This is a genomic window from Elusimicrobiota bacterium, assembly GCA_041660925.1.
GTDB lineage: Bacteria > Elusimicrobiota > Elusimicrobia > UBA1565 > UBA1565 > JBAZUV01.
The window spans coordinates 57,672-115,342 of the sequence record JBAZVI010000008.1 but is presented as its reverse complement, the minus strand read 5'-3'; the positions used below and the strand labels follow the sequence as shown (position 1 = coordinate 115,342).

Annotated in this window: 40 protein-coding genes (2 of these 40 cut by a window edge); 29 read left to right on the top strand and 11 right to left on the bottom strand. The window is 71.5% G+C overall.

Translation table 11 applies throughout. From position 1 onward, the window contains the following. A protein-coding gene (locus tag WC969_12115; GenBank protein MFA6030592.1) for a glycosyltransferase family 39 protein crosses the window boundary here: on the top strand, window positions 1-1,288 show its 3' portion. The gene continues 368 nt to the left of window position 1, outside the view; the window shows 1,288 of its 1,656 coding nt (coding positions 369-1,656); its start codon lies beyond the left edge, outside the window; its stop codon occupies window positions 1,286-1,288. Here the strand turns inward: WC969_12115 and WC969_12110 are convergent. Then, a complete protein-coding gene (locus WC969_12110) occupies window positions 1,272-2,678 on the bottom strand; it encodes an FAD-dependent oxidoreductase (GenBank protein ID MFA6030591.1) in 1,407 nt (468 codons plus the stop codon). The genes WC969_12115 and WC969_12110 overlap by 17 nt on opposite strands. 74 nt (window positions 2,679-2,752) lie before the next feature. On the opposite strand from WC969_12110, the gene WC969_12105 reads away from it, so the two are divergent. Beyond that, window positions 2,753-4,975, top strand: coding sequence for a transglycosylase domain-containing protein (locus tag WC969_12105; GenBank protein ID MFA6030590.1), 2,223 nt, complete (start codon window positions 2,753-2,755; stop codon window positions 4,973-4,975). Between the two features lie 365 nt (window positions 4,976-5,340). On the opposite strand, the gene alr is transcribed toward WC969_12105, so the two are convergent. Next, on the bottom strand, window positions 5,341-6,396 hold the full coding sequence (alr, locus tag WC969_12100; protein ID MFA6030589.1) for an alanine racemase: 1,056 nt from the start codon (window positions 6,394-6,396) through the stop codon (window positions 5,341-5,343). Between the two features lie 147 nt (window positions 6,397-6,543). On the opposite strand from alr, the gene WC969_12095 reads away from it, so the two are divergent. Then, window positions 6,544-8,436: a hypothetical protein gene (locus WC969_12095; GenBank protein ID MFA6030588.1), complete on the top strand. Its 1,893-nt coding sequence runs from the start codon at window positions 6,544-6,546 to the stop codon at window positions 8,434-8,436. A gap of 69 nt (window positions 8,437-8,505) precedes the next feature. On the opposite strand, the gene WC969_12090 is transcribed toward WC969_12095, so the two are convergent. Further along, window positions 8,506-11,100 carry an alpha-amylase family glycosyl hydrolase gene (locus WC969_12090; GenBank protein ID MFA6030587.1) on the bottom strand — a complete coding sequence of 865 codons (2,595 nt, stop codon included), beginning with the start codon at window positions 11,098-11,100 and terminating at the stop codon, window positions 8,506-8,508. 312 nt (window positions 11,101-11,412) lie between these two features. On the opposite strand from WC969_12090, the gene WC969_12085 reads away from it, so the two are divergent. From WC969_12085 to WC969_12060, 6 genes are all read left to right on the top strand, one after another. Further along, entirely contained in the window at window positions 11,413-14,367 is a 2,955-nt protein-coding gene (locus WC969_12085) for an alpha-amylase family glycosyl hydrolase (protein ID MFA6030586.1), read from the top strand. Between the two features lie 101 nt (window positions 14,368-14,468). After that, a complete protein-coding gene (locus WC969_12080) occupies window positions 14,469-16,397 on the top strand; it encodes a hypothetical protein (protein ID MFA6030585.1) in 1,929 nt (642 codons plus the stop codon). A 31-nt stretch (window positions 16,398-16,428) separates the two neighbouring features. Further along, window positions 16,429-17,481, top strand: a complete 1,053-nt coding sequence (locus tag WC969_12075; protein ID MFA6030584.1) for a hypothetical protein — start codon at window positions 16,429-16,431, stop codon at window positions 17,479-17,481. After that, the gene (locus WC969_12070) at window positions 17,471-18,448 is read left to right on the top strand and encodes a tetratricopeptide repeat protein (protein MFA6030583.1); all 978 of its coding nucleotides are present in this window, start codon (window positions 17,471-17,473) and stop codon (window positions 18,446-18,448) included. Before WC969_12075 ends, WC969_12070 begins: the two co-directional genes overlap by 11 nt. Continuing rightward, window positions 18,445-20,118 carry a hypothetical protein gene (locus WC969_12065; protein MFA6030582.1) on the top strand — a complete coding sequence of 558 codons (1,674 nt, stop codon included), beginning with the start codon at window positions 18,445-18,447 and terminating at the stop codon, window positions 20,116-20,118. The genes WC969_12070 and WC969_12065 overlap by 4 nt, the downstream gene beginning before the upstream one ends. Then, the gene (locus tag WC969_12060; protein ID MFA6030581.1) at window positions 20,115-21,233 is read left to right on the top strand and encodes a FecR domain-containing protein; all 1,119 of its coding nucleotides are present in this window, start codon (window positions 20,115-20,117) and stop codon (window positions 21,231-21,233) included. Before WC969_12065 ends, WC969_12060 begins: the two co-directional genes overlap by 4 nt. Window positions 21,234-21,237: 4 nt before the next feature. On the opposite strand, the gene WC969_12055 is transcribed toward WC969_12060, so the two are convergent. Beyond that, window positions 21,238-21,579 (bottom strand): hypothetical protein, encoded by a 342-nt coding sequence (locus WC969_12055; GenBank protein MFA6030580.1) that lies wholly within the window; start codon window positions 21,577-21,579, stop codon window positions 21,238-21,240. Window positions 21,580-21,751: 172 nt separating this feature from the next. On the opposite strand from WC969_12055, the gene WC969_12050 reads away from it, so the two are divergent. After that, entirely contained in the window at window positions 21,752-22,618 is an 867-nt protein-coding gene (locus WC969_12050; GenBank protein MFA6030579.1) for a hypothetical protein, read from the top strand. Between the two features lie 117 nt (window positions 22,619-22,735). Further along, a complete protein-coding gene (locus WC969_12045) occupies window positions 22,736-22,948 on the top strand; it encodes a hypothetical protein (GenBank protein MFA6030578.1) in 213 nt (70 codons plus the stop codon). 52 nt (window positions 22,949-23,000) lie between these two features. On the opposite strand, the gene WC969_12040 is transcribed toward WC969_12045, so the two are convergent. Further along, entirely contained in the window at window positions 23,001-23,849 is an 849-nt protein-coding gene (locus WC969_12040; protein ID MFA6030577.1) for a hypothetical protein, read from the bottom strand. Window positions 23,850-23,938: 89 nt separating this feature from the next. Beyond that, entirely contained in the window at window positions 23,939-24,805 is an 867-nt protein-coding gene (locus WC969_12035) for a hypothetical protein (GenBank protein MFA6030576.1), read from the bottom strand. Window positions 24,806-25,120: 315 nt separating this feature from the next. Here WC969_12035 and WC969_12030 point away from each other — a divergent pair, with 315 nt between their 5' ends. Both WC969_12030 and WC969_12025 read left to right on the top strand, forming a co-directional pair. Continuing rightward, a complete protein-coding gene (locus WC969_12030) occupies window positions 25,121-28,090 on the top strand; it encodes a hypothetical protein (GenBank protein MFA6030575.1) in 2,970 nt (989 codons plus the stop codon). After that, window positions 28,087-29,412 (top strand): CPBP family intramembrane glutamic endopeptidase, encoded by a 1,326-nt coding sequence (locus tag WC969_12025; GenBank protein ID MFA6030574.1) that lies wholly within the window; start codon window positions 28,087-28,089, stop codon window positions 29,410-29,412. The genes WC969_12030 and WC969_12025 overlap by 4 nt, the downstream gene beginning before the upstream one ends. 22 nt (window positions 29,413-29,434) lie before the next feature. On the opposite strand, the gene WC969_12020 is transcribed toward WC969_12025, so the two are convergent. Next, a complete protein-coding gene (locus WC969_12020) occupies window positions 29,435-31,246 on the bottom strand; it encodes a U32 family peptidase (GenBank protein MFA6030573.1) in 1,812 nt (603 codons plus the stop codon). A gap of 56 nt (window positions 31,247-31,302) precedes the next feature. On the opposite strand from WC969_12020, the gene WC969_12015 reads away from it, so the two are divergent. From WC969_12015 to WC969_12005, 3 genes are all read left to right on the top strand, one after another. After that, window positions 31,303-33,516, top strand: coding sequence for a glycoside hydrolase family 3 N-terminal domain-containing protein (locus tag WC969_12015; GenBank protein MFA6030572.1), 2,214 nt, complete (start codon window positions 31,303-31,305; stop codon window positions 33,514-33,516). Window positions 33,517-33,523: 7 nt separating this feature from the next. Next, entirely contained in the window at window positions 33,524-34,837 is a 1,314-nt protein-coding gene (locus tag WC969_12010) for a glucoamylase family protein (protein MFA6030571.1), read from the top strand. Between the two features lie 71 nt (window positions 34,838-34,908). Beyond that, window positions 34,909-37,152 (top strand): glycoside hydrolase family 3 N-terminal domain-containing protein, encoded by a 2,244-nt coding sequence (locus tag WC969_12005; GenBank protein ID MFA6030570.1) that lies wholly within the window; start codon window positions 34,909-34,911, stop codon window positions 37,150-37,152. A 59-nt stretch (window positions 37,153-37,211) separates the two neighbouring features. On the opposite strand, the gene WC969_12000 is transcribed toward WC969_12005, so the two are convergent. Continuing rightward, complete coding sequence (locus WC969_12000; GenBank protein MFA6030569.1) at window positions 37,212-37,778, bottom strand: pseudouridine synthase; 567 nt, start codon at window positions 37,776-37,778, stop codon at window positions 37,212-37,214. A 48-nt stretch (window positions 37,779-37,826) separates the two neighbouring features. On the opposite strand from WC969_12000, the gene hemA reads away from it, so the two are divergent. The 10 genes from hemA to WC969_11950 all read left to right on the top strand — a co-directional run bounded on the left by hemA (window position 37,827) and on the right by WC969_11950 (window position 50,361). Further along, window positions 37,827-38,909 carry a glutamyl-tRNA reductase gene (gene hemA, locus WC969_11995; protein ID MFA6030568.1) on the top strand — a complete coding sequence of 361 codons (1,083 nt, stop codon included), beginning with the start codon at window positions 37,827-37,829 and terminating at the stop codon, window positions 38,907-38,909. After that, on the top strand, window positions 38,906-39,817 hold the full coding sequence (hemC, locus tag WC969_11990; protein ID MFA6030567.1) for a hydroxymethylbilane synthase: 912 nt from the start codon (window positions 38,906-38,908) through the stop codon (window positions 39,815-39,817). The genes hemA and hemC overlap by 4 nt, the downstream gene beginning before the upstream one ends. Further along, window positions 39,814-43,020, top strand: coding sequence for a DEAD/DEAH box helicase (locus tag WC969_11985; protein ID MFA6030566.1), 3,207 nt, complete (start codon window positions 39,814-39,816; stop codon window positions 43,018-43,020). Before hemC ends, WC969_11985 begins: the two co-directional genes overlap by 4 nt. A 5-nt stretch (window positions 43,021-43,025) precedes the next feature. Then, window positions 43,026-43,844, top strand: a complete 819-nt coding sequence (locus WC969_11980) for a peptidylprolyl isomerase (protein ID MFA6030565.1) — start codon at window positions 43,026-43,028, stop codon at window positions 43,842-43,844. Beyond that, the gene (locus WC969_11975; GenBank protein MFA6030564.1) at window positions 43,828-44,931 is read left to right on the top strand and encodes a peptidylprolyl isomerase; all 1,104 of its coding nucleotides are present in this window, start codon (window positions 43,828-43,830) and stop codon (window positions 44,929-44,931) included. Before WC969_11980 ends, WC969_11975 begins: the two co-directional genes overlap by 17 nt. A 68-nt stretch (window positions 44,932-44,999) precedes the next feature. Next, window positions 45,000-45,998 carry a 4-hydroxythreonine-4-phosphate dehydrogenase PdxA gene (locus tag WC969_11970; protein MFA6030563.1) on the top strand — a complete coding sequence of 333 codons (999 nt, stop codon included), beginning with the start codon at window positions 45,000-45,002 and terminating at the stop codon, window positions 45,996-45,998. A gap of 65 nt (window positions 45,999-46,063) precedes the next feature. Continuing rightward, window positions 46,064-46,858, top strand: a complete 795-nt coding sequence (locus WC969_11965; GenBank protein MFA6030562.1) for an outer membrane lipoprotein-sorting protein — start codon at window positions 46,064-46,066, stop codon at window positions 46,856-46,858. A 22-nt stretch (window positions 46,859-46,880) separates the two neighbouring features. Continuing rightward, window positions 46,881-48,092, top strand: a complete 1,212-nt coding sequence (locus WC969_11960; protein ID MFA6030561.1) for an FtsX-like permease family protein — start codon at window positions 46,881-46,883, stop codon at window positions 48,090-48,092. After that, on the top strand, window positions 48,089-49,141 hold the full coding sequence (locus WC969_11955) for a hypothetical protein (GenBank protein MFA6030560.1): 1,053 nt from the start codon (window positions 48,089-48,091) through the stop codon (window positions 49,139-49,141). The genes WC969_11960 and WC969_11955 overlap by 4 nt, the downstream gene beginning before the upstream one ends. Next, on the top strand, window positions 49,135-50,361 hold the full coding sequence (locus WC969_11950; protein MFA6030559.1) for an FtsX-like permease family protein: 1,227 nt from the start codon (window positions 49,135-49,137) through the stop codon (window positions 50,359-50,361). Before WC969_11955 ends, WC969_11950 begins: the two co-directional genes overlap by 7 nt. Window positions 50,362-50,371: 10 nt before the next feature. Here the strand turns inward: WC969_11950 and WC969_11945 are convergent, their stop codons facing one another. Both WC969_11945 and WC969_11940 read right to left on the bottom strand, forming a co-directional pair. Then, complete coding sequence (locus tag WC969_11945; protein MFA6030558.1) at window positions 50,372-52,528, bottom strand: hypothetical protein; 2,157 nt, start codon at window positions 52,526-52,528, stop codon at window positions 50,372-50,374. A gap of 158 nt (window positions 52,529-52,686) precedes the next feature. Further along, window positions 52,687-53,628: a hypothetical protein gene (locus tag WC969_11940; protein MFA6030557.1), complete on the bottom strand. Its 942-nt coding sequence runs from the start codon at window positions 53,626-53,628 to the stop codon at window positions 52,687-52,689. A 193-nt stretch (window positions 53,629-53,821) separates the two neighbouring features. On the opposite strand from WC969_11940, the gene WC969_11935 reads away from it, so the two are divergent. The 3 genes from WC969_11935 to WC969_11925 are packed head-to-tail and all read left to right on the top strand — an operon-like array spanning window position 53,822 to window position 56,319. After that, window positions 53,822-55,168: an insulinase family protein gene (locus tag WC969_11935; GenBank protein MFA6030556.1), complete on the top strand. Its 1,347-nt coding sequence runs from the start codon at window positions 53,822-53,824 to the stop codon at window positions 55,166-55,168. A gap of 15 nt (window positions 55,169-55,183) precedes the next feature. After that, complete coding sequence (locus WC969_11930) at window positions 55,184-55,972, top strand: SDR family NAD(P)-dependent oxidoreductase (protein MFA6030555.1); 789 nt, start codon at window positions 55,184-55,186, stop codon at window positions 55,970-55,972. Next, entirely contained in the window at window positions 55,969-56,319 is a 351-nt protein-coding gene (locus tag WC969_11925; GenBank protein ID MFA6030554.1) for a hypothetical protein, read from the top strand. Before WC969_11930 ends, WC969_11925 begins: the two co-directional genes overlap by 4 nt. 37 nt (window positions 56,320-56,356) lie before the next feature. Here WC969_11925 and WC969_11920 read toward each other — a convergent pair whose 3' ends face one another. Continuing rightward, window positions 56,357-57,671 carry the final stretch of a PEP/pyruvate-binding domain-containing protein gene (locus WC969_11920; protein ID MFA6030553.1) on the bottom strand. Its footprint extends 1,661 nt past the window's final position, so 1,315 of the gene's 2,976 nt are visible here — the last part of the coding sequence; the start codon falls outside the window, past its right edge; the stop codon is at window positions 56,357-56,359.

The following is a 57,671-nucleotide window of genomic DNA, read 5'->3' as shown; positions in this document are numbered from 1 at the left end:
GGCGCTGTGGGCCTTCGCCCGCCGGCGCTGGGGTGACGGGCCGGCGGCCCTCGCCGCGGCGCTCTACGCGTTCTCTCCGAGCCTCCTCGCGCACTCCGCGCTCGCGACCTCCGACATGACGGCGACCTTCTTCCTGATCCTCGCGTTCCTGGCGTTGTGCGCGCATCTCGAAAAGCCCGCCGCCCCGCGCGCCGCGGCCGCGGGGCTCTGCGCGGCGGCCGCGGTCCTCTGCAAGCACACGGCCGTCCTGTTCTGGCCCGCCGCCGCGCTCGCGACGGCGGCCTGGACCCTCGGACGGAGGGACGGCTTCGGCCGCGCGCGGACCCTCCTCGCGTGGGGCTTGCTCCCGTGGGCGGCGGTCGTGGCGGTCTATCTCGCGCTCAGCCCGGGCGGCTGGGGGTCCTTCCTCGATCAGGTCTCGCAGGTCCGGGAGATCGGGCATCCTTCGTTCCTTCTGGGGCGCCTTTCGAGGGACGGGCGGCTCGCCTATTACGCGGTCGCGTTCCTGGTGAAGTCGACGCCCGTCGAGGTCCTGGCGGCCGCCGCGCTGCTGCTGCGCCTCCTGCGCGTCCGGGGACGCTCGGACGCGGCGAGCCTGGTCGCATTCAGCGGAGCGGCGGTCTACCTCCTCGTCGCTTCTCTCAGCCACAAGCAGCTCGGCATCCGCTACGTCCTCCCGCTCTACCCCCTGCTTGCGCTCTCGGCGGCTCCGGCCGCGCGGGAGACCGGTCGGCGCTGGGCGCCCGCGCTCGTCCTGGCCGGCGTCCTGCAGGCCGGCGCGGCCTTCGCCGCGGCGCCGCATCATCTCTCCTACTTCAACGTCTTCGCCGGAGGCCCCGCCGGCGGGCACCGGTTCCTCGCCGATTCGAACCTGGATTGGGGACAGGACCTCCGGCGGCTGAGGGCGTTCGTCGAGGAGCAGGGCCAGCCGGAGCTCATCCTCTCGTATTTCGGGACGGCGTCTCCGGAGTACTACGGCATCCGCGCCCAGCGCTTCGCGTCCACCAACGCGATCCAGCTCCGGTGGAGGAACTCCGAGAAGCCGCGCAGGGAGTTCCTCGTCGTGAGCAGGACCAACCTCCAGGGCGTCTACGACCCGCCGGGCCCGAGGCTGTCCTGGCTGAAGGACAGGGCTCCGACCGCCCGGCTGGGATGGAGCCTGCTCATCTACGACGTCACCGCCGACGCCGAGGCGCATCGGCGGCTCGCTCGAGGGTACGCGGAGCTGGGCGATGCGGCGCTCGCCGCGCATGAGGACCGTCGGGCGGCGGTCATCCGATGCCGCTGAAGGCGTCCTTCCAGCGGGCCTTGTCGGAGTAGTTCTTCTCGAAGTCCTCGGCCGTCGACTCGCGGACCTTCCCCGCGGCCGCCCGCGCCAGATGGACTCCGAGCCCGACGCCGAGCCAGCTCAGCGCGTGCAGCTCCCGCAGCAGCGGGTTCTTCCGGAGTTCCGCCGGGAAGACGGGGCGCGGGTAGGGCAGGAAATCCCGCACGGGCTGCCCCGAGAGCGTCTCGAGGTGGGAGCGGCAGAAGCCGCCGCGGCCCAGGAGGCGGCGCACGGTCTCGCCCGTGTCCTCCCCCATGAGGCGGAAGTCGGACATCTTCCCGCCGGCGGCGCTCAGGAGCCCGGGGACGCCGTCGCGGGGCCCGTGGTCGATGATCTCGTACTCGCGCGAGAGCTTCTTCTCGTCGCCGCGGCCGAGGATGGGGCGCGCCCCGCAGGTCGCGCGCGTCGGCCGTCCGGGGAACTCGGGGAAGTAGCGGCGCACCGAGGCGAGGAGGTAGCGGGTCTCCTCTTCGGTCACGGCGGTCTTGTCGGGGTCGGAGCCGCCGTCGAGGTCGGTCGGGCCGAGCAGGGTCCGGCCGTCGCCGGGGATGAGGAAGACGTAGCGCTCGCGGTCCTCCGCTTCGAGGATCAAGCCGAGCGGCATGGAGGCGCCGTGCAGGCAGGGCAGGCGGCCCTCGTAGACGAGGTGCGTCCCCTTGCGCAGGCGCAGGGGGATCTCGGCGCCGGCCATCCGGGCGACGCGGCCCACCCAGGGGCCCGCGGCGTTGACCACGACGTCGGCGCGGACCTCGTCCCAGGCGCCTTCGCGGTCCTGGAGCGTGACGCCGCGCACGCAGTGCTCCTCCATCAGGAGGGAGACGGCCTCGCTGCCGAGGCGGACCTCGGCCCCGGCGCGCTTCGCCGACTCGAGGTTGGCCTTCACGAGCTCGGCGGCCGGCACCCACCATTCGTCGAAGACGAGCGCGCCGAGCAGGCCCTTCGTCTCCAGGCCCGGGACGAGCCGGACCGTCTCCTCCGCCCCCAGGCGCAGGTGCGGGCGGCCGTATTTCATGGGGGAGAGGCGGTCGTAGCACTCGAGCAGGGTCTCGACGAGGGTGAAGCCGCGCTTGTGCCCGCGGTAGACGGGCCAGAGGATGGGCAGGCGGCGCAGCAGCGGCCGCGCGATGCGCACGATGTTCCCCGAGTCCCAGCAGGTCGTGACCGTGGTCGGGCGGTCGTAAAGGAGGTAGCGCAGGCCTCCGTGGATGAGGTGGGTGCTGGCGGCCGTGGTCGCCGCCCCGGGTTCGGAGCGCTCGGCGAGCAGGGTCTTCAGGCCGCGCAGGGCCAGGTCGCGGGCGATGCCCGCGCCGGTGATCCCTCCGCCGATGACGACCGCGTCGTAGTTCTGCACGGGGGGAGAGCATATCAAACTCTGCCTCCCGCTCGTCGGCGAGCGGAGCGATTTAGTAAGATGGAGCCGTTCCCATGACGCGTCCGCGCTTCTACCTCGCCGTCGGCGCCCTGCTCCTCTGCATCCTCGCGGGCGGGCTCATGCTCCGGCGCTTCCTCGCCGCGCTGCCCTCCTATCAGATGCTCGAGGACTATACCCCGTCTCTGACGACGCGGGTCTACGACGTCCACGAGGAGCTCGTCGCGGAGTTCTCCATCGAGAAGCGCGCCCTCCTGACGCTCGCCGAGATCCCCGTGGACCTGCAGAACGCCGTCATCGCCACCGAGGACTCCGACTTCTTCCGCCACATCGGCATCTCGCCGAAGGGCCTGATGCGCGCCGCCCTGATGAACTTCATCCGGGGCCGCGTCGTGCAGGGCGGCTCGACGCTGACCCAGCAGCTCTCCAAGCTGATCTTCCTGTCCCCCGAGCGGAAGATCGTGCGCAAGATCAAGGAGCTGCTGCTCTCGCTCCAGCTCGAGCGCAACTTCAGCAAGGAGGAGATCCTCCAGTTCTACCTCAACCAGATCTACTTCGGCCACGGCGCGTACGGGGTCCAGTCGGCCGCCCACATCTACTTCAACAAGGACGTCAAGGACCTCGACCTCCCCGAGTGCGCGATGCTCGCCGGGCTCATCCGCTTCCCCGGCGGATACTCGCCCTTCACCCACGCCGACCGGGCGCTCGTGCGGCGCAAGGTCGTGCTCCAGCGCATGCTCGAGGAGAAGTTCATCCAGAAGAAGGACCTGGAGGAGGCGCTCAAGGTCCCGCTGCCGACGGTCCGCGGCGGCATCCTCGACGCGCAGGCCCCCTACTTCGCCGAGTACGTGCGGCGCCACCTCGAGCCCAAGTACGGCTACAACGTGCTCTGGCGCGGCGGCCTGAAGATCCACACCACCCTCGACCTCACCGTGCAGAAGGCCGCGGAAGAAGAGATGGCGAAGGCCCTGAAGGTCTACGACGAGAAGTCTCTCGCCGAGTGGAAGAAGCAGCTCGACGCCGAGGTCGCCGCCGGCATCGACCCGCCGACCGTCTCGACGACCCCGCCGCTCGGCATCCAGGGCGTCTTCCTCGTGCTCGACGTCAAGACCGGCGCCGTCCGCGCGATGATCGGCGGCGTCGGCGACCAGTTCAACCGCTCGGTGCAGGCCAAGCGCCAGCCCGGCTCCACCTTCAAGCCCTTCGTCTGGGCGGCCGCGATGAACGCGGGGATGACGCCCGCGACGCTCGTCGAGGACAGCCCGCTGGCCTACTACTCGGACGGGCGCGACTGGCGCTTGCTCGAAGGGGCCACCGACCAGCAGGCCATCAACCTCGCGACCGCCCCGTTCGCCGGCTCCGAGGAGTTCAAGGTCTGGGTCCCGGGGAACTTCGACAACAAGTTCCTCGGCGTCATCACCCTGCGCAAGGCGCTGGCCCTCTCGCGCAACATCGCCTCCGTGCGCCTCATCGAGCACATCGGGCCCCCGCGCGTCGTCGAGCTCGCCGCGAAGGCCGGCATCTCCTCGGCGCTCGACCCCGTGCTCTCGCTGGGCCTGGGCTCCTCGGTGGTCACGCCCATGGAGCTCGCGACGGCGTTCAACACCTTCGCCAACGGGGGCATCCGCGTCGAGCCCTTCGCGGTGACCCGCGTCGAGGACGCCAACGGGAAGATGCTCGAGCAGCACCTCTCGAAGATGGAGGAGGCGCTCTCGCCGCAGACGGCCTACCTGACGACCTCGATGCTCAAGGGCGTCGTCCAGGGGGGGACCGGCTCGGGCGCCAGCCGCCTGCGGCGTCCCCTGGCGGGCAAGACCGGGACCACCAACGACCATCGCGACCTCTGGTTCGTCGGCTTCACCCCCGACCTGCTCGCGCTCGCGTGGATGGGCTACGACGACTTCCGCTCGCTCGGCGGCAACGACTGGACCGGCGGCTCGACCGTCGTGCCCTGGTGGACGAACATCATGGAGAAGGTCCTCAAGGACTACCCGCCGCGCGACTTCCCCGTGCCCGAGGACATCGTCTTCATCACCATCGACGCGGACACCGGCCAGCTCGCCCTGCCGACCTGTCCGAAGAAGGTCCTGCAGGCCTTCCTCAAGGGGAGCGAGCCCAAGGACTACTGCTCCCTGGACCATTCCCAGCCGCTGCGCCTGAAGGCGAGCTTCTCCTCGAGCGGGGAGCTCTCCCTGCCCATAGGGACCACCTCGCAGGCCGCCGCTGAGGAGACGCCCGCGCTGCCCTCCGAACAGGATTTGGAAAACCTTTACGAGTGAAGTTCCTTAATTCCCTTCCCTGCGGGGGAGGGTGAAGGGTGGGGGGGAGGATAAGGCCCGCGAAAGCGGGCCTTCTTCTTATTGGGTGTGGGGTATGGAACTGGGAGGTGTGCGCGTTCATGTCGCGCACACCTCCCAGTAGCTCCACCACCCACCCACCATCTGTCGCACCCCGCGCAACGACGCGGGGCTGAAGCCGGCGCGAGTAAGGAATTGGCTCGCGCCGGTGCTCCCCAAGGGGACTGGCGTCCCCTATGGCGCCTTCGGGCCGCTTCCGCGGCCCAGGAAGGCTGTTACCCCTCGTAAGGTGCGGCGGGCCATGCCGCCTCAGTCTTATAGCGGTGCCCGGCGGTTGCTTAAGGGTCTTACTTGTAAAGGCGCGGAAGGCGCGCGCTTGCGGCGGTTCTTCGTATGGGCAGGACCACGACGTCGCCGACCTTCGCGTTCGGGACGCGGGCGAGGTCGACGAGCACGTGGGAGATGGCGCAGCGGCCCACGAAGGGGACTTCCTCTCCGCGCAGCAGGCCCCAGTAGCGGCGGCCCGTGCCGAGGCGGATGAGCCGCTCCGCCGGCTCCATGGTCAGGCCGTCGGCGTAGCCCACCGGCAGGGTCGCCACGCGCATGCGCCGCGGGGCGAGGTACTCGCTCGCGTAGCCGATCGGCTGGCCTTTGGCGACCTCGCGCACGGCGATGATGCGGGCCCGGAAGCTCCACGGCGAGCGCAGGGCCGCCTCCTTCGAGGTGGGGTTGATGCCGTAGAGCAGGTTGCCCACGCGGACCATGTCCATGCGCCAGTGGGGGAAATCGAGCAGGACGGAGCTGTTGGCCGCGTGGCGGAGCAGGTCCGGCCGGCGCTTCTTCGGGCCCGCGCAGCGGCGCTGGAAGTCGCGCAGCTTCTCCTCGGCCTCGACGGCGTTGCGGCCGGGCACGTAGTCGAGGTGGGCCGAGAGGCCGGCGACGCGCAGGCGGCGGCGGCGTTCGAGCGCGGCGAGGAAGGGCTCGAGGTCCTTCGGCGCGAGGCCCCAGCGGCCGAGGCCGTAGTCGAGGTCCACGTGCACGCTCAGCCCCGCGGCTCCGGCCCGGCGCGCGAGCGCGTCGGCGAGCGCGAGCGAGTCCACCGAGGGCTCGAGGCGCGCGCGCACGACCTCCGCGGCCTGCTCCGGCAGGGGCGGGGCGAGGAGGACGATGCGGCCGCGGAGCCCCGCCTTTCGCAGGGCGAGCGCCTCCTCGACGGTGAAGACGCCGAGCCCGTGAGCGCCTCCCTCGAGGGCGACGCGGCCGACCGCGGCGGCGCCGTGGCCGTAGCCGTCGGCCTTCACCACCGCGAGGAGCTTCGCCGGCCCGGCGAGGCGCAGGGCGGCGCGCAGGTTCGCGCGCACCGCGCCGAGGTCGATCTCCACCCACTTCAGGGATCCTTTCATCGAGAGGATTCTACCATAGGGCGCCGGAGCGCAGCCGAGAGAGGCTCCGGCAGGAGCTCAAGGGCCTATTTTCAGGGGGGACCTCTGCCGGGGGGATTTGCCCCATAGGCCCTGAAATCGGACGCTTCTCCGGCTATACTATCCGCGATGAGGAACGGACCCTCCGCCGCGACGCTGCGCAAGGCTAGAAGCCTCCTGGCCGGAGGCCTCAGCGCCGTCCTCGTCCTCCTCTCTCCCGGAACCGAGTGCTGGGCGCAGGCCAACTCGGCGGCGCAGGGACAGGCGTCCCTCGGCACGGTCGTACCGGGAACGCAGGTCGGCGCGGTCGTCGTTCCGGGCGCCTCGCTGGTCTCCCCGCTCCTTCCGAACACGCTTTCCGTCACGAACCTCGCGCTTCCAAGCCTGCCGGTCCTGACGCCGACTCCTGCCGCCCAAGCCGTTCAGATGGGGGTTCGTTCTTCCCCAATGGCCTCCCCTTCGGGGGAGGTCGGGTGGGGGAGGAACGGCATCCCTGCGGCGAAGGCCTCGGTCCCCATCCCTTCCGTCGTCGCTCCGTCCGGAGTCTCCGCTTCGCCGTCGGTCGTTCCCGTCGCGAAGACTCTCGACGTGCAGACGGTCCTTGAAAAGGGCGCGAAGGAACTCTCCAAGTCGCAGTCTTCCGGCCAAGGGGTCGTTCTCGACCGCCTCTTCACCGGTACGCGGGTTCGCGGAGAATCCTCCGACCCGGTCCTGGCGGCGCAGGGCTCCGCGCACGGCCTGCGCGGGCTGCTCCAGGCCTCCTCGCAGAGGCGCGCCGCTTCCGTCGAGGCCGTCCCGAGCGCTCCCTCGACGGGCCGGAGCGTCGCGGGGCCGTCGACTCTCGAGAACGCCAAGGTCTTCATCACGCGCGCCGGCCGCGAGCCGGTCGCCGTCACGCTCGGCACCCTGGGCGCGGCGCTCGACGCCGAGCCCGGCCTGCGCGAGACCCTCAACGGGCTCGGACGCATCCGCCTCGCCCTCTCCAAGGACAATCCGCTCGGAGGGCTGAGCGAGCAGGACGTCGAGCGCGTCCAGGCCTCCCTCCGGGAGCTGGGGATCACCGCGCGCTTCGAGGTCGAGAACGTCCCCGTCGATTGGGCCCGCAAGGCCGAAGGGGACAAGGGCGGGGTCTCCGACGACGGCGCCGCCCGGACCGAGCGCGGCCGCTTCTGGCGCTGGTTCCTCGGCCCCATCACCGCCCCTTTCCGCGAGGCCCTCTACCTCGTGCGCACGTTCCGCGCGTCCTATACGAAGCCGACCATGAACGAGGTCATCGGCGGGGTGCTCTCGAAGGCGGTCCCGACCGTGCTCGGCGTCGGGGTCTGGTACTCGCTGCTCGCCGCGAACCCGATGGCGATGGCGGCGGCCATCGGCGTCTCGGTGGGGCTCAACGTCTTCCACGGCATCTGGATCAACACCTGGTCCAACCTCCAGAACAACATCGGCAAGCAGCGCGGGCTGCGCTACCAGACGGTCTTCAACCTGGTCTACGGGCAGTGGTGGGGGGTGCTCTTCCGCTACATCTCGTGGACGACCGTCCCGAACACGGTCCCTCCGTGGTCGTACAAATACTGGAAGGACATGGGGATCACCACCATCGTCGGGACCTTCTGCGGCACGCTCGGGATCCAGGGCCTCAACGCGCTCTACGACAACGGCCGCCTCACCCGCTTCCAGCGCGGCGCCATCCAGCAGTTCCGGGACCTCCTGATGTGCCTGGGAGGGGTCTTCTTCGGCTCCGGCTCCATGGTCATCTTCTGGAGCATGTTCGCCGTCCAGCAGGGGCTCGACCTCGCGATCTACGCGGTCAGCCGCCGCGCCCAGCGCCGCCCCATCGTCTACATCGCCGACGAGATGGTCGCGGCGACGCAGGAGTTCCAGAACGCGTACCCGGTCCGCCCCGGGGCGCTCGAGCAGGAGTCCCCTCTCAAGCAGGCCTGGGACATGCTGCTGGGCAGCCCGTTCGTGAAGCCGTTCATCTGGCTGGCGAAGAAGCTCTTCTCGGTCTTCAAGAAGAAATAAGTCTTCCGGCAAAAGACGAGGCCGGTCCCTTTCATAAGGGACCGGCCTCGTGTTTTGCCGGCGGGAGACTCAGGGGGCGAGGAGGGCGTCGTCCATGATGCGGGGGTCGCCGGGCTTCCCGCCGCCGAAGACGTAGTCCCCGGCCTGCGGCGCGAGAGGACGCAGGGTCCCTTCCATCCCGTCGTAGTCCCAGGTCGTCAGGTAGAAGCGCGCCCCGTCGAACGACGGGACCCCCTTGAAGGCGTCGAGGTCGAAGAGCACCGACACGGTCCCCGCCGCCTTGTCCGTCGAGACCTTCGGGGCCGGCTGGACCTGCGGCCCGAACGCCGCGTCGCCCGCTCCCGCCGAGTCGTAGAGCGCGGCCTTCCAGCCGCCGAGGAAGGCGGCGTAATGCCAGGAGAAGCCGGCGGGCGCGCCGGCGTTCAGGCGCGGGAGTCGCGTCGCTCCCGGCCGGCCGATGACGCTCTCCGGGAAGCCGACGTACACGTCGAAGCAGACATGGTCGAAGCCGAAGGCGGGGTTCCAGCCCGACGTGACCCCGTCGGCCAGCTTGAGGACCAGCTTCGCGCCGGGCCCGCGCCGGTAGAGCGAGAGCTTCTCGAGGTCGGCGCGGCCTTCGAAGCCCTGAGCGAGCGGGTAGCGGTAGGTCCCGGCCGGCCCGTGGTCGTCGCCGACCGGGTCGGTGATCTCTTTGACGAGAGTGAAGGGCACGGAGACCTTGAAGGCGTGCTCCTCGGAGGGGGCGCGCTCCGGCGCATCCGCGTCCACGGCGAGCAGGGAGTGCTCTCCATCGGGCAGGAGCGCGGGGTCGAGCGTGGCGCGCCAGCGGCCGCCGCCGAGCATCTTCGCGGGGAGGGCTCGGGCGAGCCGGCCGTCCACCACGACGGAGACCTTCGCGACGCCCCGGGAGGTCCCCTCCACCGAGGTCTTCGCCGAGAAGGTCGGGAGCCCGGTGAAGCCGGTGACGTCGATGCGGGCGGAGGAGGGGGCGGCGGCCCCGCCGGTACCGGCGCCTTTGAGGACGAGCACGGAGCGCGCGGGCATGCGCAGGGAGAGGCGGCCGCCTTCGGCGAGCCTCAGGCGCTTCTCGGCGAAGCCGCGAGCGAAAAGCGCGTCGAGCGGGGTCCCTTCCGGGAGGCCCGTCTCGAGCCGCGCGAGGAGGACCTCCTCGTCGGCGGTGTTGAAGAGCACGAGCGCCCGGTCCTTCCCCGCGTCGAGCCGATAGGCGAACGGGCCGGGGCCCGCGGAGGCGCCGTAGAGGGGGACGAGCGTCCCACGGCGGAAGACCGGCTCGCGCCGGCGCAGGTCCGTGAGCTCGCGCAGGAGGAGGTAGAGCGGGTGGGTCGGGTCGAAGCGGTCCTTCCCGCCGGAGCCGTAGCCGCCGGCGAACATCGCGCCGCGGGTCTCGGTGAAGGCCTGCTCCGTCCCCGCGTAGACGACCGGGAGGCCGGGAAGCGTCAGCAGGGCCGTCAGCGCCTGGACGAAGCCGCCCTCGGTTCCCTCGGCCAGGAAGCGCGCCATGTCGTGGTTGTCGATGAAGTTGACCGAGGTGCTCCCTTCCGCGAAGAAGCGCTTGAGGTTCTCGAGGCGGTAGCGCAGGCGCGCGGGCGGCGCGCCCTTGGCGAAGACGGCGCGCAGTTCCATGGCCAGGGGGAAGTTCAGCACCGCCCGCATCTCGGGCGAGGACTGCGTCCCGAGGTACTCGACGGCGGCGCGCTCTCCCTTGTCGGAGAAGGGGTCGCCGTTCACCCAGACCTCGCCGAAGGTCATGAAGTCCTTCTTCCCGAGAGCGCGGGCGAAGGGGTCGATGCCGGGCGCGGCGGGGGAGGTCGAGTGGAGGAGGTCCTTCCAGAAGTCGTGCTCGGCGAAGTGCGCGGTGTCGATGCGGAAGCCGTCCACCCCGGCCGTGGCGATCCAGAAGCCGTAGGCGTCGCGCAGGGCCTCGCGCACGCGCGGGTCGGAGGTGTTCAGGTCGTCGAGGCCGCTCATCTGATGATGCAGCCGCTGTCCTTCGTCGTTGTAGTCCTGGATGTCGGGCGTCCAATGGTAGGCGCCGGCGGCGCGCTGGGCGGGGTCCCGAAGGTCGTTGTGCGAGAAAGGGGGTTGGGCGGGGCGCGGGGGGAACATGCCCTCTTTGAGGCGGAAGCCCTTCGCGGGGTCGGCAGGGTCGTAGGTTCCTTCGTAATAGAAGAAGTCGGCGGTGTGGTTCCCCACGATGTCCTGGACGAGGTACATCCCCCGGCGGTGGAGCTCGCGCGAGAGGCGCCGGTAGTCCTCGAGCGTGCCGAGGTGCCGGTCGGTCGCCTTGAAGTCCACCGCCCAGTAGCCGTGATAGCCGGACATCTTCAAAGACGAGTCCCACCAGACGTTGGCCACCGGCGGGGTCAGCCAGACCGCGGTGGCCCCGAGTCCGCGGATGTAGTCGAGCTTGGACAGCAGACCCGCGAAGTCCCCGCCGCTGTAGAAGTTCGCGTCCGTCGGCTTGAAGTCCCCATGTCCCTGGTCGTCGTTGCGCGGATCCCCGTTCATGAAGCGGTCGGTGAGGAGGAAGTAGACGACCTGGTCCCGCCAGTCGGGGGAGGGGACTTGGAGGGGGCCTTCGGCCGGGGCGGCGAGGGACGCGGCCGGGAGGAGGAGCGCGAGGAGGAGCGAGGGGAGGGTCATGGAGGGGTCCTTGCTATGGGTGTGTGCGTGACGGAGGATTCTATAACAATGAGGTTCCTTTTCCTTAGCTCCCCTTCCTGCGGGAGGGGGCTGGGGGAGGGGGAATGATATTTCCGGCATTCGTACGTCGTATCGCGAAACTCTCGCAAATCAATAGACATCAGCTCCCCCTACCCCTTCACCCCTTCCCGCGGGAAGGGGAGATAGGGAAAAGAGACACCCCAAGGTCCCAAAATGGCCTGGGACCTCTGGCAGGGGGATGGGAGCCGATAGCCCTGGCACCTCTATTAATATGCGGCTACACTTCAAAGGATGATTCACCGGCTCCCGCGCCGTTGGCTCCTCGCCCTGCTCCCGGCAGCCCTGCTGGCCTTCCAGCAGGGCGTTTTCGTCTCCGGGGCCTCGGCGCAGCAGAACGTCTCCCAGGGCCAGACGGGCGTCAACGCGGGGACCGGCGTCCAGGGCGCGGTCGGGACCGTCCCCTCCGTCCAGCTCGGCAACCTCCCGGTCAACACCGCGGCCCCGCTCATGGGCAGCGTCCTTCCGAGCGTCGGAGCGCACCCGAACGTCATCGAAGGGATGTCTCGCGCGGCGAAGTCCGTCCCCGCAGGGAACACCCCCTTCGTCCTCTATCCCGTCGACGTTCAAAAACAGTCCATCCATGATGTTCCGGCCGCTTCTTTGCCGCGTGTCGCGGCTTCCGTCACGTCCGACGCGTCCAAGGTGTTCGGTGAGACCGCGAAGGGCGCTGCGAAGTCGGTCGGCCAGGGGCAGTCCAAGACCTCCGCGATCCCTGACGTCGGGCCCGCCGGTTCGGTCGCCGATGCGCCCGCCGCCCAGACGCCCGAGCCCTCCGGCGTCTCCGGCGTCATCCACGGCGCCTCCGGCGTCGTCGAGAAGCTCCAGGACCCCTTCGACACCCGCAACGACCATCCGAGCACCCCCGCCAAGAAGAAGGGCAAGCGCGTCGTCTCGGGCAAGGACGAGGTCGGCTGGGCCGACATGCCGGAGGAGCCGGCCGAGGCGCCGAGCTCTCTGGCGGACGTCTCGCTCGAGGTCCCCGCGGGCGCGAAGTACACTCCGTCGCCCGAGGACTGGCGCGACGGCATCATCTACTCGCTGGTCATCGACCGCTTCGGCCGGGCGGCGCCCTACATGACCTGGGGCGACCCCGCCGACGGCCGCACCCGCCACGGCGGCAACATCCGCGGCCTCATCGAGCGCCTCGATTATCTGCAGAACCTCGGTGTGCAGCACATCCTCATCAACCCGGTGACGATGAGCCCGCCGGCCGGCTACCACCAGTACTGGCCCGTGCACTTCATGGCCGTCGACCCGCAGATCGGCACGATGGCGGACTTCAAGGAGCTCGTCGCCGAGGCCCACAAGCGCGGCATGACGGTCATCCTCGACTGGATCGCCAATCACGCCGGTCCCGTCCTGGAGTACGAAGGCGGCTACAAGTTCGGGGCGCCGAAGCCGATCAAGAAGATGAACTACCCGATCAAGCCCGTCGAGCTCCAGGACCGCAAGGGGTCGTCGAACTGGTTCGATGAGATGCTGGGCGGCCCCGCCAAGCGCGTCGCGGAGTCCAACTGGCTGCTCCTGCAGAGCATCCCCGGCATCAAGGGCCTGAAGGTCGAGCGAGGGCGCCACTACTTCGTCAACGGCGATCAATGGGGCATCCGGCTCGAGGCGGCCGGAGACGCGGACATCCAGGTGATCCGGGAAGCGCTGAAGCCCTATCTTCATTCCGGGGCGGCGATCTCGGTCTACTGCAACGGTTTCCTCCTCTACGCTCTTTACGACGGGAACGAATCCGACGCCAGCAGACAGCCGGATCCCCGGATGGAGCGTCATCAGAAGCCGAAGGGACTGCTGGACGCGCTTCGAGGCGGGCTCGCCAAGCGATTCGCCGCGGCCAACGGCGAAGCTCTGCGAAAGATCCCCGGGGTGACGGCGGCTGAGGCCGTGAAGGACTACCTGTGGATCATCGACGAACAGGAGTGGGGTTTCCGGATCGACATCGCGCGGGACGCCGACCTGCGCGAGGTCGTGAAGGCTCTGGAGCCCTATCGCTATGACGGCGTGCCGATCGCGGTCTTCCGCAGCGTCGAGGACGGCCCGCTGCTGCAGTACGCGATGTCCGGGGGCGGACAGAACACCCATCTTCACCCCGAGGCCGAGGAGCCGCCGAACCCCGTGAACCAGCATTTCCACCGCCGCGGCTCCATCGACGACTGGAACAACCACGAGCAGGTCATGAACGGGGACTTCCCCGGCGGGCTCAACCAGCTGGCCACGGAGAACCCGTCGACGCAGGACATCCTCCTGACGGTGGCGAAGTGGTGGATGAAGGAGACCGACATCGACGGCTACCGCCTCGACACCTACATGCACGTCAACCCGGCCTTCTGGTCCCGCTTCTTCAAGGAGGTCCGCGAGTACGCCGGGAAGCTCGGCAAGAAGAACTTCCTCATCCTCGGCGAGCTCTACCACGGCGACCCCAACGCCTTGAAGCCGGAACTCGGCAACGGCCGACTCGACGCCGCCTACAACTACCCCGCCTACTTCTGGGACGAGGCCGCGCTGCACGGCCAGGCGCCGACGAGCATCCTCGAGCAGAGTTTCCGCCAGATCGGCGCGGCGCTCGGGCGCGGCATCAACTACCTCGTCCGCTTCCTCGACAATCAGGATAAGCCGCGCTTCCTGCGTCCCAACGACCCGGTCGGCATCCTCAAGGTGGCGCTCGCCTACACGCTGATGACGGTCGGCATCCCCTACGTCTACTACGGCACCGAGCACGCCTTCCGGCAGAACCCGGGCGTGGACCTCGGGATGGACGGCTACCGCGAGGACATGTTCCCTGAGGGCAAGTTCAAGACGCCGAGCTCGAAGGGCGACAACTTCGACCCGAAGGACCCGGTCTACCAGCATCTGCGCGCGATGGCCGACATCCGCAAGGCCCATCCCGCGCTCCGCCGCGGCGAGCAGTTCGTCCGGTGGTCCGACCCCAACGGTCCCGGCATCTTCGCCTTCAGCCGCATCCTCGGCGACGAGGAGGTCGTGGTCGTGCTCAACACGGCCGACGCCGCCCGCTCCGCCGAGATGTGGGTCGACGCGAAGCTCACCCCGCCCGGCACCGAGCTCGTCGACGCGATGAACCCGGGCAACGACTACCGCAGCTACGCGAAGGACGGCGGGTCGAAGCTGTACGTCAACATCCCGCCTCACGGCGTCCGCATCCTCGTCCGCCGGAAATCGTAATCCTCCCTTTTGTAAACCCCGCCGGATAGACCTTCTGAACGCGCCCTTCTGCGCCGAGGGGCTCATCCGCCGCACCCGCCTCTCCTGTTAAAGTATCCGTGATGGCACCCACGACGCGGCAAGGTCTTTTTCGGGCGGCCGCAGCCTTCCTTCTGACCGCCGGCCTGTCCGTCCCTTCGCGCTCACAGCAGGTTCTTCCCGTGCGCGCGGCCGCTCCCGTCGCCTCGCTTCCCGCCCTGAGCGTGAGCGGGGCGCAGCTCAAGAGCGACGCGGCGCTGAGTCTCCCGCCGACGACCCTCTCTCCGTTCTCGGCGCACTGGCCGCTCGCGCTCACGGCTTCCCCTCAGCCGCGCGTCGAGGCCGTCGTCCCTTCCGCCGTGCTCGTCCCCGTCGCGGGCGCTGGACGCCGGGTCGCTTCGACGGAACTCCCGCCCGCGGGCCCTCTCCGGCAGGTCGGCTTCGACTCCCTTCTGTCGCTGACCGTCCCGGAGGAGGACCGCGCCGCGGCGAGGGTCCGCTTCGCCGTCCTGCGCGCGGTGCTCTCCGAGGACCCCGCCGAGGGCGCGCGGCTCCATGCGGTCCTCCGGGAGACGCCGGGAGCGCTCGCACCGATCCTCGACGGGATGTACGCGAGCATGAACCTCGTCCTCCAGAGCGCGCTCCCGCCCGGCGAGCGCTGGCCGCTCGCGGTCTCCCTGCTCCGCCGCTACGGCGGCTGGCTCGAGGGTCTGCGCCGCACGCCCGGCCTGCCGGCGCCGGTCGCGGAGCTCGTCGCGGCGGACCTCGCCGACTTCTTCGCCGAGGACGTCTTCGTCGAGGAGTTCGCCCGCCGCTTCGCTCTCGAGCGCGAGCTCGCGGCGCTCTCGAAGAAGGACGGCTCCGCGCGTCCGGCGACGCTGCCCTGGCAGGTCCCGGAGCCCGTCCCCCTCGCCGGCCGCGCTGTCGCCGAACGCACGGAGGTCGTGGAGTTCCGCCTCGCAGACATCCTGGAGAAGCTCCGCGCCGTCCGGGAGAGGAAGGACCGGCTCGAGGCGCGTCTGCGCCTCGCGAGGAAGGGCGGGTTCTCCGACGCGTTCGTGCAGGCGCGCGCGCAGGAGCTCGAGGCGTTCCGGACCGGCGAGCTCCAGCCCCTGCTCGGCAAGACCGCGGGCCTGCCGACCCGGGTGACGGGGACCCTCTTCCGGAAGCAGCTGCTCCGGGGACGGGACACGGGCGGTCCCATCCCGCTGAGGCCCTGGCGCGCGGATATCTCTCATGTCCGCCTGGCGGAAGTCCCCGGCGGCTTCCTCGTGCGCGCCGAGTTCGAGACCGACCTCCAGGACGAGCGGGTCCTGAGCGTCTTCAAACGCTCCATCGAGGACTATTGGAACGGGGTCTTCATGCTCGACGGGAAGGCGGTCTCGTTCCGGGTCGAGATCGCGCTGCAGCGGCTCGCACCGGGAGCGTCGTTCTCGCCGGGCGCCATGAAGCTGACGGAGGGCGTCAACAGCGCCGTCACGACCGACGGCATCCGCCTCGCCCGGAGGTTCCGCTACACGACTCCGGCCCACGAGTTCGGGCACGTCCTGGGCCTGCGCGACGACTATACGGAGGTCTACGACGGAGCGACGCGCCGGAGCATCCACGCTCGGACCGTCGGGAGCGTCATGGGGGACGGAGGGGTCCTCCGCGCCCGGCATTTCCAAGCCGCCTATGGGTTCCTCCGCGCTTTGAAGGGTCCGAGACCCCTCCTTACGGCGTACACGGGGCAGGCGCCGAACGCCGGGCCGCGCCATTCGGAGCTCCCGTCGAGCGGACGGGGGCGGCGTTCCCTGCGGGGGGTCGTGCGCAAGTCCGAGAACCTCGACGACCCCTTGATGAGCGTGCAGGTCCCGGCCTCGCCGGTGAAGACCCATCCCGGCCTCGAACTCGGCGGCGCCGAGGCGTTCTGGGGCATACCGACCTGGGCGTTCACGCTTCCCATCGTCGCCTTCTGGCTGTTCCTGCGCGTGCGCGCCGCGCTCTCCCGCTTGTCGGCCCGCTCGAGATAAGCGAAAATCGCTTCCGACGGGCTTCTCCCCCATGTCCATGCGCTCGATCGCGCTCACCACGGCTTTCTTCCTCCTCGCGTTCTCTCCCGCTGCGTCCGCGCAGAGCTTCGAGATCGACTGCCCCGGAACGGTCGCGTCGCTTCGGAGCTCGCACCCTCATCTGAACTGCACCTGCAGAGGGAGGAACTCCTCGCCCGACTGCTCGGACGGACGCGCCCCCGCGCACTCGGGGAAGTCCCATTCCCGCTCCGGGGGTGGAGGGGGAAAGATGAGCTTCGACCAGCAGGTCGGGCTCATGTTCATGCAGTCTTTCCTGAACGCCGTGCTGAACCCGCCTGCGGCCCCGGCGGCGCCCGCCTACGAGCCCCCGCCTCCCCCGCCGGAGCCGGAGTACATCCCGAACCCCGTCTATGAGGAAGCGCTCAAGGCCTTCGACGCCTTCAAGGGGCCGGAGAGCGAGCTCCGCAAAGCCCTCGTCGCGCAGCTCAGCGGCGTGCCGGCCGACGCCCTTCCGCCGAAGACCCCCGACCTGCCCGCGGCCCTGATGCTGAGCGCCTGCCTGGGAAAGGAGGCGGTCCGCGCGGCGACCCCGGGCAACGACGACGAGGCCGAACTGCTTCTGCGCCAGTCCGCCGACGCCGTGAGCGGCCGGGTCTCCGGCGTCGCGGCGGCGGGCTGCGAGCTCCCCCAGGTCCCGATGCCGGACCCGGTCGTCCTCGAGAAGCGGCGCAAGGCGGCCGAGCTCGCCGCCGACCTTTTCGCGAAGGCGGGAGAGTCCTCCGCGCGCGCGGGGCTGGAACGGGAACGGGCTCGCCGCGCCGAAGCCGCCCTCGCCGAGGCCGTGAAGGCCGGGGAGAAGGCGGCCGCGGAGCCCGAAGGCCGCAGCATGCTCGAGGCGGCGCGCGAGCAGGAGGCGGCGGCGCGCCGGGAGCTCGAGGCGGCGAGGGCGGAGGAGGAGCGCCTGCGGCGCGAGGCGGAGGAGGCCGGAAAGAAGGGGCGCTCCGTCGCCGACCGGCTCGATAAAGCCGGAGAGGACAAGGGCAAGCTCGACGCGCTCTTCCAGGAGTTCGGCGATGGGAAGTAGCCTTCTCCTCGCCGTCCTGCTCGGAGCGGCGTCGTCGTCCGCCGCCGTCGAACCTCTCCGGCTCGAACTCCTGCGTCCCGCCGGGAGCGACCCCGTCCTGGGCGTGCGCGTCCTGCGGGTCTTCCCGAAGGGCGAGGTCCCCTGCGCCGGGGCGAGGGTCGTCCTGACGCTGCCCGGCGGACTCACGCGCGAGGAGCGCGCGGAGGCCTCCGGCGTCGCGCGCTTCGATTCCCGCCAGCTCTCCTACGTGCTGCCCGAGAAAGGAGGCGCGTCGCTCGCCGCCCGCGGACGCTGCGGCGCGCTCTCGGCCGAAGCCTCCTTCGGCGTGAGCGCCGCCGAGCTGAAGGCCTATCTTCAGGGCGCCTCGAAGCGGCTGGCCGACGAAGGGGTCCGCCTCGCCGGTTCCGCGCGCATGCCGGAGGCGCGCGCCCTCTTCGAGGAGGCGCTCGCGCTGGACCCCGGCTCGTCGCGCGCGCGCTACAACCTCGCGCTCGCCGACGAGAAGCTCGGCCGCCGCCGTCTGGCGGTCGCGGAGTACGTGCGCTATCTTCTCCTGCATCCAGAGGCGCCGGACCGCGCAGCGCTCGGCCGGAAGGTCGCGCGCTTGGCGCGCGGCCTCAAGCCCGGGCCGCCGCTCCCGGCCGAGGCGGCCGAGGTCTTCGAGAAAGGCCGTCTCGAGGCCGCTTCCGGCCGCTGGGTCCAGGCGGGAGCCGCGTTCGCCGCCGCGCAGGCGCTCGCGCCCTGGTGGCCGGAGCCCTATCGGGCCGCCGGTCTTCTGCGCGAACAGCAGGCCATGAGGGGCAAGGGCGCCTTCCTCGCGCACTCCGAGGCCGCCCTCGCCGAGTATCGATCGTTCTTGGAGACCGCGCCGGGCGACCCGCGCGCGGCCGACGTGAAGAGCCGGATGGAGCGCCTGCGCGCCGTGCGCTCCGGGCTCAACGCCCCGCAAAGGATAAGGATCCAATGAGAAAGCTCCTCCTCGCCGTCTCCTGCTCCGTCCTCGCCGCCTGTTCCGGCGCTCCCGTGCGCGTCGAGGCTCCGTACGCGCCCGGCGGCCGGCTCGGCGTCCGAACCGCCGACGCCGCCGGACCGGAGCTCCGCAAGGACCTGGGGGTGCCGGAGGACCTCCCCGGTCAGCTCGTGCTGGCGGTGATGAGCGGGAGCCCGGCCGCCGATTGCGCCATCGAGGCGGGGGACTTCCTCGCGCTCATCGACGGAGCCCCGTTCGCCGAGCTCTCGCAGCTCAAGGCGAAGGGCGCCGGCGCGAAGGTCGTCTTCGAGGCGCGCCGGGAGGGCTCTTCGCGCACGCTGTCCTGCACGCTCGGAGGCTTCCCCGCGGCGCTCGGCCTGATGGCCACGCCCGGTGCGGGAGGGCTCAAGCTCGAGGGCGCTCCCAAGGATTCCGCGCTGGAGGCGGCGATGCGCTCGATGCGGTGGCCGCCCAATCCCGTCTTCATCGAGACGCTCGACGGCCGGAAGGTCGCGAGCATCGACGAGGTCAAGGCCGCGCTCGCCGGCCGCAGGCCCGGCGAGACCGTGCTCGTGGGGCTGCGCTCCTACTACAGCAAGAAGAAGCCGCAGGTCCCGATCACGCTCAAGGACGGCGAGGGCCTCGAGACGCCTCCGCTCGACAAGCCGGCCGCGCGCGCGCCGAAGACGCTGGTCGTGGCCCAGGACGGGAGCGGGGACTTCCGCACCCCGCTCGGAGCCCTTCTGCGTTCGGTCCCCGGCGACACGCTGCTCCTGCGCGCCGGCCGCTACGCGGAGCCCCTCGAGGTGCGGATGCCCGAGCGCACGCTCCGGGGGGAGGGGGAGAAGACCGTCCTCACCGGAGGGCTCTTCATCCGGGACGCCCGGGGGACCGTCGTCGAGGACCTGACGGTCGAGCGGGCGATCGCCGCGCCCAAGACGGTCCCGTCCGCCGCGGACCGCACCGGCGGCCGCTCCTCGCGGATCGCGGCCCAGCGCCGGGCGCCGACCGCGGGGAATCCCTCGCTGGAGACGGTCGGGCTCATCGTGCGCGGCGCGGACGGCACGGTCCTTCGCCGGGTCCAGGCGACGGGGGGGCAGCCCGGGATCGCCGTGGAGGCTTCCCGCGAGGTGGTCCTGGAGGATTGTCGCGCGCGGCTGGCGGGGATCGGCTTCCTGCTCCACGACGGCGCCGAGGCCAAGGTCCTGCGCGCCGTCTCGCACGAGAACAACGACGGGCTGGTCGTGGCGGGAGACAGCACCGCGGGCCTGCGCGCGCTCACTTTGGCCGACAACCGCGCGCGCGGGCTCGTCGTGGAGGCGGGTCGTGCGGAGCTCTATGACTCCATCCTCGCGGGGAGTCCGACGCTCCTGCTCTGCCAGGACGGCTGCCGCCTCAGCGGCGGCTACAACGACTACTTCGAGGGGAACCTCTGCTCCGGCGGCGGCCGCGGCGCGCTCTCCTGCGCGGCCGCATCCGAAGGGGGGAAGGACGTCGGGCTCAAGAAGGAGAGCGACCTCTCCGTGGACCCCCTCTTCGCCGAGCGGCTCAAGGGCGACTACCGGCTGAGCCTCGAATCTCCGCTCATCGGGCGCGGCCGCGGCGGCGGGCACATCGGCGCGCTTGCGCCCGTCGGCTCCGGCGCGGGAGGCGAAGGCTTCCGGTGAGGGCGCTCCTCCTCGTCCTCCTGGCGTTCCCCGCGGCGTTCCCCGCGCGCGCGTCCGCGGAGGATCCCGCCCCGCTCACCGACGAGGTCCGGCGGCTCGAAGGCCGGCGCGAGACCCTCGTCCTCCGCCTCGCCGAACGCGAGGCCATGCTGCGCGACGCGAAGGCCCTCTCCTCCGGGCCGGACGCGCGCGTCGCGCGCGAGAACCGCGAGGCCGCGCGCCTCCTGGAGAAGGCGGTCGAGGACACCCGCCGCAGCCTGGCCGCGCTCGGCGCGGGCCTGCGCAAGCTGCGCGAGTTCGGCTCCGCGCTCGCGTCGCTGCGGCTGAAGCCGAAGGCCGTGTTCGGGGCCTCCTGGGTGCGCGGAGACGTCACGCTCGCGACGGCGGAGGGGGTCCGGCCTCTGCGGGCGGGCGACGCCTTCGAAGGCGCCGGGCTCATCTCCACCGGGGAAGGCGCGGCGAACATCCTCCTGCCCGACGGCACCCGGATGACCCTCGCTCCCCGCACGAGCTTCGATACCCGGACCTGGACGCTCTACGGCGGCGAGCTCTATTACGAGACCCTGCTCCAGCGCGCGGCGGGCGAACTGCGGCGCTACGCCCATCGCTTCGAGGTGCGCACGCCCTCCTGCGCCCTCGCCGTGCGCGGGACCCGCTTCCTGCTGCGGGAGTCGTCGGGAACCGTCCTGACGCTCTTCGACGGCGAGGTGGAGGTCTCCCGCGCGACGGCGACGCTCGCCGTTCCCTCCGGGGAGGCGTTCGCTCCCGGCGCCGTCGTCGAGACGGGGAAGGGGGAGACGCGTGCCCTCGCCGCCGCCGGCGGACTCTCCGTCGTCCTCGAGCCGCTGAGCCGCCTCGAAGCCGCGAAGAGCGGCGGGCCGCTGGTCTTCCTCCGCAGGGGGAGGGGCCGCTTCCTCGCCTCCGGGGAGGAGGCGCAGGTCCTGACCCCCGGCGGAAAGGCTCAGGCGAAGGGCGCCGACTGGGAACTCGCGGCGGCTCCCTCCGGAGCTCCCGCACTCGCCGTCCATTCGGGCAGCGTCGTCCTCAGCGTCGAGTCGAAGCGGCTCGATGAGACGGCCGTCGACGCCTGGTGGGACGTTCCCTACCGAGAATAAGCCGTTATAAGGCGGTCGCGTCGACCTTCGGCCGCTTCTCTTCCGAGTTCGTGCAGGTGTGGCAGCAGAGGTCCTTGAAGGCCTGGATGGGCAGGAAGAGGACGTCCAGCGGGACCGCGAAGGGCATCATCGCCCACTGCTTCAACTCGGCGGCTCCCCTCGTCAGCTGGAACGAATGGACCCCGTTGTGCTGCATCGGGCCCGTTGCGCGGCAGCTGCGCGTCACGACGACTTCCTGGGAGGGGTCGTCGGGAGCGGGGCGGACCGAGAGGACCTTCGTGGTCGCGCAGCCGGCGAGGAGCAAAGACGACAGTATGAGGGAGCAGGTCCGGCGCGTTCTCTTCATGCCGTGATGATACCAAACTCCCTCCTCGCCGAAAGACGTATACCGCAGGTTTCCAAAACGCGCGGTCCCATCAACGGGCGCGGATAGGCCGATCGGCGGCGGCGCGCCGCCCGCTCGCCCCTGGCGGAAAGGCCGTTCTCCTGCTAAATATAGAGAAGGAGCTCCCCCCTCTATGAGCCTCCGTCCTCTCATCGTCGTCCCCATGCTTTGCCTGCTCGGCTTCCCGTCCGCTCGTGCGCGGGCGCTGGAGGGCGCTGCCGTGCTGCGTCAACCGGCGCCGGCGGAGAGCTATAAGCCCGATTTCCTGGGCGACGACAACGACGCCTTCCGCCGCCTGCTCCTGAATCCGGCCGCCTCCGAGCGCTGGCTCGTCCCCACCCAGACGGGAGGGGTGCTTCTGGTCGTCGAAAAGGGCTATCTCGACGAGGCGGGACTCGACCGGCTCGCTGCCGACCTGCAGGAGGCGACCGCCGGCATCCCGGCCTTCGTCGGCGTCCCCTCGAAGCTTCGCGGGCGCTTCACCCTCTACGTCTACAATGACGGGCCGTTCTCCCGCGCTCACGTCCCGGGCGCCATGCCGGGCGAGCAGGGACTCATGCTCCGCTTCGTGCGGGAGGGCAAGGATCCGCTCTTTCACGAAATGACGCACATGCTCGTCGGCTACTCCCAGTCGCAGTCGCTCGCGGAGGGCCTCGCCGACGTCGTCCAGGCCCGCTTCCGGCCCGGGCAGGCCAGCGCCTTCGTGGCCGCCGGGACGGACCCCGACGCGATGGCGCGGATGGCCACCGTCGTCCAGAGACCGTCCTTCTTCAAGACCCTCGGAGCCTTCGGGGCCTGGGATTGGCAGGACTCCGAAACGCGCAAGGACTTCTACTACTGCTCCTGGTCCTTCGCCCGCTTCCTCCTGAAGCGGGCGCCGATGCCTGCGCTCGTGGCGGTCTACGCGTCGGGGGGAGGAGACGAGGAGTACCTTCGCGGCTACGGCAAGAACCGCGACGAACTCGTCGCCGCCTGGCGCGCGGGCCTGCGCCGTTCCTGATAATCTTTTGTTTTCACCCCGCCGCTCCCTTTCAACTCGCCGGAATAGGCCGTAAAGCCGAGCCCCTCGTCCCGGGAGGCTCATGCCCGGCGGACGGCGCCCCGCTACAATGAGGGCATGAGCGCGACGGCCGTCCTCGAGCGCCCCCGCGGCGCGAGCTTCAAGGACTGTCCTCTCTGCGAGGCGTCCTGGGCGAGCCGCTCGGACTTCCTCTCGGACCCGGGTCTGACGTTCGTCGGCCGCATGCACGACGCCGTGGTTCCCGCCGAGAGCATCCTCCTCTTCAATCACTCCTGCCGCACCACCCTCGGGATCCTCGCCGCGGCCTGAAAAGCGGAGCGCCCTCCTCGCGGAGGGCGCTCATGCGCGGTACGGCGTCGTCCTAGAAGGGGAAGACTTCCCGCAGCCGGGTCTCGACGGTGTAGAGCTTCGTGCGGTGGCCCTTGTCGTTGACCGCCGAGGCGTGGACGGCGTCCATGGTCTCGTGCAGGATCTGCGTGATGCCGAGCATGTCGGCTTCCTCCGCGCGCACGATGGCGCGGCGGGTCATGAGGTCCTTCCCGCGGCGTTCGGCGACCTGGTCGATGTACTTGCAGAAGGTGCGGATGCGTTCCTCGTGCCCTTTGCCGTGGCGGGGGAAGATGGAGTAGTGCTCCCAGAGCGGGCTGAAGAAGCGGCCGCCCGCCGCGCGCTTGGCCAGCTTCTCGGCGGCGAGCTTGCGCAGGCCCGTCTGGATCTGGGCCGCGGGGAGCTCGGTGGTCTTCATCAGGTCCTCGAGCGACATGGGCTCGCGGCTCTTCGTCAGACAGAGGAAGCACCAGAAGGCGGCCGGGCTCGAGAGGATCGCGTCGAACTGCTCGAGCGAGATGTTGTGGCTCTGGGCGCCCATGAGCCGGCGCGCCGCCTTTTTCGTGACCGGGAGCTCCTGGGGCGGACGGATCCAGGGTGCGACCATGTCCTCGAAGAGGTCGTCGTCGCCGAAGATGTCGCGCAGGTACGCGACGACGAAGTCGCGGTAGTTGCCGACGGCCGGGGGCATGCGCAGCGAGGCCAGCAGGACCGGCAGCCAGGCCGGACGCGGGAGCGCCCGACCGTGTTCGATGCGCGAGTAGTAGGGGTAGGAGAACGGGAACACCCGCCGGCCGCCGTTGTCGTGATAGAACGCGTAGGCGGAGTGGAAGCCCGTCTCCTGCCGCATCTTCCTGAGGAGCGCTGCGAAATGGTGTGCCATGGCGGAATATTACAACATTACAAACGGCAATGTGTACGGCCGGCCGGGAGCCGCCCCGTGCGGGGGCGGCTCCCGGCCGGCGTGCGCCGTCAGGACTTGTTCTGCTTCTGCTTCGCCTTCCCGATGAAGGTCTTATAGCCGGGGATCATGACGAGCAGACGCGGGTCCATCTTGCCGGGGCCGGCCTGGACGAACTCCGGCTGCAGGACCTGGAGGTTCCAGCCGTTGCTGCTCGAGATGCTGGCCACGGGATGGTCGATGTCGTAGCCGGTGAGGTCGCCGCTCTCGTCGTAGACGGCGCGCTGCACGTAGAAGATGACGCCGGTCTGGTCCTGGCTCTTGATCGAGCGGGCGATGAGCTTCCCTTCGGAATCGTGGATCCCGAAGAAGGACGCGTACTTCGTGAGCTCGTGCTTCGCAACGTCGGAGAAGCTGTTGGCCAGCTCGCTCCAGAGGTCGGACTGGAAGTATCCGAGGTCGGGGCCGTGGGTCATGGAGCAGCCGGCCGTGACATGGACGGTGTAGGTGTAGCTCACGACGTCGGAGTCCGCGTGAGCGACGCAGGTCTTCTCATCGGGCGACCAGAGCTCGACGTCCATCCGGGGGACGATGCCCAGGGCGCTGGAGGTCCAGCGCTCGAAGTCCCAGAACTGCGTCTTCAGGTGGCCGAGCACGCCCTCATTGAGGTTCTTGAGGGTGAGCTTCGTCCCGAGGACGCCGATGGCGCGGGAGTCTTCGAAGAGCTTCACGAAGGTGGGCAGGATGAAGTCCGGGGCCTGCGCGGTCGCGACATCCGCGGTCTTCAACGGCGCCGCGTCGGCGATGGGCGGGACCTCGGCCTGGGCGGCGGTCTGAAGGAAGGCCGCGGGCTGCGGGAGGGCGAGGTCGGTCTCGACGGCCGCTGCGGGAAGCGCCGCGGCCGCGAGGAGCGCGGCGAGCGTCAGAATCTTCGTCATGAGGGTTTCCTCCTTGAATGTGCGGACATCCAGAGGATACTCCGGGGGGCTTCGAGGACCTAGGGCACTCCGGGGAAAAGGGGGGGAGTCATTCGGTCTAGCCCGCCGGGTTGCGCTTCGGCCTCGTTGCGTCAACGATCGGTTCCCGACGGGCCCGCCGCGTCCCGCGCATGGTAAGCGGTTTGTTCTCAGCATGCCCCCGCGCCCAACCGGCGGTCATAGACCGAATGACCGGGCGAGGGGGGCCCCCCTTCCCATGTAGATAGAGGGGGGGCGGTGCTATCTTTCAAGAGACATGACCCGTGGGGGGTGCTTGTGAACACTATCGTGAACTTCCGCAAATCCGCGGCGGCCGTGCTCTGCGCCGCCCTCATCCTGACTTCGCCGGGCCTGCCCGTCTGCGAAGCGCTGGCCCAGCAGAATGCGGCTTCGGCGGTCAACGCCGGGGGCGGCAACAGCGTCCCGGTCGTCCCGATCGGTCTCAGGACCGTGCCGATCTCCATGCCCGGCAGCTTCCAGCCGCAGACCCTCATCCTTCCGACGCTCCCCGCCCGGACGGAGACGGGCGTCGTCGTCAAGCAGGCCCCGCTCGCCGCCCAGCGCCGCGGCGCCGAAGATGATGCGGCCCAGTCCGCCGCGGAGAACACCATCATCGGCGCGCCCGCGCCGGTCATGGTCCAGGCGCCCGCACCCGACGTCAAGTTCGTGGCGCAGCGCGCCCCCGTGCGCTCCGAGCCGACGCCGGCCGCCCCCGGCTTCATGGCGAACTGGCGCGCGAAGATCTCCAACGCGGTCGGCTCCGTCCTCCACCGCAAGGCCGCTCCAGCGACCGGGGCCGTCATCGATGCGGCCCAAGCCGCGCTCGACGACGGCGACAAGGCGTTCGACAACTCGCTCTCGCGCGCCGAAGGCGTCGAACCCGTCCCGGCCGCGGAGTCCTCCACCCTCCAGCCCTCCCTTCTCCAGTCCGCGCGGCCTTCCGCCGGGGTCGTCGCGACGGAGGTCCCCTCGGTCCCCGCGGTCTCCGCGGCGCAGGACGCGCCCGTCGGTTTCTGGCGCAATCTCCGCGACGGCCTGAGCAGCGGCCGCAAGTCCTTCGCGATCGCCTCCTTCGGCGCGTCCGGCTGGCTGGCCGCCGCCACGGCGCTCGCGGGATATCTTCTCCCATCCTACAACCTCGTCCCCGGCATGATGCTCGCCTCCGCGCTCCCGGCCGGTCTCTTCCTCGCCGCCTGGGGCCTCTTTGCCGCGGCGCGCTATGCCGCCGGCGTCCTTCCTTCCCTTAAAGGGAGCCTCCCCGGCGTGACGCCGCTTGCCGCCCGGCCCCTGCCCGTGCGCATCGCCGCCGGATTCCTCACGGTCCCCGCGGCCGTCCTGAAGGCCTGGCTCGCGCGCAGCTTCCCCGCGGGGACGCTGAAGCGCGCTCTCCTGGTCCTCGCGCTCAGCCTCCCGATGGCGGCGGCGTTCTTCCTCGCGCCGGCCCTCGGTCTCGGCGCTTCGGTCGCGACGGGCATCGCCCTCGCCGCGGCGCTGCCTGCCGCCGGCTTCATCGCCGCCGGGCTGGTCCTCGGCGTCCTGCGCGGCATCATCGACCTCGTGCCCGGGTTCCTGAAGCTTCCTTTCGTCTGGGCGGCGCGGCTCGTCGCCGGCGTCTTCCGCCTGCTCGGCGGCTGGCTCTCACGCAGCTTCCCGACCGCGAGCCCGCCCCGCGGCCTCGCGACCCTGCTGGTCTCCGCTCCCGCGGCCGCCGCGTATCTGGCGCTGAGTTCTCCCGCCGTCGCCGCGTATCTGGCGCTGCACTCCTTCGCGTCCGCCGCGGTCTTCCTCCCCGGCCTGCTCGCGGTCGCGGCGGTGCCCGGCCTCGTCTTCCTGTCGCTGAGCCTCGTCCGCGGCTTCCTGCGGCTCGTCGCCGACCTCCTGCCGGGCGCCGTCGGTCGCCTGGCGCGCCGGAACGTCGGCCCGAGCGCGGTGAAGCCCGCGACGGTCCAGGGCTTCGCGCTCGCCGCCGGCTCGGCGGGCTTCGCGGTGTCGCTGGCGCTCGTCCTCAAGGACCTGCCGGCGCTCGCCCCCTACGTCGCGCTCCTCGTCTCCGCTTCGCCGCTGCCGCTCGTCGCGCTCATCGCCGGCGTCCTGCCGGCGGCCGTGCTGCTGGCGTACGGCCTCGCGGCCGGCGTCCGCGCGCTGCTGCGCGCCCGCAAAGGACCCGATCTGGAGGAGGCGACCCCCGCCGCCTCCTCCCGCGTCGGGGCCGCGCTCTTCGCGTCCTCGCTGCCGCTCTCCGTCCTGGCGGCGCTCTCGCTCGTCGTGCCGGCGCTGCTCCCTCTGCAGGCCGGGCTGCGCGCGGCGGCCGTCCTGCCGACCGCGGTCTTCCTCGTCGGGGCGCTGGTCGGCGCGCTGCTGCGCGGCGCCGCCCGTCTCACGGCCAAGGGCTACGGCGCGCTTCCCGCGCCGGTCCGCTTCGTGACGAGCGCGCCGTTCAAGCTCATCGCGACGGCGTATCGCGGGGCGTCCCTCATCATGAGGGAGGCCGCGCGGGGAGGGCTCGCGCCTTTCCTGTGGGCGCTCTCCGCGAGCGCCCTCGTGGCCGGGACTTCGTTCGCTCTGCCCGCGCTCGCGGGCTTCGGCCTGCCGTTGGCGGCGCTGGGCGCCCCGACGGCGTCGCTCGCCATGGGCATGCGCATCGCCGCCGGCCTGCCGCTGGCGGGCTTCCTCCTCTGGCGGCTGGGCGGCGCGTTCCTGCGCCCGGCCCTCGGAGCGCTGAAGCGGATGGCGCCGTCCTCCTTCTCCGACGCGCTTCCCGAGGAGCTTCGCGTCGAGTTCCGTCAGACCGCCGATATGGTCGAGCGGTACCTTCCGGCGAAAGGGGTTCTGGGCTTCCCCGGCGTACTCGGAGCCGCGGTCCTCGCGGCGCCCGCGGGCGTCCTCGTCGCGCTCCTGAGCCTGCTGGCGCCCTCCTCGCTGCTCGTGCCCGGCCTGTGGGCCGGCGCGCTCCTGCCGTTCGCGCACTTCGCGCTCGGCACGGCGCTGTCGACGGGCGGGGCGATGCTCGCCGGAGCGCTGGGACTCGACGGAGCGTCCCTGCGCGGCGAGCGCGGCTTCCTGAAGCGCCTGCGCGCGTGGGCGACGGCGGCCGGGCTGCTGCTCGCGCCCGTCGCGGGGATCGCCGCGCTCTTCTTCGCCGGAGAGGTCGCCGCCGCGGCGGCGCTCGGCGGAGCGATCGTCATGGGAACCCTGTTCGCGGTCGCTCTGCGCGCCGTCGTGGGCGCGTTCCAACTGGACCGGTGAAGGCGACCGCCGCGTTCCTGGCGGCCGTCCTCCTTCTGGCGGGGGAAGCGCCGCTCTTCTCCCAGACCGCGGCCGTCGTCCATGCGGCGCCGGGGACCGTCGTCGCCGCACCGCAGCTCCGCACTCCGGTCCTCTCATCGTCGTTGATCCTCCCGACGGGGGGATCGCGCATCGAGACGGGCGGGCTCCCGCTCATGAAGGTCGTCGTGCCGCTCGCCCGTACGGCGGCCGCGTCCGGGTCTTCCGCGTGGACGGCCCCCGCGGCCGCGGACCTTCACGCCGCTCCCGCCGGAGTCTCCGCGGTCGTCGCCGCGGGGGTGAAGGCCGCGGCGAGTCCGCGCTCCTCGCTTGAGAGCGTCGAGACCGCGCTCGCGCCGGCGCGCGACGAGGACGCCGCGCCGGAGACGCGGGTCACCGCCCTCCAGCGGGCTTTCGCGGGCGCGCGCCTCTATGCCGAAGACCTGCCGGAGACCCCCGCGGCCGTCGCGGACGCGGTCGTCGTCTCACCGGCCCTGAAGGACTCCGCGACGAAGGAGCCCTCCTCGCTCTCCGCGCCGCCCGCTCCTCGGCGGAGTCTCGCGCGCGCCGCCCGCTACGGCTTCCTCATGGGCCTGCTCAGCATCGCGATCAAGGCCGCGGGCTTCTATGGCGCCCTCGCGCTGGGCTTCGTCCCGGATCCCAACTACGGCTCGCTGGTCATGGACGTCGCGGGCGCGGTCCGTCTATCCCCCCTCGCCCTGATGTTCCATCGAGCGGTCTACGCGCCGATCTGGGAGGAGCTCGTCTTCCGGTGCGGCCTTCTGGGGGGGCTGCAGAAGGCCGGGGAGTGGGTCCATCTTCCGGGGGCGGCCGTCGCGGCCTCGGTGCTCTCCTCGGCGGTCTTCGTGCTCCTGCACGAGATGGCCGACCCGCTCTTCATCGGCCTTCGGATGGTCGAGGCCCTCCTCCTGTCCCGCACCTATCTGCGCGAGGGCTATGCCGCGTCGGTCGTCCAGCACGCGACGATCAACGGCCTGCAGACCGCGGTGAACCTGGCGCTGACGGTCCTCGCGCCCGGCGCCTCGACCGCGGTCCTGGCGGCGGTCGGGCTCTTCACGCTGGCGGCTCTCGCCGCCTCGCTGCCGTCGGTCCTGTCTCAGCGCGGCGACCGCCGGGAAGGGCGCATCGCGCGCCATCGTCTTTCGCCCGTCGTCGCGGTGGGCCTGGCCGTCGCCTTCGTCGCCGGGACCTGGCTCCTCATCCCCTACGACCTGCCCAAGAGCCTCCTCGTCGCGATGCTCGTCGTCTACAGCGTGTACAACGGCTGGCCCCTCGACGTTTGATCGGGTCCCCCTGCGGGGGGATTCAGGCGAGATGGACGGACATACGGCAGGCGGAGCAGTCGAACTCCAGGCGAAGGACGCGGCCGTCCTCATCTTCGAGGAAGAGCGGCTCGACCGGCTCGCCTCCCCCGCAGGAGCCCAGGGAATGGCGCAGGCAGTAGCGGCAGCTCATCAGGCGGGAGCCCTTGCGGACCGGGCCGCTCTCGAAGGCGCGCTCGACGCGTTCGACCCCATGGCGGCGGAGGAAGCGCTCGGCGAGGGCGTTGAGGACGCCGGCTTCCGGGCCGAGCGCCTTTTCCGGGTAGGCCGCGTGGGGGGACTCGGGCAGGCGCCGGCCGCGCGGGTGCGCCGCGGACCGGGCGGCGAGGAGCGACTCGGCGGCTTCGCGGCGCAGCCGGTTGAGGACGGCGACGGGGACGAAGGGGGTCTCCGGCGGCAGGACGGTCTTCACGGCGAGCAGCGGCGTGCCGCCGAACTTCGTCAGTTGGCGCTCGAGCGTCTCGCGTCCGCGCGCCGCGTCCTTCGCGGGCTCCCGCGCGCAGTCGGCGCGCGCGGCGGCCGAGACGCCGTCCTCGTCCTCGAGACGCAGTTCCAGCCCCGTGCGCGTCGGACGCAGTTCCAGCGAGACGGAGATCTTCCTCTCGATGCGCGCGAGCGCCAGCGCCTTGCGCCAGAGTCGGTCGCGGTTGCGGAAGAGCTCCGTGCCGGGGACGATGCCGCGCGCGTCCTGCACCCGGAGCCGGCGGCCCTCGACGGCGTTGACCAGGGTGCCGCGCAGCTCTCCGGCTTCCGTGAAGAAGGCGAGGCCGTCGCCCGGGTGGACGGGGGGGGACGCGTCCAGCTCGAGCAGGCCGGCGCGGGCCGAGCGGACGGCGCCGAGCGGCTCGCCGACGTCCTTGGGGGCGGCGTGCGCGTGCATGCCGGCGTCCCTTCCCTTGAGGAAGTAGGCGGTGTAGCCGCGGTTGAAGGTCTTCGCCGGGTCGGGGCTGAAGGCGCTCTCGACCCGTCCGGAGGACGCCCGGCGCCCGCCGACCTTGCCCAGCGCCGCGTCGAGCGCGCGCCGGTAGTAGAGGACGGTGTTGCGGACGTAGTCGAGGTCCTTGAGCCGGCCTTCGATCTTGAAGGAGGTCACGCCCGCGGCGATGAGCCCTTCCAGGTGGCTCGCGAGGTTCAGGTCCTTGAGGCAGAGGGCGTGGCAGCCGGCCGCGAGGACGCGCCCTCCCGCGTCGCGGACCGCGTAGGGCTTGCGGCAGGGCTGGGCGCACTCCCCGCGGTTGGCGCTGCGTCCGCCGAGCGCGTAGCTCAGCGCGCAGCGGCCGCTGTAGGACACGCACAGGGCGCCGTGCACGAAGGCCTCGAGCTCGAGGCCCGGCGCGGCCGCGGCGACCGCCGAGATCTCGTCGAGCGCGAGCTCGCGGGCCAGGATGGCCCGGGAGAAGCCCGCGTCCCGGAGAAAGCGCACGCGCGCGGGGGAGTCGTTGTGCATCTGCGTGCTGGCGATGAGGGGGAGCGGCGGCAGGTCCAGTTCGAGGAGTCCGAAGTCCTGGACGATGAGGCCGTCGACCCCGTCCTCGTGCAGGCCGACGACGAGCCGGCGCGCGGCCTCGAGCTCGTCGTCGCGCAGAAGCGTGTTGACCGCCGCGTAGACCTTCGCGTGGAAGACGTGCGCCCGGGCGGCGAGCTGGGCGATGTCTCGCCGGGAGTTCCCGGCGGCCCGGCGCGCGCCGAAGCGCTCGGCGCCGACGTAGACGGCGTCCGCGCCGCACTCGAGGGCGGCCAGGCCGCAGGCCAGGTCCTTCGCGGGTGCCAGAAGCTCGAATCGGTCCGTGCGCATGGGTCGTCCCTTTGAGGGCGCCGAATAGTATCATAGCCGAACCGGAGGAACCTGTCATGAAGAAGACCCTTTCGCTCGCCCTCATCCTCGCCGTCCTCGCCCCGTCCGCCCGCGCCGCGGTCCCCGCCGCACCGGGGCCCAGGGACGTCGAGGCTCGCGTCGAGGCGCTGCTCTCGAGGATGACGCTCGAGGAGAAGCTCGGGCAGCTCCAGCAGCTCGACGGCCTCTCCGAAGGGACGGCCCGTCCCGAGTTCGCCGACCTCGCGCGCAAGGGCCGGCTCGGCTCCACGCTCAACGTGCGCGGCGCCGCCAACGTCAACGCTCTGCAGAGGATCGCGGTCGAGGAGTCCCGCCTCAAGGTCCCCATCCTCTTCGCCTTCGACGTCATCCACGGCTACCGCACCGTCTTCCCCGTCCCCCTGGCCGAAGCCGCCTCCTGGGACCCCGCCGCCGCGGAGCGGGCCGCCGCGGTCGCCGCCGCCGAGGCCGCCGCCGTCGGTCTGAAGTGGACCTTCGCGCCGATGGTGGACATCGCCCGCGACCCGCGCTGGGGCCGCATCGTCGAGGGCTCGGGGGAGGACGCCTACCTCGGCGCCGCCCTCGCGCGCGCCCGCGTGCGCGGCTTTCAGGGCGCGGACCCCGCGGCCCCCGACAAGGTCGCGGCCTGCGCCAAGCACTGGGCCGCTTACGGCGCGGCCGAGTCCGGGCGCGACTACAACACGACCGACGTCTCCGAGCGCGTCCTGCGCGAGACCTACTTCCCGCCCTTCCGCGCCGCCGTCGAGGCCGGGGTCGCCACCTTCATGAGCGCCTTCAACGACCTCGACGGGATCCCCGCGACGGCCAACCGCTGGATCCTCACCGACGTCCTGCGCGGGGAATGGGGCTTCGACGGCCTCGTCGTCACCGACTACACCGCCGTCGCGGAGCTCATCCCCCACGGCCTCGCGGCCGACGGCGCCGACGCCGCGCGCCTCGCGCTCTCCGCCGGGGCGGACATGGAGATGGTGAGCCGGCTCTACAACGAGCACGGCCCGAAGCTGGTCGCCGACGGCCGCCTTCCCCTGAAGACCGTCGACGAGGCCGTGCGGCGCGTCCTGCGCCTGAAGTTCCGGCTCGGCCTCTTCGAGCATCCCTACGTCGACCCGAAGCGCGAGAAGACCGCCCTCCTGACGAAGGAGAACCTCGCGGCCGCGCGCGCGGCCGCTGCGAAGTCCTTCGTCCTCCTCAAGAACGACGGCGGGGTCCTTCCCCTGGACAAAGGGATCAAGACTTTGGCGGTGCTCGGCCCGCTGGCCGACGACCCTTCGGTCATCGGCTCCTGGTCGGGCGACGGGAAGAAGGAGGATGCGCTCACCCTGCTCGCCGGCCTGCGCGCCAAGTTCCCGAAGATGACGATCCTCCACGCGAAAGGGTGCGCGATCGACGACGCCTCCTCCGCCGGTTTCCAGGAGGCCGTCGCCGCGGCGGGCAAGGCCGACGCCGTCGTGCTCGCCCTCGGCGAGAGTTCCGAGATGAGCGGCGAGGCCTCCTCGCGTTCGACCCTCGACCTCCCCGGCCGCCAGCTCGAGCTGGCCGAGGCGGTGCTCGCGGCCGGGAAGCCCGTCGCGGTGGTGCTCATGAACGGTCGGCCGCTGACGCTGACGCGCCTGGCCGCGAAGGCTCCGGCCATCCTCGAGACCTGGTTCGCCGGCTCGCAGGCGGGTCCGGCCATCGCCGACGCGCTCTTCGGCGATGTGAACCCGGGCGGGAAGCTCCCGGTCACCTTCCCGCGCGCTCTGGGCCAGGTGCCGCTCTACTACAACCACAAGGGCACCGGCCGGCCGCCGGCGCTCGACAACAAATACACCTCGAAGTACCTCGACGTCCCGGTGACGCCGCTCTATCCCTTCGGATACGGACTCAGCTACACGAGCTTCCGGCTCTCGGGCCTCGAGCTGAGCGCCGGGAGCATCCAGCCCGACGGGACCCTCGAGGTCCGGGCGAGCGTCGAGAACGCGGGCGCGCGCGCCGGCGACGAAGTGGTGCAGCTCTACATCCGCGACGCGGCCGCCAGCGCGACGCGGCCGGTGCGGGAGCTCAAGGGCTTCGAGCGGGTGACGCTGAAGCCCGGCGAGAAGCGCGCCGTGGTCTTCACCCTCGGCCCGAAGGAGCTCGGCGCGCTCGACGCGCGCATGCGCTTCACGGTCGAGCCCGGGAAGTTCCAGGTCTTCGTCGGCACGGACTCGACGGGCGGGTTGGAGGGCTCCTTCGATGTCGCGGCCAAATAGCAGCGCCGTGCAGGCAAGGCGCTGGGGGCTCGCGTTCCTTCTCTCGCTGGCGGCGCCCGCGGCTCGGGCCGCGGGGACGGCGCCGTCCGCGCCGCCGCTGACCCGGGAGGACGAGGCCTTCCTCGACGACCTCCAGCGCCGCTCGCTGTCCTTCTTCCTCGAACAGACCGACCTGCGCACCGGGCTCACGCGCGACCGCGCGCGGGCCGACGGTTCGACCTACACGAGCGACCGCGGCAAGGTCGCGAGCAGCGCCGCGACCGGCTTCATGCTGAGCGCGCTCTGCGTCGGCGAGGCCCGGGGCTGGCTCGCGAAGGACGCGGCCCGCGACCAGGCCCGCCGCACGCTCGAGTTCTACGTCGGGCGCAGCACCCACGTCGGGGGCTGGTACTACCACTTCGTCGACCCGGGCACGGGCGAGCGGCGCTGGAACAGCGAGGTCTCCACCATCGACACCGCGCTGCTCCTCGCGGGCGTCCTCACCGTCCGGCAGTGCTTCAAGGACGACCCCGAGATCGTGCGGCTCGCGACCGAGCTCTACGCGCGCGTGGACTACCCGGCGATGCTCGCCGGCGACCCCGCCCTGCTCTCCATGGGCTATCATCCCGAGACCGGCTTCATCTCGGACCGCTGGAACCGCTACTGCGAGCACCCGATCCTCACGCTCGTCGGCATCGGGGCGCCCGGCCGGGCGCTGACGCCGAAGGCCTGGAGCGCCTGGAAGCGGAACTGGAAGGAGTACGGCGGCTTCCGCTACCTGGACCACAAGGACACCTCGCTCTTCATGCACCAGTACCCGCAGGCCTGGCTGGACCTGCGCGCCTGGCGGGAGAAGGGGAAGCGGCCGGTCGACTACTTCGACAACTCGGTGAAAGCGACGCTCGCGCACCGGAGGTTCTGCCTCGAGGAGCTCGGCAAGGAGTTCCCGAAGTCGTACGGGGGGGCGGTCTGGGGCGTCACGGCCTCCGACGCCTCCGAGGAGCGCTACATCGCCTGGGGCGGGCCCCCGCGCGAGAGCCACATCGACGGTTCGGTCGTCCCCTGCGCGCCCGGCGGCTCGCTCATGTTCACCCCCCGGGCGTCGCTCGACGCCCTTCGGGCCATGAAGGCGAAGTACGGGGAGAAGGTCTACCGGCGCTACGGCTTCGTCGACGCCTTCAATCCCACGACCGGCTGGTTCGACGCCGACGTCATCGGCATCGACGTCGGCATCACCCTGCTCAGCGCCGAGAACCTGCGGACCGGGCGCGTGTGGGGCTGGTTCATGGCGAATCCCGAGATCGAGAAGGGTCTGCGGCTCGCCGGCTTCGAGAAGACCTGAAGGGGGGGCGTTGCGCAGCTCCCCCCGCTCTTTTGTATGCTCGCACACGGCCGCAACCCCGGAGGATGGTCATGCCACTCACGCTCGCCGCGACGCTCCTGACGTTCCTCGTCCCCTTCGCTTCGGCCGCCGCTCCCGAGAAGCCCCTTTATAAGGACCCGAAGGCGCCCGTCGAGGCGCGCGTGAAGGACCTGCTCGGGCGCATGACGCTCGAGGAGAAGGTCGGGCAGATGACCCAGCTCAACTTCTCGGCCTACAACTCGGACCAGAACGTCGCCGTCGACGTCGTCCCGGAGAAGCTGCGCAAGCTCGTGCGCGAGGACCACGTCGGCTCCTTCCTCAACGGCATCGCCGTGCCGCCCGCGCAGTGGGTCCGCTACGGGACCGAGCTGCAGAAGATCGCGCTCGAGGAGTCGCGGCTCGGCATCCCCATCGTCTACGGGATCGACCACGTCCACGGGGCCGACTACGTCAGCGGCGCGACCATCTTCCCGCAGAACCTCTCGATCGCCTGCACCTTCGACGACGCCTTCGCGGCGCGCGAGGGGAGCGTCACCGCGCTGGAAGCCGCCGATCTCGGACATCATTGGAACTTCGCGCCCATCCTCGACGTCGGGCTCAACGCCTACTGGTCGCGCCTCTTCGAGACCTTCGGCGAGGAGCCGCTCGTCGTCGCGCGCATGGGGAGCGCCTTCGTGCGGGCCCTGCAGGAGGAGCCGAAGACGGCCCCCTACCGCATGGCGGCGACCGCGAAGCACTTCCTCGGCTACTCCGACCCCAAGTCGGGCTGGGACCGCTCTCCGGCGCAGATCCCCGACCAGTATCTCTACGAGTTCTTCGTGCCGTCCTTCCGCGCCGCGATCGCGGCCGGGGTGAAGACCGTCATGGTGAACTACGGAGAGATCAACGGCGTCCCCGTGCTCTCCTCGCACCGCCATCTCACGGAGCTCCTGCGCGGCGAGCTCGGCTTCAAAGGCGTGGTCCTCAGCGACTGGGACCACATCACGAAGCTGGTCAAGGAGCACCGCGTCGCGCGCGACGAGAAGGACGCCGCGCGCATGGCGGTGAACGCGGGCATGGACATGGCCATGACCCCGTACACGACCGACTTCAGCCGCAACCTCGTCGCGCTCGTTCGCGAGGGGAAGGTCTCCGCGGCGCGCATCGACGAGGCCGCGGCGCGCGTCCTGCGCCTCAAGTTCGAGCTCGGACTCTTCGAGCACCCCTTCCCGAGCGCCGACCGGCTCGCGCGCGTGGGCGCCCCCGAGCACAAGGCCGCCGCGCTGGCGGCCGCCCGCGAGGCCCTGGTCCTCCTCGAGAACAAGAAGGGCGTCCTGCCGCTCTCGCCGAAGACGCGCTCCATCCTCGTCGCGGGGCCCGCGGCGGATTCCAAGCGCCACCTCGGCGGCGCCTGGACGCTGGGCTGGCTCGGGCGTCCCGAGGCCGAGTATCCGGCCTCCATGCCGACGATCCTCGCCGCCCTGAAGAAGGAGTTCCCGGCCGCCGAGGTCCGCCTCGCTCCCGCGGCGGGCGCTCCCGGGAGTCCCGTGCGGATGGCGTTCCGGAAGGCGGCTTCGGCCGCCGACGTCGTCGTCCTCGCCCTCGGAGAGGAGCCCGCGACCGAGCAGGAGGGCCTCATCGAGGACCTCTCCATGCCCGACGAGCAGCTCGACCTGGCGGCCGCCGCCGCGGAGAGCGGCAAGCCCTGCGTCCTCGTCCTCGTCGAGGCGCGGCCCCGGGTCATCTCCACGATCACCGACCGGATGGGCGCGGTGCTCTTCGCCGGCCTGCCCGGCTTCGAGGGCGCGACGGCCATCGCCGAGGTCCTCTCCGGGAAGACGAATCCGAGCGGCAAGCTCGCCTTCTCCTATCCCGCGGCTCCCGGCCACGTCGTGGCCTATCATCACAAGTCGTCGGACCGCACGACGGCGCAGTATCCTTTCGGGGCCGGCCTTTCCTACACGCAGTTCGCTTACGAGGGCCTGAAGCTCGACGCCGAGCGCGTGGGCCCGGCCGGGAAGGTCCGCGCGAGCGTGCGCGTGACCAACAAGGGCAAGCGCGCCGGCCGCGAGGCCGTGCTCTGGTATCTGAGCGACGAGGTGGCCCGCATCACGCGCCCGGTCAAGCGGCTCAAGCAGTACGAGAAGATCGCGCTGGCGCCCGGAGAGTCGAAGGAGGTCTCCTTCCTCATCGACGCGCAGAAGGACCTGAGTTATCCCGACGAGAAGGGCTCCCCGGTCCTCGAGGACGGCGACTTCACTCTCCGGGTCGGTCCGCTGAGCGCGAAGCTGACGTTCGATTCGACGAAGAAGTAGCTCGGGTCCTTCGGGATCGCGGACGCAGGAGCCCTCCCCGTACGGGAGGGCTCCTCGTTCTACAGGCCGCGGAGTTCGGAGGGGGTGAGCGCGCGCCAGCGGCCCGGCTCGAGTCCTTCGAGGCTCAGAGCTCCGATGCGGACCCGCACCAGCCGCAGGGTGGGGTGCCCGACGGCCGCGGTCATCCGCCGGACCTGGCGATTGCGCCCCTCCGTGAGCGTCAGCTCGAGCCAGGCCGTCGGGACGCTCTTGCGGAAGCGGACGGGCGGGTCGCGCGGCGGCAGCGAGGGGTCCTCTCCGAGGAGACGGACCTTGCAGGGACGCGTCGGACCCTCCGCGAGCTCCGGCCCTCGCGCGAGGAGCGCGAGGGCCGACGCCGCGGGAACGCGCTCGACCTGCGCGAGGTAGGTCCGCGGGTGCGCGAAGCGCGGGTCCGTGAGACGATGGTGAAGCGCCCCGTCCGAGGTCAGCAGGAGCAGCCCCTCGCTGTCGTGGTCGAGCCGTCCCGCCGCATAGAGGCCCGCGGGCAGGCCGAAGCCGGCGAGCGAGGGATGCCCGTCGCGTGGGGTGAACTGCGAGAGCACTCCGTAGGGCTTGTTGAAGAGGACCGTCCGGGCCGTCGTCATGGGTCCGTATGATATCACGCGGGCGGTCTATAGTAGAATGGAGCCGGAGTGCCCATCGTCCTCGTCGGAGTCAACCACCGCACCGGGCCGCTCGAGCTGCGCGAGAGGCTGGCGCGGCTCGACGCCCGCGCCGTCCTCTCCGCGGCGGGGGAGGCCGGCTTCGCGGAGACCGTCGCGCTCTCCACCTGCAACCGCTTCGAGGTCTACGCCTTCGCCGAGGGAGAGGGGGCGGCGCTCAGCGCCCGGCTCGCCTCCCTCGTCGAGGGGCTGGGGGGGGAGGGCTTCGCCGCCCGGGCGTCCTCCGCCGTCGACGGGGAGGCCGTGCGCCACCTCTTCGAGGTCTCCGCGGGGCTCGACTCGCTGGTGCTCGGCGAGAGCGAGATCCTCGCCCAGGTGAAGGGCGCCTACGAGGCCGCGCGCGCCGCCGCGGTCACGGGCAAGTTCACCAACACCCTCTTCCAGCGAGCCCTCTTCGTCGGCAAGGAGGTGCGCACCCGCACCGCCCTCGCGATGGGGCAGACCTCGGCGGCCTCCGTCGCCGTCGAGCTCGCCGAGCGCGTCTTCGGCCGGCTCAAGGACTGCCGCGTGCTCGTCCTCGGCGCCGGCGAGATGGCGGAGAAGACGGTCCGGCACCTCCTGGAGGCCCGCGCGGGCCGTGTGCGCATCGCCAACCGGACCCTCTCGCGGGCGCAGGAGCTCTCCGCGGCGCTGACGCCGGAGGCCGCCAAGGCCGGAACGGAGGTCTCCGTCGTGTCCTGGGAGTCCTTCCCGGACCTCCTCGCGGAGACCGACGTCGTCCTCGCCTCCACCGGCGCGCCCGAGCCCGTGCTCCGGCGCGAGGCCGTCGAGACCGCGCTCGCGCGGCGCCACGGGCGTTCGCTCTTCCTCATCGACATCGCGATGCCGCGCGACGTGGCCGAGGACGTCGGCGCCCTCGACGACGTCTATCTCTACGCGCTCAAGGACCTCGAGGCCATCGTCGCCGAGAACCTCGAGCGCCGCCGCGGCGAGGTGGAGAAGGCGCGCGAGCTCGCCGGCCTCGAGGCGCTCTGCTTCGACTCCTGGCTCCAGGCCACGCTGCGCGGCGAGCAGGCGACGCTCCGACGTGCTCCCAGGGAGATGCGACCATGAAGAGAATGCGCCTTGGAACACGCGGGTCGCCCCTCGCCCGCGCCCAGTCCGCCCAGATCGCCCGGCGCATCGAGGAGGCGAACCCCGGCCTCGAGACCGAGTTCGTCTTCATCAAGACCTCGGGCGACGCATTCAGCCTCGCGCGACCCGATGCTCCCGTGAAGCCTTCTTCTCCCAACGTCAAAGCGATGTTCGTGAAGGAGATCGAAGAGGCCCTCCTGCGCGGCGAGATCGACTACGCCGTGCACTCCTCGAAGGACCTTCCCGGAGAGCTTCCCAAGGGACTCGTCCTCGCCGCCTTCCCGGAGCGCGAGGACCCGCGCGACGCCTTCATCCCGGGGACGAGCCCGTCCTGGGCGCAGGTCCCGGAGGGCGGCGTCATCGCGACCGCCTCCCTGCGCCGGCAGGTTCAGCTGCGGCGCGCGCGCGCCGGACTTGCCTTCACGGCGGTGCGCGGCAACGTGGACACGCGCCTGCGCAAGCTCAAGGAGCACGGCTGGGCCGGGCTCGTGCTCGCCGCCGCCGGCCTGCGCCGGCTCGGCCTCGACGAGGTGCCGCGCGAGCCGCTCCCGCCCGAGCTCGTTCTCCCCGCGCCCGGGCAGGGCGCGCTCGCTCTCGAGGCCCGCGCCGACCGCTCCGAAGTCCTCGCCGCGCTGTCCCGGGTCGCCCACGAGCGCACGCGCCTGGAGGTCGAGCTCGAGCGCGCCTTCCTCTCGGCGGTGGGCGGCGGCTGCTCGACCCCGCTCGGCGCCCTGGCGTCCGTCGGAGCCGGCGGGGAGCGGCGCCTGCGCGTCTTCTGGTCCCGCGACGACGGCGCCGACGCCGTGCGTCTCGAGGGGACCTGCGGCCCGTCGACCGAGGACGCCTTCGCGCTCGCGCGCAGCCTCCGCGACCGGCTCCCCGCTTGAAGAAGAAAGGTCCCGCCTCCCCGCTCGTGCGGCTCTGCGGGGTCCCCGGTCCCGGCGCCTGGGCGCAGCTCGTGCTCGGGATCCTCGACGGCACGGGCCTCCCGGAGCCGGTGGCGCGCGCGCTGCGTCCTGCGGGTGAGGGGCCCATCGTCTGCGCCCTGCGCGACGAGGAAGCGCTCGAGGACCTCGAGGACGCCCTCCGGGCCCTCTCCGCCGTGCGCGGGGCGAAGGTCGAGACCGCCTTCTTCGGAGAGGACCCCGCCGGGCGCGCCGAGGCGCTCGAGCGCCTGCACCGCGGAGCGCGCATCGTGCTCGCGACCCCGGAGGGGCTCGCCGGAGCGGCGCCCGGCGCCGGGGAGTACGCCGCGCTCCGGCTCGCGCTGCACGCCGGCGAGAAGGTCCCGCGCGGGCCGCTCGTCGAGCGGCTCGCCGCCCTCGGCTATCGGCGCGTCGAGTTCGCGGAGGCGCCCGGCGAGTTCGCGATCCGCGGCGCGGTGGTGGACCTCTTCCCTCCCGAGCCCGCCCGCCCCGCCCGCCTCCTCTTCGACGGCGACCGCGTGGAGTCCATCCGGCTCTTCGACCCCTCCACGCAGGCGGGCCTCACCGACTTCCTCGACGAGGCCGTCGCCGTCCCGGCTCCCCCGGACCCCGCGGCGGGCGAGACCGTCGCCGCACCCGCGGCTCCGTCCGCGACCCTGCGCGAGCGGCTCTCCGACGCCCTCTGGCTCTACGAGGAGGGCCTGCTCGAGGAGCCCCCCGCGCGGGCCGTCGTCGTCGGCATCTCCTCGGCCGAAGGCCTCGACCTCGGCGGGGCCGAGCCGCCCGTCGTCCGCGGGGACATGGGCCTGCTCGCGGCGCGGCTCGCCGAATGGGAGCGCGCGGGCTGGACGACGCTCCTCTTCTCGCTCAACCGCGGCGAGGACGAGCGCGTGCAGGAGATGCTCGAGCGCCGCGCCGGTGGAGCGCAGTTCCTCATCGGTCCCCTGCGCCGCGGCTTCCTTCTGCCGGGGCTCAAGCTGGCGGTGCTCTCCACCGCCGAGATCTTCGGCCGCCGCTACCGGCCCCCCAGGGGCTGGGCCGCCAAGCACGCCGGCGCCGGCCGCCTGCGCTGGGGCGAGCTGCGCAAGGGCGACTACGTCGTCCACGAACGCTGCGGCGTCGCGCGCTACCACGGCCTGGAGACGGTGCGCGTGCGCGTCGCGCCGGACTCCTCCGCTCCGCGCGAGGACGGCAAGCGCATCCTGGGCCGCGCCGCGCCCTCCGGTGAAGAGGAGTCGGCGACCGACTGCCTGACCCTCGAGTTCCGCGGCGGCGACCGGATGTTCATCCCCATGACGGACTTCCGGCAGGTGCAGAAGTTCGTCGGCGCCGAGGGCGCCCGGCCGCGGCTCTCCTCGCTGGAGGGGGAGGGCTGGGAGGAGGTCCAGGAACGCGTGCGCGAGGGCGTGCGCGAGATGGCCGACGAACTGCTGCGCCTGCAGGCCGAGCGCGCCGCCCTGCCGGGCCGCGCCTTCGGCGGCCCCACGCGCATGGAGGAGGAGTTCGCCGAGTCCTTCCCCTTTGAGGAGACCCCCGACCAGCGCCGCGCCATCGAGGAGGTCTGCTCGGACATGCAGTCGCCCCACCCGATGGACCGCGTCGTCGTCGGCGACGTGGGCTTCGGCAAGACCGAGGTGGCCATGCGGGCCGCGCTCAAGTGCGCCGCCAACGGCGCGCAGTGCGCGCTGCTCGTGCCCACGACGATCCTCGCCGACCAGCACCTGCGGGTCTTCCGCGCGCGCTTCGCCGAGTATCCGGTCCGCGTCGTCGGGCTCTCGCGCTTCCAGACCGCGGCCGAGCAGAGGCGGACGCTCGAGGCCCTCGCCCGGGGGGAGGCCGACGTCGTGGTGGGGACGCACCGCCTCCTCCAGGGCGATGTGCGCTTCAAGGACCTCGGCCTGCTCGTCATCGACGAGGAGCACCGCTTCGGGGTCCGCGACAAGGAGCGGCTGAAGGCCCTGCGCAAGGACGTGCACAGTCTCGCGCTCTCGGCGACGCCCATCCCCCGCACGCTCTACCAGGCCCTCAGCGGCCTGCGCGGCGTCTCGCTCATCCGCAGCGCCCCGACCGGGCGCCAGCCGATCTCGACGGGGGTGCTCCCCTACGACCTCCGCCATGTCTGCGCCTCCATCGAGGCGGAACTCGCGCGCGGCGGGCAGGTCTTCTACCTCTGCAACCGCGTGCGCGACCTCCCGGCGCGGGTCGCCGAGCTCCGGGAGCGCCTCCCGGGCCTGCGGATCGCCGTCGCGCACGGGCAGATGCGCGCCGACGCGCTCGAGACGGCGATGTGGGACTTCTTCAACCGCAAGTCCGATGTGCTCGCGGCCTCCACCATCATCGAGTCGGGTCTCGACATCCCGACGGTCAACACCCTGCTCGTCGAGGACGCGCACGCCTTCGGGCTCTCGCAGCTCTATCAGCTGCGCGGGCGCATCGGCCGCGAGCGGCAGAAGGCCTACTGCTGGCTCTATTATCCCGCCAAGCCCGACTCGGAGGAGCCGCTCACCGAGGAGGCGCGGGCCCGTCTGCGGGCGCTGCGCGAGTTCACCCAGCTGGGCTCGGGCCTGCAGCTGGCGATGCGGGACCTCGAGATCCGCGGGGCCGGCGACCTGCTCGGCTCGCGGCAGAGCGGCTATCTGAACTCCGTCGGCCTCGAGTTCTACTGCCAGATGCTCGACGACGAGGTCCGGCGTCTGCAGCGGCGCAAGGGCGCGAAGCGCCCTCCCGAGCCGCCGACCATGGACCTCGCGGTCCCCGCCTTCCTCCCCGAGGACTACCTGCCCGGGGACTTCGAGCGCATCGAGTTCTACAAGCGGCTCCTCGGCGCCGAGGAGGCGGACTTCCCGAGGCTCGAGGCCGAGCTCACCGACCTCTCCGGTCCGCCGCCCGAGCCGGTGCGCAACCTCTTCCGGGTCCTGCGCCTGCGGCGCGCGGCCGCCGCCTTCGGGGTGCGCGTCGTGGCCGAGCGGCCGGGGGCGGCGGAGGTCCACTTCCATCCCGGCGGGGGGCCGGAGGCCGAGGTCCTCTCCCGCTGGATGGGGGAGCTCGGACCGCGCCTCGAGTTCCTGCGCTCCTCCGAGGGGGACGGCTTCCGCGTCCGGCTGGGCGGGGAGGCCGCGGTCGACCGGCTCGAGGCCCTCTTCGCACGGAAAATGGTAAAGTAGCCCCCATGACGAGGGCCCTCGCTTTCGGAGCCGTTTCCCTGCTGCTTTTCGCCGCCGCCTGTCGGCGCGGAGAGGACCGCCGCATCGCGCGGGTCGGCCGCTCCTACATCACCGAATCGGAGTTCCGGCGCAAGCTCGGCGAGGTCGCTCCGGACTACCGCAACTACGTGCTCAGCCCTTACGGCCAGCGCCAGTTCCTCGACGTGCTCATCCGGGAGAAGATGGTCCTCGAGGCCGCCCGCAAGGCCGGCGTCGAGAAGCGCACGGAGTACCGCGACCAGGTCGCCGCGCTGCGCCGCGAGGAAGAAGAGAAGCTCCGCGAGGCCGGAGACTACCTGCTCACGCGGATGTGGTTCGAGGAGCTGCGGAGCAAAGGGGTCCTCAAGGTGGAGGAGGCCGAGATCCGCGCCTTCTTCGAGAAGCACCCCGCCGAGGCCCAGGTCCGGCACATCCTCCTCGCCTCTCCCGAGGAGGCCGAGAAGGCCGCCGCGGCCGCCCGCGGGGGCGGCTTCGCGGCCATCGCCCAGAAGCTCTCCCTCGACGCCGACACCGCCGCCGGCGGCGGGCGCATGCCCCCGGCCCTCTTCGGCGAGCTCATCCCCGAGTTCGAAGTGGTCTGGCACATGAAGACCGGCGAGATCGCCGGCCCCGTGCGCAGCAAGTTCGGCTATCACGTCGTGCAGAAGGAGGGGGAGAAGCCCGTCCCCTATGAGAAGGCCGAGCCGAGGATCCGCCGGATACTCGAGAAGGAGAAGCTCGACCGCCATCTTCAGTCGCTCCAGACGTCTTTCCCCGTGGAGGTGCTCGATGCCCAGTTCAAATAGGACCCTCGCTCTCGCCGTGCTCCTCGCCGCCGCGCCCCTCTCGGCCGCCGTGCTCGAGGACGTCGTCGCCCGCGTCAACGGCAAGCCCCTGCTGCTCTCGGAGTACCGCAAGAACGTGAAGTCGGTGACCGAGAGCTGGATGCGCGGCATGCCCCAGCTCCTGCGCGAGGACGAAGCGGTCAAGGAGATGCGCCAGAAGGTGCTCGACCAGATGGTCGACGACGAGCTGCTCGCCCAGGAAGGGGAGAAGCTCGGCCTGAAGGTCTACGCCCGCGAGCTCGAGAAGGGCATCGAGGAGATCCAGGAGCGCAACTTCCGCCTCGACGAGGCCACGGGCAAGAAGCGCAGCGACGGCGAGATGAAGGGCGCGCTGCTCGAGGAGCTCAAGAAGGAAGGGCTCAACGAGGAGCAGTTCCAGGACCGCATCCGGCGCCAGCTGCTCATGCGCAAGGTCATCGAGGAGAAGGTCCGGCCCACCGTCAAGGAGCCCGACGACAAGGCCCTGCAGGCCGCCTACGACAAGCTGAAGCTCGTGGCCTCCGGCAGCACCGACGTCGTCAAGGGCATGCCCGAGGAGACCGGCCAGGCCTACCTCGCCTTCGGCATGCGGATGAGGGACGCGGTGGCCGAGCGCGTGCGCGTCTCCCACCTGCTCGTGAAGACGGCCCCCGGGGCCGCGCTCGTCGAGCGCAACCAGGCGCTCAAGCGCACCGAGGCCCTGCGCAAGAAGCTCGTCGAGGGCGCCGACTTCGCCGAGACCGCGATGAAGGAGTCCGACGACGCCGAGAGCGCCCCGCGCGGCGGCGACCTGGGCTTCATCCTGCGCGGCTGGATGCCCTCCGAGTTCGAGAAGGCCGCCTTCGCCCTCCCGGTCGGCGAGATCAGCGAGCCGGTGGAGAGCAAGTTCGGCTTCCACCTCATCCGCGTCCAGGAGAAGAAGGCCAAGGACTCCATCACCTTCGAGCGCTTCAAGGGCGACATCGGCCAGTTCCTCTACAACATGCAGTCGCAGACGGCGCTCATCGACTACCTGAAGAAGCTCCGCACGGCCGCGACGCTCGAACTCAAGGCCCCTCCTGCGGAGTAGCAGGAAATCCCCGCAGGGGATTTCCTGCTGCGTCAAGAAAAGCTGTTCCCGGCGTCTGGAATGACTCGATGAAGCGAAACGGGCAAGGCGGCCGTCGCGTGAGGACTGCGGCGGCCGCCTTGCCCGTCCTCGCCTTCACCTGCGGCGATCCGGCCGGCGTCGGTCCCCGCGTCGCCGTCGCGGCGCTTCGCGACGCGCGCGTACGCCGCTCCTGCCTCCCGCTCGCCGTCGGCCCGCGCGCCGTCTTCGTGCGCGCCGGCTGGACCCCGCGCCTGTGCCCCCTGCTCGACCTCGGCTCCTGCGGGCGCATCCCGGTCGGGGGGCCGAGCGCCGAGGGCGGACGGGTCTCCTGGCTCTCCGTGCTCCGGGCCTTCGAGCTCTGCGCCCGGGGGCTGGCGGACGGCCTGGTGACGGCGCCGGTCTCCAAGGAGGCCTGGCGCATGGCCGGCGCCCCCTACCTCGACCACACGGCCGCGCTCCTGGACCTGAGCGGCGCGGGGCGCGTCGCGATGATGCTCTGCGCGCCTGCCGCTCCCCGTCCGCTGCGCGCGACGCTCGTCACCCGCCACGTCCCCTACGCCCGGGTGCCCGCCCTTCTGACCCGCGGGGCCCTCCGCGAGGCCGCCGAGCTCACGCTCGAGTCGCTGCGCCGAGACCTGGGGCTGCGGCGGCCGCGCGTAGGCGTCTGCGCGCTCAACCCGCATGCCGGCGAGAACGGCCTCCTCGGGGACGAGGAGAGGCGGCTCCTGCTCCCCGCGCTGAGGGCGCTGCGACGCGAGGGCCTCCCGCTCGAAGGGCCGCTGCCTGCGGACGCCGCTTGGGCCGCGCACGCGGAGGGCCGCTTCGACGCCCTGCTCGCCCTCTATCACGACCAGGCCCTCATCCCGCTCAAGCTCGCGGCCCGCTACGGGGCCGTCAATTGGACGCTCGGACTGCCTTTCACGCGCGTCTCCCCGATGCACGGGACGGCGTACGACGCGGCCCGCTCGGGACGCATCGACCCCTCCGGCATGATCGCCGCGGCCGTCTTCGCAGCGGAGATCTCATCCAGGAAGGCGCGTTCATGAGCGGAGTCCATCCGCCTCGGACCCGACCCCCTCTCCCTACCCCTCTCCCCCGGAGGGGGAGAGGGTTGGGTGAGGGGGCGATCGCGCTTCTAGGGTCGTTCTTCTTCATCGCTTCCGCCGCCGCCCAGACCCCGTCCACGGCCTCCGTCGCGGCCGTTTCGACCGCCGCCTTCTCGGCGCACGAGCTGGTGGACCGCTCGAACAAGGTCCTGCGCGGGGACTCCAGCCACGCGCGCCTCCTCATGACGATCCGCACGCCGGAATGGACGCGCGAGCTCGACCTCGAGGCCTGGAACCGCGAGCGCACCCACGCCTTCATCGTCATCCACGCCCCGCCCAAGGAGAAGGGGACCACGACCCTGCGACGCAAGGGGGAGATGTGGATGTGGATGGCGCGCGTCGAGCGGCTCATGAAGGTCCCGCCCGCGATGATGCACTCCTCCTGGCAGGGCTCGGATTTCACCTACGAGGACATCGTGAAGGCCGACTCGGTGGTGCGCGACTATACGCACCGCGTCCTCGCCCGGACGCCGGGCGAGGAGTACGCGACCGTCCTCATCGAGTCGCTCCCCAAGCCCGATGCCCCGGTGGTCTGGGGGAAGGTCCTGCTCCGCATCGGCGTGTACCCGGACGGCTGGGTCATCCCGCTCGCGGAGGACGACTACAGCGAACGCGGGGAGCTCGTGCGCTCCATCACCCTCTCCGAGGTGAAGGACATGGGCGGGCGGCGCGTGCCGACGCGCCTCGAGTGCGTCCCGAAGCGCTCCCCGGGCCGCAGCACGGTCCTCCATTACCGCGAGATCACATTCGACGTCGCCCTGCCGGACTCCTTCTTCTCCCTGAGCCGGCTCCAGAGATGAGGCGCCCGGGAGGCCCGGGCGGATGATCGCGCTCGCCTGGCGCAACGTCCTGCGCAACCGCCGGCGCACGGCGCTGACCGCCGTCTCCGTCGGCTTCGGCCTCGCCGCGGTGCTCTTCGGCCAGAGCGTCATCGAGGCCGTGCAGGTCCAGCTCGTCGAGAAGTCGACCGGCGTCTTCACCGGGCACATCCAGATCCAGGCCGCCGGCAACCGCAACCTCAAGTTCCCCGACAAGCTCTTCTCCGGCGCCGCCCAGGTCGAGGCGAGGCTCGCCTCCTTCCCGGAGGTCGCGGCCTGGGGCGGCCGCCTGCACATGACCGGGATGGTCTCGGCGCCCAAGGACTCCGCGGGCGTGCTCATCTGCGGGGTCGAGCCCGGGAGGGAGGCGAAGGTCACCGCGATGAGCACCTACCTTTCCGAAGGGGCCTATCTCCCGCGCGCGGACTCCGTCTACCTCGGCGAACGGCTCGCGCGCCAGCTCGGTCTGAAGGCCGGCGGGGAGGTCGTGCTCCTCGCCGCCGCCGTCGACGGGAGCATGGGCGCCGAGCGCTTCCGCCTCGACGGGATCTTCCGCTCGGGCAGCGCGACCTTCGACGGGCAGATCGTCTACGTCCCGCTCGCCTCCCTGCAGCGGATGCTGGCGGCCGAGGGACGCATCAACAACCTGGTCGTGCGGCTCAAGGACCCGGAGCTCGCCGGGGAGGTCCGCGGGCGGCTCGGCCCGCGTCTGGCGGGCCTGCCCGTGAAGGCGCTCTCCTGGGAGGAGATCGATCATGAGATCGTGGGCATCCGCCGCTATCAGGACGCCCTGCTCGCCGTCGTGCTCGCCGTCGTCTTCGGCATCGTGGCCCTCGGCGTCGTGGACACGATGATGATGTCGATGTTCGAGCGCGTGCGCGAGTTCGGCCTGCTGATGGCTCTGGGGGCGCGGCCCGGCTTCGTCGTCCGGCTCATCCTCGCCGAATCCTTCCTCCTCTGCCTGCTCGGCGCCGCGCTGGGCCTCGCGGGCGGGGCGGCGCTCATCCTGCACTACGGCCGCAGCGGCCTCGAGCTTCCCATCAAGGACGCGATCGGCTACTTCATCCCTTTCGACCCCGTCCTGCGGCTGCGCTTCAGTTGGGGCAAGCACCTGGCGGCCCTGGCCGGGGTCCTTCTGACGGGCGCCGTGGGCGGACTCGTCCCGGCGCTCAAGGCCTCGCGGATGCGGCCCACCGAATCGCTGAGGCATCTGTGAGGCGCGCGCTCCCGCCGTTCGCGGCCGTCCTCCTCCTGCTGCCGCTCTGCGCCCTCGCCGCCGAGGACGCCGCAAGATCTCCGCTCACGACCCCTTTCGGCCGCATGCGGGCCCAGGCGGGGGTCAACCTCCAGCAGGCGAACTGGGTCAACGACGTCGGGTACGCCGACCAGGCGCTCGACTACCGCTTCGCTTCCACGGCCTTCACGAAGCTCGAGGGGAGCTTCCTCCTCGAAGACAGCCGGCTCTCCTTCGGCTGGGACCTGAACGTGGACGGCAACCATGTGGGCAAGCTCGCCGAGGCCGCGGGCTGGATCGGCTGGGAGCGCCTGCGCTTTCGCTGGGCGGGCGGCTCCCTGCAGGGACGGCGGGTCTGGAGCGGGCGGAGCACGGCGGTGAGCGCGATCGGACGCCCGCTCGAAGAGGACATCGAAGGGCGCTACGCGCAGGTGGACGCGCTCTGGTGGGTCCACCCCGCCGGCTACGTCGGTCTGGGCTACACGAGCTTCCGGCTCCCCACCGAGATCCCCGCGAGCTACTGGGACTCGTCTTTGGGGATGGCCGTCGACGCCAATCCCGGCTACGACCCCGACTACAAGCTCCAGCTCTACTCCGTCCTCTTCGGCTACGACACGCTCGCGAGCTCGATGCTCTACTTGGACGGCCCGCAGGCGCAAAGACCTTTCGGCCTCTATCTCTCGTCCGAGAACCGGCTCGGCCTCGGCCGCTCGAAGATCAGCGGCGACGGCGCGGCGTCCGTGCGCGCGGCCAACAACGGGGCGTATGGCGGCGTGCCGGACCTGGCGGCCTACACGCCGGGCGCTGCCGAGCGGACGGCCGGGGCCGCGCAGTGCGACCTGGGGCTCGGCGTGCGCTGGCGCGGGGCCTGGCGAAGGGCGCAGTGGGCGCTGGGGCTGGGCTGGGAGCTCTCGTTCCTTTACAGCCGGAACTTCGGCGGCGAGGCCGCGAACGCCGGCGAGCTCGGCATGAGCCCGGCGACGACGCTCTTCCGTCACGGGCCGATGCTCCGGCTCTACGCGCGATGGTGAACGCTCTCGCCGTGCTCCGGCTCGCCTGGCGCAACCTCCTGCGCAACCGCCGGCGCAGCGCGCTCGCGGCGTCCTCCATCGCCTTCGGCATCATGGCGCTCGTCTTCGGGCAGAGCCTGCTCGGCTCCTTCCAGCGCCAGATGGTGGACAAGTCCACCGGGGTCCTCAGCGGGCATCTCCAGGTCCAGGCGGCGAAGGCCTCCGACCGGAAGGTCCCCGAGGTCCTGCTCGCGGACCCCGCCCGGTACGTGCGGCTGCTGGCCGACGACCCGCTCGTCGAGGCGGCCGGGCCGCGGCTCCTGATGACCGGCCTTCTTCATTCGGCCTCCGCCTCGCGCGCCGCGCTCGTCGTCGGCGTCGAGCCGGAGAAGGAGAAGCGCCTCTCCATCATGCCCGGCTACCTCCGGGAGGGCCGCTACCTCGAGGGGCCCCGGGACGTCGTCATCGGCGAGCGCCTCGCGACCGCCCTCGACCTGCGCATCGGCGAGCGCGTCGTCCTCATGGCGCAGGGGCCCGACGGGGTGATGAACTCCGAGCTCTTCCGGCTCTCGGGCGTGCACCGCAGCGGCAGCGAGGCCTTCGACGGGCAGACCGCCTACGTGCGGCTCGACTCGGCTCAGCGCCTGCGCGGCGTCCCGGGTCTGGTCAGCCACGCGGCGGCGCGCCTCGCCGATTCCGACCGTCTGCCCGAGGCGCTCTCCCGCCTGCGCGCGCGCCTCGGCCCCGAGGCCGTCGCGGTGACCTGGGAGGAGGTGGGCTCCGAGGTCGCCGGGATCCGGCGCTTCCAGAACGCGCTCTGGGCGGTCATCCACCTCGTCATCCTGCTCGTCGTCTGGTTGGGGATCCTCAACGCGGTCTCGATGTCGTTCTTCGAGCGCATCCGCGAGTTCGGGATCCTCCGCGCGCTCGGGGCGAAGCCGCGCTTCCTCGTCGCCCTCCTCGTCGCGGAGTCGGCGCTGCTCGGGCTGCTCGGCTCGCTGCTGGGACTGCTCCTCGGGCGGGCGCTCGTCGGCTGGTTCGGCGCGCGCGGCCTCTCGCTGCCCATCGGCGACGCGATGGCCTACTTCATGCCCTTCGACGACCGCATCCTCCTGCGTCCCTTCTGGGGTCCTCATCTGCGCTCGGCGGCCGCGGCGGTCCTCGTCTGCGTCCTCGCCTCCGCGGCGCCGTCTCTGCGCGCGGCGCGCCTGCGCGTGACCGAAGCGCTGCGGCACATCTAAAGGACGACCTTCAGTCGGAGGCGGGGCCGGTCGGGGGGGCGGCGCGGGTGCGCTCTTCCTTCGAGAGCATGAGCCACGGCGCGGCGACGCGCAGGGCGCCGAGGGCGGTCATCGCGACGGCGGCGACGGTGAGCATCGTCGCCAGCGGCACGCCCTTGAGCACGAAGCCGAAGACGTAGGTGGAGAGGATGGCCGCGCAGATGTTCATGAAGGAGCGCGCGGCCAGGACCTTCGGGACGTCCTCGCGCTCGAAGCTTCCGAGCGCCTTCTGGTAGAGGCCGGACATCACGATCCCCGCGAAGGCGGTCACGAGCGACTGAAGTCCGTAGATGCCGAGCGCGGCCCAGATGGAGCCCGTCGAGACCAGCAGCCAGAACAGCGGGACCTCGACGGCCGCGAGGAGGTAGAAGGGGACGGTGAGCGACTCCTCGGTGCGGAAGCCGAGCCGCGCGAGGACCTTCCGCAGGGGCTCCATCGCGAGGGTCGCGAGGATGCTGCCCACGCTCGAGGCCGCGACCATCAGCCCGTAGTAGCCCATCGGCGTCTCGGTGATGCTCCGCAGCAGCCAGCCGATGACGGGGATCCCCAGGATCTCCCCGCCGCCGCCGCCGATCTTGACGAGGGTCTCGACGAACTCGGGCAGGATGCTGAAGATGAGCGGGTCGGAGAAGAGGGCGTTGACCAGCAGGAGCAGGGTGAAGGTGCGCAGGAGGCGGTTCTTGAAGATCATGCGCGAGCCGTCCCGCATCGAGGCCCACAGCCGGGAGAGGACGGCCTTCGCGCTCAGGGGTTCCGACGCGGCGCTCTCCGCGGCGGTCCCGTCCGTTCCGAGGGCCGCGTCCTTGCGCCCGAGCAGGCGGATCGAGGCGAAGATGAGCCCTCCCAGGGCCATCGTTCCCGCGTAGATCCCGTAGATCACCGCCCCGGCGGAGCCCGTCTTGTTGAAGAAGTCGGGGAGCTGCGCCACCTTCCCCGCGAGCGCCGGGCCGATGATCGCGGCGGTCGAAGCGATGAAGGTGAGGATGGAGTTCGCCCGCAGCCGCTCCTCGGGGGACACCGACTTCTCGCCCATGATGCGCGTCGTCGCCGCCGAGTCCATCGTGACGAAGACGCCTTGGAGATACGACTGCAGCATGACGAGCCCGAGGTAGACGAGGATCGCCGCCTTCAGCGAGAAGAGGCCCGAGGCGAAGAAGAGGGTCGGGATGAGCGCGATGACGGCCGCTCGGGCGAAGGCCGAGCGCGAGAGCCAGGTGCCCGGGGCCGCGGCGCCCTTCTTGCCGAGCAGCGGCACCGTCGCGTAGCTCACCGCCTGCGCGATCCAGTGCATGATGCGGGAGAGCGAGCGGTTCGAGCGCACCAGCGCCTTGACCGCCTCGGAGTCCCCGAAGCGGGGGTCGTGGTTCTCGTAGAGGAGGTTCTTCGTGAAGGACGAGACGAGGAACGGCATCCCGACGATGTACATCTGGAAGCCGAAGAGATAGGTCGAGTAGGCGAGCGCGTAGCGCCAGAAGGCGCCGTTGCGCTCGGGGTCCTTGAAGACCTGGGTGCGGGACGCCGGCGGGGCGGGTTCGCTCGAAGCGTTCTCCGCGCTCTCGGCTCCGCGCGGCCGGGAGAGCAGGGCGCGCAGGCTTCCGCCGGCGGCGACGGGGACGGGCGTCTGCGCGAGGTCCGCGCGAGCCGCGGCGGGCGCCTCGCCGCTCAGGAGGGAGAACTGGCGGTCCGTCGCGGTGCGGGCCGCTCCCTGGGGCAGGTCCGCGAGGCCGCGGACTTCCTCGGCGGCGGCGGCGGCCAGAGGCGCGACCTTCTTGAGGGCGAACGCCGCGGCGCCCGGCGTCAGGGCCGCCGGGTTGAGCGCGGCTGCGGCCCCCGACGGGACCTCCGCGACGGGCCCGAGCGTCGCAGGGACGGCGCGAGAGGAGGACGACGCGCGCGCCGCGACGGCGGGGGACGCGCCGGGGACGAACCCGACGGGGATGAGCAGCGTCGAGACGGGGAGGCCGAGCGTCCCGGCGGAGAGGGGGTAGACGGTCTTCACTCCGACCGGCGCCACGGGCGTCCCGGCCCCCGGCTGGACCGCGACGAAGGCGCGGACCTGCGCGAACGCGGGCTCGAGGCCGAGCGACCAGGCCAGGAGCAGGCAGAGCGCGCCGCGGAGGACCTTCATGGGGCTATTAAGGCAGGCGGTGAGCCGCGACGCATGGGACCGCAGGGCAGTCCGCCGACCTCAATGGACCCAGCCGGACCTGGGCCTATGAACGCGGGAAGATCAAAGGCCCTCCCCGGAGGAGGGGGAGGGCCTGCGCGGAGGGGAAAGCGGCGGCGTCAGCGGGCGCAGCGCTCCTTCGTCTCGTAGGCGAGGCGGTCGTAGGTGATGAAGCGCTTGACCTCGAGCACGCTCAGAGGATCCCTGTCGCCGGCGAGCGCTTTGCGGAAGAGGGTCTCGTAGCGCTCGCGCAGGAGCGGGTCGCGGAGGATGTCCTCGGAGCGGCGGAGCGCGGAGGGTTCGCTCAGCTTGCCGCGCAGGACCTGGTCGGCCCAGTAGCGGGCCTTGAGAGCCAGGACGCTGGCCTCGAGGCGGCTGATCATCTCGTCGGCATGTGCGCAATCCGAGTTCGACACGGCGTCGCGCAGCTGGTCCTGCTCCCGCGTGGAGAGGGCGAGCAGGCGCTCGGGCTCGCGCGCCGCGGAGCCGCGGCCCCGGTCGCTCAGGACGTCGCGCATGGCTTCGGCGGCCGTGAGCGAAGGGTCGTAAGGGAGCAGCTCTTCGCTGCGCGAGAGCCACTCGGCCTGCACCTTCGTCTCCTGGTCGGTGAGCACGACGCCCGTGCCCACGTGGTAGAGGCGGGCCTTCAGACCCGCCTCGCGGCCGAGCGCGGCCCAGGAGCCCGTGACGAGCGCCTGGCAGTCGAGCTCGCGCGCGAGCATGGCGAGGTAGGCGGCGACCGTGAGGTCCTTGTCCTTGAGCCCGAGCGAGAGGATCGCCGCGTCGACCTTGGTCAGGTCGACGACCTTGGGGCCGTCGGGGGAGGTCATGCGGGAGGAGAGGGTCTGGGCGATGAGGCGTCCTTTCGGCGTCAGGGCCGCTTCGAGCGAGAGGAAGGGCACCACGGCCACGCGCTGGACCCCGGCCTCGGCGGCGGCGCGGGCGAGGGTCTTCGCGAGCGGCGTGAAGCCGTCGGCGGCGCAGGCGGCGGCGGGAATGAAGAGGGAGAGCGAGAGGGTCGGTAGGAGGAGGACCTGCGAGCGTAGACGCGCGAACATCATGACGACCTCGACTTCGGGGGCTCTGAGGTCCGGCGGGGTCTCAGGAATGCGTCTGCGCCTACGGCTGCGGCATCCCCACTATAGCATGATTGACGGGGACGACGGGAGGGCCGGACGGCTCCATTTCGCATAGGTCCACGGGCCCTCGCGCGCGAGGTGGGCAAAAGCGTCCCGGATTCGGTATGCTTGCGGGGTGAGGATCCCTCCCTCCCTGCTCGAGGCGGCGCGCCGGCGCGACGCGCGTCTGCAGCGTCCGGCCGGCGTCCCCGCGGCGGTGCAGCGCGACCCCGCCTGTTCCGCGACGGCGCTGGTGCTGACCCTGCGCGACGGGACGGCCTACGAGAGCGCCGAGCGCTGGGGCGCGGCCCATCTCCTGGAGCGCGTGGCTTTCCGCGGCACCGCGCGCTTCCCCTCGCGCTACGAGGTCCTGCGCCACCTCGAACGCTTCGGCGGCCGCGTCCTCGCGCATCCGACCCGGGAGACCGCGTCCTTCCAGGCGAAGGTCCCCTGCGGCCGCGAGGCGGAGGCGCTCGAGCTCCTCGGCGAGCTCCTGCTCCGGCCCATGCTGCGGCCCGAGGCCGTGGGCTCGGAGCGGAGGGCCGCCGCCGAGGAGCGCCTGCGCGAGCTCGAGGATCCGGGCCGCTTCGTTTCCGCGCTCCTCGAGGGGGCGCTGCTGCTCCCCGAGGCTTCGGCGCGCCCTCCGGCGGCGGACGCCGAGGCGCTCTCCGCGCTCGACGCCGACGCGCTGCGAGAATGGGCCCGGGGCGGATGGCAGCGCGGCGCCCTCGTCGCGGCGGTCTGCGGCAACCCTCCCGCGGACATGGAGAGCCGCCTCAACGAGGCGCTCTCCGCCTTCCCGGAGGGGCCCGGCCGCGAGCGTTCGGCCGTCGTGTCCAAGCCCGCCTGGGCCGGCGCCCGCGCGCTCTGGTGCCCCTCGCGCGGCGAGGGACCGGTCCGCCTGGAGCTGGGCTGGCGCTTCCCCGTGCGCGGAGAGCGCGAGCGCGCCTGCTGGGAGGCGCTCGACGCGATGCTCGGGACCGGCCGCACGAGCCTCCTCAACTTGATCCTGCGCGAGCGCGAGAGCGTGGCCTCCTCCTGCGCGACGCGCCTCCTCTTGCGCGGCAAGGACGCCCTCTTCACGGTCGCGCTCGCGCTCGGCGAGCGCGAGCTCCCGCGCGTCCTGCCCCTCATCGACGGGCTGCTCGTCGAACTCGCCTCGCGGCGGGTCGACGCGGCGCTCTTCGACGAGGCCGTCGCCCGCCGCGCGACGGACCTCCTCTTCACGACGGAGGACCCGCTGGAGACCGCACGCAGCCACGCGGCCTCGCTGCTCGAGCGCGGAGTCCCCGCCGCCTTCGGCGAGCGCTTCGCCGAGCTCGAACGGGCCTCCTTCGAGGGGGCCGCCGCCCTGGTCGCCGAGCACCTGCGCCCGGGCGCGCGGACGGTCGCGCTCATGGGCGGCGCCAAGCCGCCCGCGGCCGCCTTCCCCGGGCTCGTCGAGGTCCCGCGGAGCCCCGAGGGCTCCGTCCGCTGGAGATAAGAGAGGTTCGGCGCCATGAATGACGCGGCTTTCGAAGGGAAGGTCGTCCTCGTCACCGGCGGCTCGCGCGGGGTCGGCCTCGCGGCCGCGCGCCTCTTCCTGCGGGAGAAAGCGAAGCTCGTGCTGGTCGCCCGCGACGCCGCGCGCCTCGAGACGGCGCGCCGCGAGCTCTCCGCGCTCGGGGAGGTCCGCGTCGTCGCCGGGGACGCCGCCGAGGAGTCCTCCGCGAAGGCGGCGGTGGCCGCCGCGCTCGAGGGCTTCGGCCGGCTCGACGCGCTGGTCAACAACGCGGGGACGGCGCTGGCCCGCTCCGTCGCCGAGACGACGGCCGCCGACTGGGACCGGGTCATGGCCGTCAACGCCCGCGGGCCCTTCCTCTTCTGCCGGGAGGCGCTCGCGGCGATGGCGAAGTGCGGCTCCCGGGGGAAGATCGTGAACGTGGCCTCGGTCTCCGGGACCATGGGCACCGCCATGGCCTCGGCCTACTCGGCCTCGAAGGCGGCCCTCATCGGGTTCACGAAGGCGCTGGCCAAGGAGGGGGCCCGCGTCGGGGTGAACGCCAACTGCGTCGCGCCGGGGGCCATCGACACCGAGATGTTCCAGAAGGACACCCTCGACGTCCTCGCCGCCAGGTTCAAGAAGGACCGCGAGGCCCTGCTGAAGAGCGTGGTCTCCGCCATCCCTCTCGGGCGCCTGCTCCGGCCCGAAGAGGTCGCCGAGCTCGTGGTCTTCCTCTGCTCCGCGAAAGCCGACGGCATCACCGGCCAGGTCTACCGCATCGACGGCGGGACGGACATCCATTGAGCTTCAAGGCCTGCACCTCCTGCCGCGTCGAGTGGGAGACGCGCGAGGACCTGCTCTCGGACCCCGCCGTGACGCTCGCCGGCTACCAGGCGGACTTCGAGGAGCTCGAGGCGGGCTTCTTCCTCTTCAACCACTCCTGCAGCACGACCTTCGCTCTCGGCGTCGACGTCTTCAAGGAGCTCTACGAAGGGCCGGTGTTCTCGGAGCGCCGCACGGGGACGGCGGACTGCCCCGGCTACTGCCTGCGCAAGGACGAACTCCGCCCCTGTCCCGCGCACTGCGAGTGCGCGTGGGTCCGAGAGGTCGTGCGGATCGTCTCGCGCTGGAAGAAAAAGAAGAAGGCCTGACCTCCCGGCCAGGCCTTCTCTCCGCCCATCCGCCGCCTCAGGACTTGAGGATGACGCCCTGTCCGCTCGAGCCGTCGATGCGCACCTCGAGGGGCTTCTCCAGGCGGAGGTGGCGCAGCAGCGGGGTCTCCCGCAGGGCCGGCTGGGCGTCGAACCAGGCCCAGTCGATGCTCCCCTCTCCCTTCTGCGGGTTCACCGTGAAGTAGCCGATCCCGAGCGAGGTGACGTTGTGGAAGAAGTGGGTCCCGTAGGAGGGGTCCACGACGAAGCGCTCGAGGTTGGTCTCGACGATGGCGCGCGCCGAGGAGATCTGGTTCCACTTGACCGGGATGCCCAGCCACCGGTCCCCCGAGCCCCAGCGGCCGGGACCCAGGAGCAGGCACATGCGCCCTTCATGGCGCAGGGCGTCGTTGATCTCCCCGATCTGCGCGGCGATCTCGAGGGTGCGCGCCGGGTCGAAGGCGTCGGGTTTGACGTAGACGACGTCGTGGATCTCGGGGAGCACGCCGTTGCCGAGGGCCTTGGGGCTGCCGCAGACGACGCGCGCGGGGTCGACGCCGTAGAGGTTGACCTTCTGGTTGAGCTGGCGCGAGATCATCGGGCGCATCTGGAGCACGTTGAACTCGACCGGGCGCTCCGCCGCGGGGTCGACGGAGAGCGCGAACTCCATCTCCACGTGCGAGCCCATCGCGTCGGTCCCCATCGCGCAGAGGAAGCGCAGGATCTCCGCGAGGGGGAAGAGGTCGTTCTTGAGGATGGGCGCGAAGGTCACCAGACGCGTCCCCGCGCGGCCGATCCCGTCGTAGACCGCGTCGTTCTCCGGGGAGTAGGTCGAGCCCACGGCGGCGAGGGTGCCGTCGACCTCGGCCTCGTCGAGGCCCAGGCGCGCGATGTTGGGCTCGGAGTCGAAGTCGAAGTCGTCGACGGAGCCGGCCGTGTCGACGGCGAGGAACTCCCGCTGCGAGTTCGCCAGGAAGTCCTTGACCGTCGCGAACTGGTGCAGGTTCTGGGGATGCGCCGGCGAGAAGCGCAGCGAGCGGTAGCCGTCCATGATGGTCTTCCCCAGCCCCAGCGCCACGTAGGAGACGGCCTCCTCGGGGCGCATGGGCGGGACCGGGTAGTAGTTGTAGCTCTGCACGACCCCGGAGACGTCCGGGTAGAAGCGCGCCCCGTTCCCGCGCGAGCGTCCCACCAGGCGCTGCACGATGACGGCCATCTTCTCCTCGTCGGGCAGGCGCGCGGTGTAGCGCAGGTAGGAGCGCGCGTCCGGGGAGAAGGTCGAGGCGTAGACGAGCTTGACCGCGCGCTCGAGCTGGCGCAGGCGGGTCGCCGGGTCGGGGTGGTTGTTGGGG

Bases quoted from the DNA above. Each gene is read 5' to 3' on its own strand.
- WC969_12105 (MFA6030590.1), top strand. From the start codon at position 2,753: ATGACGCGTCCGCGCTTCTACCTCGCCGTCGGCGCCCTGCTCCTCTGC.
- alr (MFA6030589.1), bottom strand. From the start codon at position 6,396: ATGAAAGGATCCCTGAAGTGGGTGGAGATCGACCTCGGCGCGGTGCGC.
- WC969_12095 (MFA6030588.1), top strand. From the start codon at position 6,544: ATGAGGAACGGACCCTCCGCCGCGACGCTGCGCAAGGCTAGAAGCCTC.
- WC969_12090 (MFA6030587.1), bottom strand. From the start codon at position 11,100: ATGACCCTCCCCTCGCTCCTCCTCGCGCTCCTCCTCCCGGCCGCGTCC.
- WC969_12085 (MFA6030586.1), top strand. From the start codon at position 11,413: ATGATTCACCGGCTCCCGCGCCGTTGGCTCCTCGCCCTGCTCCCGGCA.
- WC969_12080 (MFA6030585.1), top strand. From the start codon at position 14,469: ATGGCACCCACGACGCGGCAAGGTCTTTTTCGGGCGGCCGCAGCCTTC.
- WC969_12075 (MFA6030584.1), top strand. From the start codon at position 16,429: ATGTCCATGCGCTCGATCGCGCTCACCACGGCTTTCTTCCTCCTCGCG.
- WC969_12070 (MFA6030583.1), top strand. From the start codon at position 17,471: ATGGGAAGTAGCCTTCTCCTCGCCGTCCTGCTCGGAGCGGCGTCGTCG.
- WC969_12065 (MFA6030582.1), top strand. From the start codon at position 18,445: ATGAGAAAGCTCCTCCTCGCCGTCTCCTGCTCCGTCCTCGCCGCCTGT.
- WC969_12055 (MFA6030580.1), bottom strand. From the start codon at position 21,579: ATGAAGAGAACGCGCCGGACCTGCTCCCTCATACTGTCGTCTTTGCTC.
- WC969_12050 (MFA6030579.1), top strand. From the start codon at position 21,752: ATGAGCCTCCGTCCTCTCATCGTCGTCCCCATGCTTTGCCTGCTCGGC.
- WC969_12045 (MFA6030578.1), top strand. From the start codon at position 22,736: ATGAGCGCGACGGCCGTCCTCGAGCGCCCCCGCGGCGCGAGCTTCAAG.
- WC969_12040 (MFA6030577.1), bottom strand. From the start codon at position 23,849: ATGGCACACCATTTCGCAGCGCTCCTCAGGAAGATGCGGCAGGAGACG.
- WC969_12035 (MFA6030576.1), bottom strand. From the start codon at position 24,805: ATGACGAAGATTCTGACGCTCGCCGCGCTCCTCGCGGCCGCGGCGCTT.
- WC969_12020 (MFA6030573.1), bottom strand. From the start codon at position 31,246: ATGCGCACGGACCGATTCGAGCTTCTGGCACCCGCGAAGGACCTGGCC.
- WC969_12015 (MFA6030572.1), top strand. From the start codon at position 31,303: ATGAAGAAGACCCTTTCGCTCGCCCTCATCCTCGCCGTCCTCGCCCCG.
- WC969_12005 (MFA6030570.1), top strand. From the start codon at position 34,909: ATGCCACTCACGCTCGCCGCGACGCTCCTGACGTTCCTCGTCCCCTTC.
- WC969_12000 (MFA6030569.1), bottom strand. From the start codon at position 37,778: ATGACGACGGCCCGGACGGTCCTCTTCAACAAGCCCTACGGAGTGCTC.
- hemC (MFA6030567.1), top strand. From the start codon at position 38,906: ATGAAGAGAATGCGCCTTGGAACACGCGGGTCGCCCCTCGCCCGCGCC.
- WC969_11980 (MFA6030565.1), top strand. From the start codon at position 43,026: ATGACGAGGGCCCTCGCTTTCGGAGCCGTTTCCCTGCTGCTTTTCGCC.
- WC969_11975 (MFA6030564.1), top strand. From the start codon at position 43,828: ATGCCCAGTTCAAATAGGACCCTCGCTCTCGCCGTGCTCCTCGCCGCC.
- WC969_11970 (MFA6030563.1), top strand. From the start codon at position 45,000: ATGAAGCGAAACGGGCAAGGCGGCCGTCGCGTGAGGACTGCGGCGGCC.
- WC969_11960 (MFA6030561.1), top strand. From the start codon at position 46,881: ATGATCGCGCTCGCCTGGCGCAACGTCCTGCGCAACCGCCGGCGCACG.
- WC969_11950 (MFA6030559.1), top strand. From the start codon at position 49,135: ATGGTGAACGCTCTCGCCGTGCTCCGGCTCGCCTGGCGCAACCTCCTG.
- WC969_11945 (MFA6030558.1), bottom strand. From the start codon at position 52,528: ATGAAGGTCCTCCGCGGCGCGCTCTGCCTGCTCCTGGCCTGGTCGCTC.
- WC969_11940 (MFA6030557.1), bottom strand. From the start codon at position 53,628: ATGATGTTCGCGCGTCTACGCTCGCAGGTCCTCCTCCTACCGACCCTC.
- WC969_11930 (MFA6030555.1), top strand. From the start codon at position 55,184: ATGAATGACGCGGCTTTCGAAGGGAAGGTCGTCCTCGTCACCGGCGGC.